This is a genomic window from Micromonospora zhanjiangensis, assembly GCF_042650605.1.
Lineage (GTDB): Bacteria > Actinomycetota > Actinomycetes > Mycobacteriales > Micromonosporaceae > Micromonospora_J > Micromonospora_J zhanjiangensis.
Window position 1 is genome coordinate 1 of sequence record NZ_JBHSBN010000031.1, and the last position, 56,405, is coordinate 56,405.

Annotated in this window: 55 protein-coding genes and 3 pseudogenes (1 of these 58 running past the window's edge); 14 read left to right on the forward strand and 44 right to left on the reverse strand. The window is 72.4% G+C overall.

Features of this window, described 5'->3' with window-relative positions:
* The 7 genes from ACFOX0_RS28860 to recO form a co-directional block, all read right to left on the reverse strand.
* The coding region (locus ACFOX0_RS28860) for a pirin family protein (protein WP_377551954.1) at positions 1–333 on the reverse strand (333 nt) is incomplete at its 3' end.
* Entirely contained in the window at positions 330–557 is a 228-nt protein-coding gene (locus ACFOX0_RS28865; protein WP_377551956.1) for a thioredoxin reductase, read from the reverse strand. The genes ACFOX0_RS28865 and ACFOX0_RS28860, both read right to left, overlap by 4 nt.
* Before the next feature lie 225 nt (positions 558–782).
* Positions 783–974: a hypothetical protein gene (locus ACFOX0_RS28870; RefSeq protein WP_377551958.1), complete on the reverse strand. Its 192-nt coding sequence runs from the start codon at positions 972–974 to the stop codon at positions 783–785.
* Between the two features lie 209 nt (positions 975–1,183).
* Positions 1,184–1,990 (reverse strand): isoprenyl transferase, encoded by an 807-nt coding sequence (locus ACFOX0_RS28875; protein WP_377551961.1) that lies wholly within the window; start codon positions 1,988–1,990, stop codon positions 1,184–1,186.
* A 31-nt stretch (positions 1,991–2,021) separates the two neighbouring features.
* On the reverse strand, positions 2,022–3,299 hold the full coding sequence (locus tag ACFOX0_RS28880) for an RNA-guided endonuclease TnpB family protein (RefSeq protein ID WP_377551963.1): 1,278 nt from the start codon (positions 3,297–3,299) through the stop codon (positions 2,022–2,024).
* Between the two features lie 116 nt (positions 3,300–3,415).
* Positions 3,416–3,661 carry a MerR family transcriptional regulator gene (locus ACFOX0_RS28885; RefSeq protein ID WP_377551966.1) on the reverse strand — a complete coding sequence of 82 codons (246 nt, stop codon included), beginning with the start codon at positions 3,659–3,661 and terminating at the stop codon, positions 3,416–3,418.
* A gap of 44 nt (positions 3,662–3,705) precedes the next feature.
* Positions 3,706–4,545, reverse strand: a complete 840-nt coding sequence (gene recO, locus ACFOX0_RS28890; RefSeq protein ID WP_377551968.1) for a DNA repair protein RecO — start codon at positions 4,543–4,545, stop codon at positions 3,706–3,708.
* A gap of 134 nt (positions 4,546–4,679) precedes the next feature.
* On the opposite strand from recO, the gene ACFOX0_RS28895 reads away from it, so the two are divergent.
* Positions 4,680–5,459, forward strand: coding sequence for a DUF4097 family beta strand repeat-containing protein (locus ACFOX0_RS28895; RefSeq protein WP_377551970.1), 780 nt, complete (start codon positions 4,680–4,682; stop codon positions 5,457–5,459).
* Here the strand turns inward: ACFOX0_RS28895 and ACFOX0_RS28900 are convergent.
* The 9 genes and pseudogenes from ACFOX0_RS28900 to ACFOX0_RS28940 form a co-directional block, all read right to left on the reverse strand.
* On the reverse strand, positions 5,446–6,597 hold the full coding sequence (locus tag ACFOX0_RS28900; protein WP_377551972.1) for an acyltransferase family protein: 1,152 nt from the start codon (positions 6,595–6,597) through the stop codon (positions 5,446–5,448). The genes ACFOX0_RS28895 and ACFOX0_RS28900 overlap by 14 nt on opposite strands.
* Positions 6,598–6,769: 172 nt before the next feature.
* Positions 6,770–7,696, reverse strand: coding sequence for a GTPase Era (gene era, locus ACFOX0_RS28905; RefSeq protein ID WP_377551975.1), 927 nt, complete (start codon positions 7,694–7,696; stop codon positions 6,770–6,772).
* On the reverse strand, positions 7,693–8,082 hold the full coding sequence (locus ACFOX0_RS28910; protein ID WP_377551977.1) for a cytidine deaminase: 390 nt from the start codon (positions 8,080–8,082) through the stop codon (positions 7,693–7,695). The genes era and ACFOX0_RS28910 overlap by 4 nt, the downstream gene beginning before the upstream one ends.
* On the reverse strand, positions 8,075–9,466 hold the full coding sequence (locus tag ACFOX0_RS28915; RefSeq protein ID WP_377551980.1) for a hemolysin family protein: 1,392 nt from the start codon (positions 9,464–9,466) through the stop codon (positions 8,075–8,077). Before ACFOX0_RS28915 ends, ACFOX0_RS28910 begins: the two co-directional genes overlap by 8 nt.
* Positions 9,466–9,936 (reverse strand): rRNA maturation RNase YbeY, encoded by a 471-nt coding sequence (gene ybeY / locus ACFOX0_RS28920; protein WP_377551983.1) that lies wholly within the window; start codon positions 9,934–9,936, stop codon positions 9,466–9,468. The genes ACFOX0_RS28915 and ybeY overlap by 1 nt, the downstream gene beginning before the upstream one ends.
* Positions 9,937–9,953: 17 nt before the next feature.
* Positions 9,954–10,316 (reverse strand): annotated as a pseudogene (locus ACFOX0_RS28925) (PhoH family protein); the annotation flags it as partial.
* 255 nt (positions 10,317–10,571) lie between these two features.
* Positions 10,572–11,129: pseudogene (locus ACFOX0_RS28930) on the reverse strand (LAGLIDADG family homing endonuclease); the annotation flags it as partial.
* A 212-nt stretch (positions 11,130–11,341) separates the two neighbouring features.
* Positions 11,342–12,083 (reverse strand): annotated as a pseudogene (locus ACFOX0_RS28935) (PhoH family protein); the annotation flags it as partial.
* 183 nt (positions 12,084–12,266) lie between these two features.
* Positions 12,267–12,617: a histidine triad nucleotide-binding protein gene (locus tag ACFOX0_RS28940; RefSeq protein ID WP_377551985.1), complete on the reverse strand. Its 351-nt coding sequence runs from the start codon at positions 12,615–12,617 to the stop codon at positions 12,267–12,269.
* 194 nt (positions 12,618–12,811) lie between these two features.
* Between ACFOX0_RS28940 and ACFOX0_RS28945 the strand changes: the two genes are divergently transcribed.
* Positions 12,812–13,561, forward strand: coding sequence for an SDR family NAD(P)-dependent oxidoreductase (locus ACFOX0_RS28945; RefSeq protein ID WP_377551988.1), 750 nt, complete (start codon positions 12,812–12,814; stop codon positions 13,559–13,561).
* A gap of 34 nt (positions 13,562–13,595) precedes the next feature.
* Here the strand turns inward: ACFOX0_RS28945 and ACFOX0_RS28950 are convergent, their stop codons facing one another.
* The 3 genes from ACFOX0_RS28950 to hrcA are packed head-to-tail and all read right to left on the reverse strand — an operon-like array spanning position 13,596 to position 16,567.
* A complete protein-coding gene (locus tag ACFOX0_RS28950) occupies positions 13,596–14,330 on the reverse strand; it encodes a 16S rRNA (uracil(1498)-N(3))-methyltransferase (RefSeq protein WP_377551990.1) in 735 nt (244 codons plus the stop codon).
* Positions 14,331–14,341: 11 nt separating this feature from the next.
* Complete coding sequence (dnaJ, locus tag ACFOX0_RS28955) at positions 14,342–15,487, reverse strand: molecular chaperone DnaJ (RefSeq protein WP_377552090.1); 1,146 nt, start codon at positions 15,485–15,487, stop codon at positions 14,342–14,344.
* A gap of 54 nt (positions 15,488–15,541) precedes the next feature.
* A complete protein-coding gene (hrcA, locus tag ACFOX0_RS28960) occupies positions 15,542–16,567 on the reverse strand; it encodes a heat-inducible transcriptional repressor HrcA (RefSeq protein WP_377551993.1) in 1,026 nt (341 codons plus the stop codon).
* Between the two features lie 270 nt (positions 16,568–16,837).
* Here hrcA and ACFOX0_RS28965 point away from each other — a divergent pair, with 270 nt between their 5' ends.
* Positions 16,838–17,488: a DUF4870 domain-containing protein gene (locus ACFOX0_RS28965; protein WP_377551996.1), complete on the forward strand. Its 651-nt coding sequence runs from the start codon at positions 16,838–16,840 to the stop codon at positions 17,486–17,488.
* 117 nt (positions 17,489–17,605) lie between these two features.
* Here the strand turns inward: ACFOX0_RS28965 and hemW are convergent, their stop codons facing one another.
* Positions 17,606–18,829, reverse strand: coding sequence for a radical SAM family heme chaperone HemW (hemW, locus tag ACFOX0_RS28970; RefSeq protein WP_377551998.1), 1,224 nt, complete (start codon positions 18,827–18,829; stop codon positions 17,606–17,608).
* 17 nt (positions 18,830–18,846) lie between these two features.
* Here hemW and ACFOX0_RS28975 point away from each other — a divergent pair, with 17 nt between their 5' ends.
* A complete protein-coding gene (locus ACFOX0_RS28975) occupies positions 18,847–19,635 on the forward strand; it encodes an enoyl-CoA hydratase-related protein (protein WP_377552000.1) in 789 nt (262 codons plus the stop codon).
* Positions 19,636–19,731: 96 nt separating this feature from the next.
* Entirely contained in the window at positions 19,732–20,589 is an 858-nt protein-coding gene (locus tag ACFOX0_RS28980; protein WP_377552002.1) for a hypothetical protein, read from the forward strand.
* A 36-nt stretch (positions 20,590–20,625) separates the two neighbouring features.
* Here ACFOX0_RS28980 and ACFOX0_RS28985 read toward each other — a convergent pair whose 3' ends face one another.
* The 7 genes from ACFOX0_RS28985 to ACFOX0_RS29015 form a co-directional block, all read right to left on the reverse strand.
* Positions 20,626–21,480: a carbohydrate ABC transporter permease gene (locus tag ACFOX0_RS28985; RefSeq protein ID WP_377552005.1), complete on the reverse strand. Its 855-nt coding sequence runs from the start codon at positions 21,478–21,480 to the stop codon at positions 20,626–20,628.
* The gene (locus ACFOX0_RS28990) at positions 21,477–22,460 is read right to left on the reverse strand and encodes a carbohydrate ABC transporter permease (protein ID WP_377552008.1); all 984 of its coding nucleotides are present in this window, start codon (positions 22,458–22,460) and stop codon (positions 21,477–21,479) included. The genes ACFOX0_RS28985 and ACFOX0_RS28990 overlap by 4 nt, the downstream gene beginning before the upstream one ends.
* Complete coding sequence (locus ACFOX0_RS28995; RefSeq protein ID WP_377552010.1) at positions 22,457–23,707, reverse strand: sugar ABC transporter substrate-binding protein; 1,251 nt, start codon at positions 23,705–23,707, stop codon at positions 22,457–22,459. The genes ACFOX0_RS28990 and ACFOX0_RS28995 overlap by 4 nt, the downstream gene beginning before the upstream one ends.
* A gap of 235 nt (positions 23,708–23,942) precedes the next feature.
* Positions 23,943–24,215, reverse strand: coding sequence for a GlsB/YeaQ/YmgE family stress response membrane protein (locus ACFOX0_RS29000; RefSeq protein WP_377552091.1), 273 nt, complete (start codon positions 24,213–24,215; stop codon positions 23,943–23,945).
* A gap of 97 nt (positions 24,216–24,312) precedes the next feature.
* Positions 24,313–24,819 (reverse strand): NUDIX hydrolase, encoded by a 507-nt coding sequence (locus ACFOX0_RS29005; RefSeq protein ID WP_377552013.1) that lies wholly within the window; start codon positions 24,817–24,819, stop codon positions 24,313–24,315.
* A 2-nt stretch (positions 24,820–24,821) separates the two neighbouring features.
* Positions 24,822–26,705 carry a translation elongation factor 4 gene (lepA, locus tag ACFOX0_RS29010; RefSeq protein WP_377552015.1) on the reverse strand — a complete coding sequence of 628 codons (1,884 nt, stop codon included), beginning with the start codon at positions 26,703–26,705 and terminating at the stop codon, positions 24,822–24,824.
* Positions 26,706–26,932: 227 nt separating this feature from the next.
* The gene (locus ACFOX0_RS29015) at positions 26,933–27,472 is read right to left on the reverse strand and encodes a DUF4240 domain-containing protein (protein WP_377552018.1); all 540 of its coding nucleotides are present in this window, start codon (positions 27,470–27,472) and stop codon (positions 26,933–26,935) included.
* A 92-nt stretch (positions 27,473–27,564) separates the two neighbouring features.
* Between ACFOX0_RS29015 and ACFOX0_RS29020 the strand changes: the two genes are divergently transcribed.
* Both ACFOX0_RS29020 and rpsT read left to right on the forward strand, forming a co-directional pair.
* Entirely contained in the window at positions 27,565–28,548 is a 984-nt protein-coding gene (locus ACFOX0_RS29020; protein WP_377552021.1) for a phosphotransferase family protein, read from the forward strand.
* A 110-nt stretch (positions 28,549–28,658) separates the two neighbouring features.
* Positions 28,659–28,925, forward strand: a complete 267-nt coding sequence (rpsT, locus tag ACFOX0_RS29025; RefSeq protein WP_377552024.1) for a 30S ribosomal protein S20 — start codon at positions 28,659–28,661, stop codon at positions 28,923–28,925.
* A 175-nt stretch (positions 28,926–29,100) separates the two neighbouring features.
* On the opposite strand, the gene ACFOX0_RS29030 is transcribed toward rpsT, so the two are convergent.
* Positions 29,101–29,805, reverse strand: a complete 705-nt coding sequence (locus ACFOX0_RS29030; RefSeq protein ID WP_377552027.1) for a hypothetical protein — start codon at positions 29,803–29,805, stop codon at positions 29,101–29,103.
* Between the two features lie 103 nt (positions 29,806–29,908).
* Positions 29,909–30,904: a DNA polymerase III subunit delta gene (gene holA / locus ACFOX0_RS29035; protein WP_377552093.1), complete on the reverse strand. Its 996-nt coding sequence runs from the start codon at positions 30,902–30,904 to the stop codon at positions 29,909–29,911.
* A 701-nt stretch (positions 30,905–31,605) separates the two neighbouring features.
* Here holA and ACFOX0_RS29040 point away from each other — a divergent pair.
* Positions 31,606–32,769, forward strand: coding sequence for a right-handed parallel beta-helix repeat-containing protein (locus tag ACFOX0_RS29040; RefSeq protein WP_377552030.1), 1,164 nt, complete (start codon positions 31,606–31,608; stop codon positions 32,767–32,769).
* A 273-nt stretch (positions 32,770–33,042) separates the two neighbouring features.
* Here ACFOX0_RS29040 and ACFOX0_RS29045 read toward each other — a convergent pair whose 3' ends face one another.
* Entirely contained in the window at positions 33,043–33,285 is a 243-nt protein-coding gene (locus tag ACFOX0_RS29045; RefSeq protein ID WP_377552033.1) for a GntR family transcriptional regulator, read from the reverse strand.
* 551 nt (positions 33,286–33,836) lie between these two features.
* Here ACFOX0_RS29045 and ACFOX0_RS29050 point away from each other — a divergent pair.
* Entirely contained in the window at positions 33,837–33,974 is a 138-nt protein-coding gene (locus tag ACFOX0_RS29050) for a hypothetical protein (protein ID WP_377552035.1), read from the forward strand.
* Between the two features lie 7 nt (positions 33,975–33,981).
* Here the strand turns inward: ACFOX0_RS29050 and ACFOX0_RS29055 are convergent, their stop codons facing one another.
* Both ACFOX0_RS29055 and ACFOX0_RS29060 read right to left on the reverse strand, forming a co-directional pair.
* Positions 33,982–36,456 (reverse strand): ComEC/Rec2 family competence protein, encoded by a 2,475-nt coding sequence (locus ACFOX0_RS29055; protein WP_377552095.1) that lies wholly within the window; start codon positions 36,454–36,456, stop codon positions 33,982–33,984.
* A 14-nt stretch (positions 36,457–36,470) separates the two neighbouring features.
* Positions 36,471–37,394 carry a helix-hairpin-helix domain-containing protein gene (locus ACFOX0_RS29060; RefSeq protein WP_377552037.1) on the reverse strand — a complete coding sequence of 308 codons (924 nt, stop codon included), beginning with the start codon at positions 37,392–37,394 and terminating at the stop codon, positions 36,471–36,473.
* Positions 37,395–37,620: 226 nt separating this feature from the next.
* Here ACFOX0_RS29060 and ACFOX0_RS29065 point away from each other — a divergent pair, with 226 nt between their 5' ends.
* Positions 37,621–38,841 (forward strand): hypothetical protein, encoded by a 1,221-nt coding sequence (locus ACFOX0_RS29065; protein WP_377552039.1) that lies wholly within the window; start codon positions 37,621–37,623, stop codon positions 38,839–38,841.
* Between the two features lie 71 nt (positions 38,842–38,912).
* Here ACFOX0_RS29065 and ACFOX0_RS29070 read toward each other — a convergent pair whose 3' ends face one another.
* The 5 genes from ACFOX0_RS29070 to pepN form a co-directional block, all read right to left on the reverse strand.
* Positions 38,913–39,761: a DegV family protein gene (locus ACFOX0_RS29070; protein WP_377552041.1), complete on the reverse strand. Its 849-nt coding sequence runs from the start codon at positions 39,759–39,761 to the stop codon at positions 38,913–38,915.
* Between the two features lie 31 nt (positions 39,762–39,792).
* Positions 39,793–40,422 (reverse strand): histidine phosphatase family protein, encoded by a 630-nt coding sequence (locus ACFOX0_RS29075; RefSeq protein ID WP_377552044.1) that lies wholly within the window; start codon positions 40,420–40,422, stop codon positions 39,793–39,795.
* A gap of 4 nt (positions 40,423–40,426) precedes the next feature.
* Complete coding sequence (gene rsfS, locus ACFOX0_RS29080; RefSeq protein WP_377552047.1) at positions 40,427–40,825, reverse strand: ribosome silencing factor; 399 nt, start codon at positions 40,823–40,825, stop codon at positions 40,427–40,429.
* A 99-nt stretch (positions 40,826–40,924) separates the two neighbouring features.
* The gene (gene nadD / locus ACFOX0_RS29085; protein ID WP_377552049.1) at positions 40,925–41,521 is read right to left on the reverse strand and encodes a nicotinate-nucleotide adenylyltransferase; all 597 of its coding nucleotides are present in this window, start codon (positions 41,519–41,521) and stop codon (positions 40,925–40,927) included.
* Positions 41,522–41,669: 148 nt separating this feature from the next.
* The gene (gene pepN, locus ACFOX0_RS29090; protein WP_377552051.1) at positions 41,670–44,261 is read right to left on the reverse strand and encodes an aminopeptidase N; all 2,592 of its coding nucleotides are present in this window, start codon (positions 44,259–44,261) and stop codon (positions 41,670–41,672) included.
* Positions 44,262–44,338: 77 nt separating this feature from the next.
* Between pepN and ACFOX0_RS29095 the strand changes: the two genes are divergently transcribed.
* The 4 genes from ACFOX0_RS29095 (at position 44,339) to ACFOX0_RS29110 (ending at position 48,209) form a co-directional block, all read left to right on the forward strand.
* On the forward strand, positions 44,339–44,560 hold the full coding sequence (locus ACFOX0_RS29095) for a DUF397 domain-containing protein (RefSeq protein WP_377552054.1): 222 nt from the start codon (positions 44,339–44,341) through the stop codon (positions 44,558–44,560).
* 252 nt (positions 44,561–44,812) lie between these two features.
* Positions 44,813–45,901, forward strand: a complete 1,089-nt coding sequence (trpS, locus tag ACFOX0_RS29100; protein ID WP_377552056.1) for a tryptophan--tRNA ligase — start codon at positions 44,813–44,815, stop codon at positions 45,899–45,901.
* Between the two features lie 64 nt (positions 45,902–45,965).
* Positions 45,966–46,547: a PadR family transcriptional regulator gene (locus ACFOX0_RS29105; protein WP_377552058.1), complete on the forward strand. Its 582-nt coding sequence runs from the start codon at positions 45,966–45,968 to the stop codon at positions 46,545–46,547.
* 12 nt (positions 46,548–46,559) lie between these two features.
* Positions 46,560–48,209, forward strand: a complete 1,650-nt coding sequence (locus ACFOX0_RS29110; RefSeq protein WP_377552061.1) for a DHA2 family efflux MFS transporter permease subunit — start codon at positions 46,560–46,562, stop codon at positions 48,207–48,209.
* 67 nt (positions 48,210–48,276) lie between these two features.
* Here the strand turns inward: ACFOX0_RS29110 and obgE are convergent, their stop codons facing one another.
* The 7 genes from obgE to ACFOX0_RS29145 form a co-directional block, all read right to left on the reverse strand.
* Positions 48,277–49,725 (reverse strand): GTPase ObgE, encoded by a 1,449-nt coding sequence (obgE, locus tag ACFOX0_RS29115; protein ID WP_377552062.1) that lies wholly within the window; start codon positions 49,723–49,725, stop codon positions 48,277–48,279.
* 126 nt (positions 49,726–49,851) lie between these two features.
* Complete coding sequence (gene rpmA / locus ACFOX0_RS29120) at positions 49,852–50,118, reverse strand: 50S ribosomal protein L27 (RefSeq protein ID WP_377552063.1); 267 nt, start codon at positions 50,116–50,118, stop codon at positions 49,852–49,854.
* Positions 50,119–50,130: 12 nt separating this feature from the next.
* On the reverse strand, positions 50,131–50,445 hold the full coding sequence (gene rplU, locus ACFOX0_RS29125; RefSeq protein WP_377552064.1) for a 50S ribosomal protein L21: 315 nt from the start codon (positions 50,443–50,445) through the stop codon (positions 50,131–50,133).
* A gap of 163 nt (positions 50,446–50,608) precedes the next feature.
* Positions 50,609–51,124 carry a hypothetical protein gene (locus ACFOX0_RS29130; protein WP_377552066.1) on the reverse strand — a complete coding sequence of 172 codons (516 nt, stop codon included), beginning with the start codon at positions 51,122–51,124 and terminating at the stop codon, positions 50,609–50,611.
* 105 nt (positions 51,125–51,229) lie between these two features.
* Entirely contained in the window at positions 51,230–54,301 is a 3,072-nt protein-coding gene (locus tag ACFOX0_RS29135; protein ID WP_377552067.1) for an Rne/Rng family ribonuclease, read from the reverse strand.
* 130 nt (positions 54,302–54,431) lie between these two features.
* Entirely contained in the window at positions 54,432–55,151 is a 720-nt protein-coding gene (locus tag ACFOX0_RS29140) for a TIGR03936 family radical SAM-associated protein (protein WP_377552096.1), read from the reverse strand.
* Positions 55,152–55,260: 109 nt separating this feature from the next.
* Positions 55,261–56,405, reverse strand: the 3' portion of a protein-coding gene (locus tag ACFOX0_RS29145; protein ID WP_377552069.1) for a TIGR03960 family B12-binding radical SAM protein. The gene runs 835 nt beyond the window's last position; only the last 1,145 of its 1,980 coding nucleotides appear in the window; its start codon lies beyond the right edge, outside the window; it ends in the stop codon at positions 55,261–55,263.

Consider the following 56,405-nt stretch of genomic DNA (forward strand, 5'->3'; position numbering starts at 1 on the left):
CGAGTGCAGGATGCCGGTGCCGGCGCTCATCCGCTGGGCCAGGCCCGGGTAGATGACCCCGGAGTGGCCGGTGGAGTCCTGGTGCACCAGCGAACCGCGCAGCACCCAGGTGACGATCTCCATGTCCTCGTGCGGGTGGGTCTCGAACCCGCTGCCGGGGGTCACCACGTCGTCGTTGTTGACCAGCAACAGCCCGTGGTGGGTGTTGGCCGGATCGTAGTGCGCGGAGAAGGAGAACGAGTGCTTCGAGTCCAGCCAGCTCAGCCGGGTGGCGAACCGGTCGGCCGCCGGGCGTACCTCCACCGTGGGAGACAGCGCCAGCGCCTCGGTCACCGCGGTTCCCCGGTGACCCGTACCGTCGCCGGGCCCCAGGCCAGCGCCGGTTCGCCGGTGGCCAGCTGGTCGATCTCCCCACCGGGTACGGCGGGCACGTGCCGCAGGTCGGCGCAGTGTTGTTCGGCGATCTCGGCACAGATGCCGGCGACCTGCTCGCAGAGCGGCCCGCCCAGGTCGGCGGCGCTCAACGCCATGATCATCTTGTACTGGAGGTCCGCCACGATCACCACCCCCGTGCGGCTGTCCGGGCTCCTACCAGGGGATCCTACGGCCGCGCCGGCCGTCGCCCGGCCGAACGCCGGACCGGGCCGGCACCGGCCCGACATCCGACGGGGTCAGAACCGGCCCGGCCGCCGACGAGGGCAGGACCGGCCCGGCATCCGACAGAGGCAGAACCGGCCCGGCCGCCGACGGGGGTCGACGGCAGCCCGGCCGGTCGCAATCGGTCACCGGCCCCAGCGGCGCCGCCGGGAGGAACGGGCCGGACGCAGAAAGTCGGCGCCCTGCCGCAGCATCCGGCTGGTACGGGACGGCCCTCGCCGCGACTCGAGCTTCCGGCTCAGGCCACGCGCTCCGGCGGCGGCCAGCGGTACGGCGACAGCCATCATGGCCCACCGGGCGATTCGCTTCTGGATCATCGGGTCACACCTCATTCCCTGGCTTCGGTCGGTTCCCTGTATTCGGCAGGTCCTGACCCGAAGGGTTACCCGAACCGCCCGGCCGGTATGCGACCCGCCGCCGGAAGCCGGTCAGGTCACTGAACCTTTTTCAACCTGAACCGCGCGGTGCGCAAGCCGCGTCTTCGACCTCGGCCGACGCCGGAGCGCAAGGGGAGGTTGAAAAAGGTTCACTCCTTCGGCGGGGCGACCGGGTTCGGGATCGCGCCGCCGAACCGGCGGTCGCGCTGGGCGTAGAGCTCGCAGGCGTACCAGAGGTGCCGGCGGTCGAAGTCGGGCCAGAGCGTGTCGAGCACCACCAGCTCGGCGTACGCGGACTGCCAGAGCAGGAAGTTGGACAGCCGCTGCTCGCCGGAGGGCCGCAGGAACAGGTCCACCTCGGGCACCTCCGGGTGGTAGAGGAACCGCGAGATCATCTTCTCGTTGACCTTGTCCGGGTCGATCCGACCGGCGGCCACCTCGCGGGCGATCGCGGCGGCGGCGTCGGCGATCTCGGCCTGCCCGCCGTAGTTCACGCAGAACTGCAGGGTCAGCGTCGAGTTCCCCCGGGACATCTCCTCGGCGGTCTGCAGCTCGGAGATCACGCTCTTCCACAGCCGGCCGGCCCGCCCCGACCAGACCACCCGTACGCCGAGGTCGACCAGTTGGTCGCGGCGGCGCCGGATGACGTCCCGGTTGAAGCCCATCAGGAAGCGCACCTCGTCCGGCGAGCGCCGCCAGTTCTCGGTGGAGAAGGCGTACGCCGACAGGTACGGGATGCCCAGCTCGATCGCGCCCTCGATGGTGTCGAAAAGCGAATACTCTCCCCGTTCGTGCCCCTTGGTCCGGGGCAGGCCACGCTCCTTGGCCCAGCGCCCGTTGCCGTCCATCACGATCGCCACGTGCTTCGGCAGCGCCTCGGTGGGCAGCGCGGGCGGCCGCGCGCCGGACGGGTGCGGCGTCGGCGGGGTGGGTTCCCGTCGGGCGCCTCGGGTCATAGCTCGCCTCACGCTGTGTTCTGCTTCCTGTTCATTGCTCACTGTTGAGCATGGTGGATGTTTCGCTCTCCGCCGCCGGGCGGCGGCTGGAGTCCGGGACCGGCAGTCTGGTCCGGTGGCGATCGGCCCGTTCCTGCATGATCTGCTTCACCCGACGGTGCGGGGTGTGCAGGGTGATGTCGGGGTCACGGTGTCTGTGCAGGACGTTGATCGCGGCGTTCACGTCTGCCTGCCACACCACCCCGCACTGGGTGCAGTGAAGCCGGTCCCCGCTGCGGCGGCCGAGGCTTCCGCAGCGATGACAGGCTTGTGAGGTGTAGGCGGCATTGACGTGCACGAGCGCAGAACCTCTGCGCTCCGACACGTTCTTCAGCGCCTCGGCGGTGACTCCTTTGGTCCACCCGGCGAGGCGACGGTTGACGTTCCTACCGCGCGATCCGCGCCCAGCGAACGTTGTGGTGAGGTCTTCGGCGACGACGGTGGCGGCCGTGTCGACGACTCGGTGTACGGCGGTGAAGATCTCCGTGCGGACCTGTGCCTGATGGCGGGCTGCTTGCCGGTCGCGTTTGACGGTGCCGAGGTTGTTGCGACGGATCCGGTCTGCCTTGGCCCGGTTGGTGGTGTTGTTGGCGATCGAGCGCAGCTTGGCCCGCCGCCGGTTACGTTCCTTGAGCCGATCCGACTCGACCGTCAGCAGGGCGCCGAGCCGTGCGCCGTGATGGTTGCCGTCGGAGTCGGTCAGCGCCTCGGTATAGCCCTTGTCGACACCGACCACGCGGGCTCCACACGGTCGGGCCGAGGTCTTCATGTCGACGGCGTCGATCTGATAATGGATCTCGACCCGACCGCCGCGCAGGATCAACCGAAGCGTTCCGGTCGGCGCGACCGTGGTGTTCAGTGGGATCTTCACCAACTGGCGGCGGACCAGACCGGGCACCGCCAGCCACAACCGACCACGACTGTCAATCATCGTGTGGTGCTGGTCGGAGCGGACCACGATCTGGTTGTGGGTCCGGTTCTTGCCCCGCCTCCAGTGCGTGCGCATCAGCCGGGACAGATACCGGTCCTCGACCCAACGGTCCGCCTTGAGTAGCGTGTAGAGCCGTTTCTGCTCGGACTGGTCGGCGGTATGCCGCCGGATCGCCCGCTTTACCCCCACCTTGGCCGCCTCACGGCACGCGGCGATGTCCGCCATCGCGTCGCGCAGCGTCTCCTTCCAAGCGTTGGCCAACACCCCGAACCGCTCGTGAGTACCGTCGGCCAACCAGGAGTCGCGAACCTGACGGTCCCGCAGGCCGACGCCGGCCACGGACCCGTACCTCTGCCACACCTCGCAGCGGACACGACCGAGCCGACGGGCCTGCTCCACCAGCGCGGCGTACTTACCGGCGTTCAACCCGTGCGAATAGGCGATCCGAGTAACCTTCACCGGCCAGCACCTCCGCTGGCATCCATCAGGCCGAGGAACCTCTCACCGCGCAGGTTCATTGCTCGACCGCGTCGAAGCCGGGCGGCCTGCAGCAGCGTGCGCACATCGGAATCCTTGAAGTACCGCTGCCCAACGGTAGCCGACAGGCAGGGATTCGACCCCTCCGCCTCCCAGTGGCACACCGTGCTCGCCAAGCAGCCGATCCGCTCGGCAAACTCGTCGATCCGATAAGGACTGCTCATAACAAGCCGAAATGAACAGGTATACACAGAAAACCAAGTACTAGTCACTGCTCCCTGTCCATTCGACCGTCCAGGGCCGGCCGCGTCGGTCTGCCCCCGACCTGGTCAGGGCCAGCGGGCCCGCCCCGGTCGACCAGTGGCAGGGAGCGTAGCCCGCGCTCCAGGTGCCACTGCAGGTGCGCCGCGACCAGGCCGCTGCATTCCCGGCGGCTGGCCGGCCCGGACGCGTCGGCGGTCCGCCAGTCGCCCGCGGCGAGGGCGGACATCAGCTCGATGGTGGTGGGTGCCGGGTGCGCGGCGCCGGGTGGGCGGCAGTCCGGGCAGACCGACCCGCCGGCCGGCACCGAGAACGCCCCGTGCCGGCCCGGGGTGCCGCACACCGCGCAGTCCCCCAGCGCCGGGGCCCAGCCGGCCAGACCCATCCCGCGCAGCAGGTACGCGTCGAGGACCAGCGTGCTGGCGTGCCCGCCGTCGGCCAGCGCGCGCAGCGCGCCGAGGGTGAGCAGGAACAACCGCAGCGAGGGTTCCCGTTCGACCGGGGTGAGCCGTTCGGCGGTCTCGGCGATCGCACTGGCCGCCGTGTAGCGGGGATAGTCGGCGAGGAACCGCTTGCCGTACAGGTCGATCCCCTCGACCTGGCTCACCGTGTGCAGCGAGCTGCCGATGTTGCCCTCCGGGTCGCCGGCCAGTTGCAGGTCGACGTGGCCGAACGGCTCCAGCCGGGCACCGAACCGGGAACTGGTCCGGCGTACCCCGCGGGCCACCGCGCGCAGCCGACCGTGCCGGCGGGTGAGCAGGGTGATGATCCGGTCCGACTCGCCCAGCTTCTGCACCCGCAGCACCACCGCGTCGTCGCGGTAGAGCTGTCTGCGGTAGCCGGGCATCCGACCATTGTTCCCCCGCCGCGACAGCCGCCGGCGCCCCGGGGTACCCCGGACCCGGACTCAGGGTCGGTTCCGGGCGGTCCGGTGGATTTTCCCGGATGACCCGTACCGCGGTCGGCCGTAGCGTGACGCCCATGATTCGTCCCTGGACCGCTGTCGCCGTCGCGAGCGCCCTCGTCCTGGTCGCACTCGGCGGCTGCAGCCAGATCTCCGAGAAGCGCCTGGAGTACACCCGGACCGAGAACGTCAAGATCACTAAGATCACCGTACGACCGGGGTCCGGTGACGTCGTGATCCGGACCGCCGACGCGCAGACCGTGCAGATCAAACGGTTGGTGCGCTACCGGGGCGCGGAACCGGACGGGACGAACTACCGGATCGACGGCACCGATCTGGTGGTGGACACCGACTGCGGCCGGCAGTGCGGCGTGTCGTACGACATCGTCGCGCCGCGCGGCGTGTCGGTCAGCGGCGAGAACGGCTCCGGCGAGATCAACGTCGCCGAGGTGGACGGCGTCGACGTCAAGGTCGGCTCGGGCGGGATCACCGTACGCGGGGCGACCGGCCCGGTCCGCGCGGAGACCGGCTCCGGCGACGTCTCGATCAGCGACGCCCGGCAGACGGTCTCGGCCGTCGCCGGCTCCGGCGACGTCACCGGCCGCGGCCTGGGCGGCGGCGAGGTCACGGTACGGACCGGCTCGGGCGAGATCAACCTGAGCCTGGACCGGGCCGGCCCGGTGCGGGCCGAGGCCAGCAGCGGCACGGTGAACCTGACCGTCCCGCCCGGCACCTACCGGGTCCGGGCCGTCGCCGATTCCGGCGAGCGGCAGGTCCGGGTGACCGAGGACCCGGCCGCGACGGTCCTGCTCGACGTGCACAGCGGCAGCGGCGACGTCACGATCACCCAGAGCTGACCGGTCGACCGCCGGCGCCGGCCCGGTCCGCCGCCGGCCGCGGGCCGGGCACCCGGGCCGGGCCGGCCGCCGCACCGACGGGCACGCCGGGTGTCGCGACGGCTCCCGCCGCCCGTACCGGCGGGCCGCCGGGCAGCAGCACCGGCCGGCGGCGCGCGGCCAGGTCCTCGACCCACCCGAACAGCGGTACGGCCACCCCGACCAGCGCGGCGACGAGCAGCACGTGGACGGCGGCACCGGTCCGGGTGCCGAAGTCCCAGCCCAGCCGGACGGCCAGCATGCCCAGGCCGATGACGACCGGCATGTGCCACAGGTAGACGGTCAACGCCCGCCGGTTGACCAGGGTGACCAGCCGGCCGACCAGGTCGTTGCGGTCCACCCAGGCCGCCCCGGCCGGCACCAGGGCCAGCAGGACCAGGGTGAACCCGGCCGACCAGAGGCCGTTGCCGAGCGGAATGTCGTTCAGGTCGAAGCCGCGGGGACCCGGGTGCGTGAAGATCCACCCGGCACCCGCGGCGCCGAGTACGCCGGCGAGCCCGACCACCGTCCGCCGGGACACCCGCCGCAGCAGCCCGTCGTGATGGGCGAAGCCGAGCAGCCACGCCCCGAAGTACAGCCCGAAGTCGCGCAGCACGGCCGGCGCGTCCGACCAGCCCAGCTCGACCACCACCAGCAGGACGTACGGGGCGAGCAGGGTCGGCAACGGCCGGCGGCGGAACAGCCACAGCGCGGCCGGCGAGGCGAGCACGAACCACAGGTAGTCCCGCAGGTACCAGATCGGGCTGGTGACCAGCGCGCCCCACCAGTTGGACGGCGGATCGGCCACCGGCGCGAGCCAGAGCAGCAGCCGCCAGTCCAGCGGCAACCCGGTCAACAGCATGGCCGGTACGAAACATGCGGCGAACACCCACAGCGACGGCAGCAGGCGACGCAGCCGACGCCCCACCGCCGCCGGACCGGCCAACCACGGATCCGGGCCGGATCGGTCCAGCGACGCGGCCATCAGCGAGCCGGCGAGGGCGAACATCACCGTCATCGCCGGGAAGACCATGCTCAGGAAGGCCCAGCCGGTGGTGTGGTAGACCACGACACGGATGATCGCCAGGAAACGAATGAAGTCGATATAGCGGTTGCGCATACCCTGCGTATCTGTGGTGGAACCGGGCCCCCCACCCAGGTCGCGGACAACGTCGGTCGTGCCCATCTACCCTGGCCCGACGCCGCCGGAAACGGCCACCTCGACCGGCATATCGGTGAGCTTCGACACACCGACAAACCCGGCGGTGGGGGACGAACCGCCCGCCGTGGGGTCAGAAGCCGAGCCGGCGCAGCTGCTTCGGGTCGCGCTGCCACTCCTTGGCCACCCGGACGTGCAGGTCGAGATAGACCCGGGTGCCGAGTAACTGTTCGATCTCCCGGCGGGCCCGGGTGCCGACGTCCTTGAGCCGGCTGGCCCGGGCGCCGATCACGATCGCCTTCTGGCTGGACCGCTCGACGTAGACATCGGCGTAGATCTTGATGATCTCGCCCTCCGGGATCATCTCCTCCACCACCACCGCGATGGAGTGCGGCAGTTCGTCGCGGACACCCTCCAGGGCCGCCTCCCGGATCAGCTCGGCGACCAGCACCTGTTCCGGCTCGTCGGTGAGCATGTCGTCCGGGTAGAGCTGCGGCGACGCCGGCAGGTAACCGGTCAGCACGTCGACCAGCGTGTCCACCTGGTGTCCGGAGACCGCGCTGACCGGCACCACCGCGGCGAAGTCCGCCAGTTCGCTGACCGCCACCAACTGCTCGGCGAGCCGGGCCTTGTCCACCAGGTCGGTCTTGGTCACCACCGCGACCACGGCGGCCTTCAACTCGGCCAGCTCACCGGTGATGAACCGGTCGCCGCGCCCGACCGGCTCGTCGGCCGGGATGCACAGGCCGATCACGTCGACCTCGCTCCAGGTCGTCCGGACCAGGTCGTTGAGCCGCTCGCCGAGCAGCGTACGCGGGCGGTGCAGGCCCGGCGTGTCCACCAGCACCAGCTGGGAGTCCGGCCGGTGCAGGACGGCCCGGATGACGTGCCGGGTGGTCTGCGGCTTGCTGGAGGTGATGGCGATCTTCTGACCGACGATGGCGTTGGTCAGCGTCGACTTGCCGGCGTTGGGCCGGCCGACGAAACAACCGAACCCGGCCCGGTAGGCGGCGGCGTCCTTGCCCGCTCCCCGGCCGCCGGTCGACCCGGCCCGGGTCATGCGACCACCGTGCCGAGCACCGTGCCGTCCGGCGCGGCCACGTGGACCGGCGCGTCGGCGGCCAGGTCACGTACCGCGGCGTGCCCCGCGCCGTCGAGCGTCGACGCCTCGGTGACCACCGCGGCGGCCTCCAGCCGGCTGGCACCCGCCGCCACGGCCGACGCCACGGCCAGCTGCAACGCGGTGACCGTCAACGACGGCAGCGCGACGCTGGCGCCCGCGTAGGTACGGCCGTCCTGGTCCCGCACCGCGGCCCCCTCGACGGCACCGACCCGGGACCGGGCGCCACGGGCCAGGGTGACCAGCTTGGCGTCCTCGGCGCTCAGCTCGGCGGGGGCGGTCGACCCGGCGGGAGCGCCGGCCGGCGGGACAGGGGATTCAGGCATCAGCGGGTTGTCTTTCCTCGGACCGGTTGTGGTTTCGGTGTACGTCGGACCCGTCCGGCCCGCCCGTACGGTCGTGGTCGCCCTCTTCCTCGACCCGGCGCACGAGCACCGAGTCGATCCGGTTGCGCCGGCCGGTGGTGCCCTCGGCGATCAGCCGCAGGCCACCGACCTGCGCCTCGGCGCCCGGGATGGGCACCCGGCCGAGCGCCTGGGCCAGCAGGCCGCCGACCGTCTCGACCTCGTCGGCGGGCAGCTCCACGTCGAACAGCTCGCCGAGGTCCTCGACCGGCAACCGCGCGGTGACCCGTACCGCGCCGTCGGGCAGGTGCTCCACCGGCGGGCGCTCGACGTCGTACTCGTCGGTGATCTCGCCGACGATCTCCTCGAGGATGTCCTCGATGGTGACCAGGCCGCCGGTGCCACCGTACTCGTCGACCACGACGACCATGTGGGTGCGGGCCGCCTGCATCTCCGACAGCAGGTCGTCGACGGGCTTGGACTCCGGCACGAAGGTGGCCTCGCGCATCAGCTCGGCGACCGGCAGGTCGTCGGCGGTGGGATCGCCGCCCTGGGTCCGCCGGATCAGGTCCTTGAGGTAGAGCACCCCGAGCACGTCGTCGACGCTGTCGCCGATCACCGGGATCCGGGAGAACCCGGAGCGCAGGAAGAGCACCAACGCCTGCGGCAGCGTCTTGTGCGCCTCGATCCACACCATCTCGGTCCGCGGCACCATCACCTCGCGGGCGATGGTGTCACCCAGCGCGAACACCGAGTGGATCATCTGGCGTTCGCCGTGCTCGACCACTCCGCGCTGCTCGGCCAGGTCGACCAGTTCCCGCAGCTCCACCTGGGTGGCGAACGGGCCCTCCCGGAAGCCGCGGCCCGGGGTGACCGCGTTGCCGACCAGGATCAGCAGCGACGCCAGCGGGTTGAGCGCCCGGCCCAGCCAGCGGATCACCGGCGCCGAGGCCAGACCCACCGCGTACGCGTGCTGCCGGCCGATCGTCCGCGGCGCGACGCCGACCACCACGAAGCTGACCACGGTCATCGCCCCGGCGGTGACCAGGGCCGCCTGCCAACCGGCGCCGAACGTGTCGACGGCGACCAGGGCCACCAGCGTGGTGGCGGTCAGCTCGCAGAGCAGCCGCAGCAGGAGCAACAGGTTGAGGTGCCGGACCGCGTCGGTGGCGACGATCTGCAGGGTCCGGGCGCCGCGCCGGCCGTCCCGGGCCAACTCCCCGGCGCGGGCCGGGGAGACCGCGGCCAGCGCCGCGTCGGCCATCGCGAACAGGCCCGCGAGGACCACGAGTCCCGCCCCGACGAACAGCAGCTGCCCGTCGGGAAGGTCGGCGGAAGCGCCGGCGACCGCCAGGTCGGCGGGCATCACCGGGTCCGCGCGGCGCGCCAACTGGACAGCAGTCGGGCCTGCAGGCCGAACATCTCGCGTTCCTCCTCCGGCTCCGCGTGGTCGTAGCCGAGCAGATGCAGGACGCCGTGCACGGTGAGCAGGTGCAGCTCGTCGGCGGGCGTGTGCCCGGCGGTGGCCGCCTGCTTGGCCGCCACGTCGGGACAGAGCACGATGTCACCGAGCAGCGCCGGTTCGGCGCCGCCGGAGACCTCGCCGGGGCCGTGGTCGACGCTGCCCTCGTCCATCGGGAACGCGAGCACGTCGGTCGGACCGTCGCCACCCATCCAGCGGTGGTTGAGTTCGGTCATGTACTCGACGTCGACCAGCAGGACCGACAGCTCGGCGAGCGGGTTGACCCCCATCTCGTCGAGCGCGTGCCGGGCCACGGCGAGGACGGCGTCGGTGTCGACCTCGACACCGGACTCGTTGGCGATTTCGATGGACAACAGTTTCCCCTGGTGAACTATCGGCGCCGGCCGGCGCGCCCGCCCGGTGCGGTGCGGCCCGGTACGGCGTGGACGCCCTGCCCCTGCTGGGCCTCCCGCTCGGCGTCCCACTTGGCGTACGCGTCGACGATGTCGCTGACCAGCCGGTGGCGGACCACGTCCGAGCTGGAGAGCTGGGCGAAGTGGACGTCCTCCACGTTACCCAGGATCTCCCGGACCACCCGCAGTCCGCTGGTGGTCCCGCCGGGCAGGTCGACCTGGGTGATGTCGCCGGTCACCACGATCCGGGAGCCGAAGCCCAGCCGGGTGAGGAACATCTTCATCTGCTCGGGCGTGGTGTTCTGCGCCTCGTCGAGAATGATGAAGGCGTCATTAAGGGTGTTGTGCGTGACCAGGAAGTCGTCCGTCACGTACAGCGAGTCCTCCGCCGCGACCTGGATGCACATCGTCTCCTGCACCCCGGCCGGGATGATCGAGTCGATGAAGCGCATCGGCCGGCCACCGCCCCGCTCGTCGTAGCGCCGACGCTTGCGGGCCAGCCGGAACGGCGGGACGCCGGCGGGCAACCGGATCTCCAGCACGTAGGCGTCGGCCCGGTACGGGACCGGACGGCCGCCCGCCAGACCGGGCTTGCCTCCCTCGGCGGGCCGTACCCGCCAGGTCGCCACCCCGCCGAGCGACTGGACGAGTTCGACGACGTCGTCCCGCAGTCGCGGGGACGTGGTCGAGTACTGCACCCGGCAGGTGCGCCCGTCCTGGGTGACCGGCCCACCGTCGGTGTCCAGCAGCCCCTGCAGCACGGCCAGCCGCACCTCGACGCTGTTGGTCTTGTAGACGTCGGGCACGAACTTGGTGCCCGATTTCGTCCCGGCCAAGCCCAGTTCGCGGAGCGCGACGGTCACCGGGTTGGCGACGATCACCCCGCCCCGGTGGCCGTGCACGTGCCGCAGGACGTAGTCGTAGTCGCTCCTGCGGACCAGCTCGATGTCGGTGAGCGCCTGCTCCAACGCGACGGCGAGCTCCGGATCCGCGGTGCAGAACGCCGGCGTCGCCCGCGACGAGATCGAGCCGTCCCCGAGCAGCAGACCCAGCGCGTACGGGTCGAGCGGGACGTCCTTCGGCTCCATCCGCACGGGCGCCACGACCGGCAGCTCGTAGCGGCGGGTGCGCCCCCGCCACTCGTTGCCGATCATCTCCCGGGTCTCCAGGGTCCGGCGGCGTCCACGCCGCTTGTCGTCCGGGGTGGCGACGGTCCAGAGGTGCTCGCCGCAGCAGACGGTGGACGCGCCGTCCTGGGTGGTGACCCGGTAGACCTGCCGGGGACCCTGCGGGTAGATGCCGATCACCGGCGTGGGCGTCCCGTTCGAGCCGATGACCAGGTCACCGACGCGCAGCGATCCGAACGGCTTGAAGCCCTCCGGGGTCAGCACCCGGGCGTCGTACGGCTGTGCCCGGCCCCGCATGTACGCCAGCGGGGCGACCTCGATGGTGCCGGCCGCCATCAGCTTCGGGATGGAGTCCGGGTCGAGCATGTCGTGCAGCGCGTCGTAGAGCGGGCGCAGGTACGGGTCGATCTTCTCGAACAGGGTGCCGGGCAGGAAGCCCAACCGCTCCCCCGCCTCGACCGCCGGCCGGGTCAGGATGATCCGGTTGACCTGCTTGGCCTGCAGCGCCTGGACCGCCTTGGCCATCGCCAGGTAGGTCTTGCCGGTGCCGGCCGGGCCGATGCCGAACACGATGGTGTTGGCGTCGATCGAGTCGACGTACTTCTTCTGGCCCAGCGTCTTGGGGCGGATGGTCCGCCCGCGCCGGGACAGGATGTTCAGCGTGAGGACGTCGGCGGGCCGCTCGGCGGTGCCCTGTTCGAGCATCCCCATGGTGCGCCGGACCGCGTCGGTGGTCAGTGTCTCGCCCTTCTCGATCAGCTCGAGCAGCTCGGTGAAGAGCCGCTCGGCCAGCGCGTTGTCGGCCGGGGAGCCGGTGATGGTGATCTCGTTGCCCCGGACGTGGACGTCGCTGTTGATCGAGCGCTCGACGAGCCGCAGGATCTCGTCGCCCGCGCCCAGCAGGTTGACCATGATCTTCGAGTCGGGAACCGTGATCCTGGTCTGCACCCGGGCCTGGCCGGGAGGTGGAGTGCCGGTCATAGGTCGGGCCCGCTGGCCCTACGCCACCTGCTCTCGATCTCGGTGCCGCGTCGTGGGGACGAGCGCGACATGCGGACGTTGCACGTCATCGTATCTGTTCAACCCCGCGGGCACGTCGCCCATTTCCGCCGGGGCACCGGAGTTCACGAACGCCCCAGCAGGGGCGTCCGCGTCCGCCAGGGGTCAACGGGCCAGCATCGGGCCGAGCGGGGCGCCGCCGAGCACGTGGGCGTGCGCGTGCGCGACCTCCTGGCCGCCGTACGGGCCGGTGTTGAAGATCAGCCGGAACCCGTCGGTGGTCAGCCCCTCGTGCTCGGCCACCACGGCGGCGGTCTCCATCACCTCGGCCATCAGCTTCCCGTCCGCCTCGGCCAGGGTCACCACGTCGCCGAAGTGCTCCTTCGGGATGACCAGCACGTGCACCGGCGCTTTCGGGGCGATGTCGCGGAAGGCGAGGGTCGTCCCGGTCTCCCGGACCACGGTCGCCGGGATCTCCCCCGCGACGATCTTGCAGAACAGGCAGTCGTCAGTCATGCACCCGGATCCTAGGCGCCGCCGGCCGCCCTCGCCGGCAGCCACCGTCACACCGCCGGACTCCCGGCCCCCCAGGCTGGCCAGCGCGCCAGGCTGGGTGCGTTTGTTGCTCCTCCAGTGACAACAAACGCACCCAGCCGGCGAGGAGGTGGGCCGGCGAGCGCGCCGAGTGCGGCTGCGGCATCATGGCCGGCATGACTGGACGAGCGGTGCTGGTGACCGGGGCTTCCCGGGGGATCGGTCGGGCCTGCGCGGCGGCGTTCGCCGCCGGCGGGGACCGGGTGGCGGTCCACCATCGGGACTCCGGGCCGCTGGCCGAGCAGGTCCGCGACGCGCTGCCCGGGGACGGGCACGTGGTGGTCCGGGCCGACCTGGCCGACCCGGACCAGGTACGCGCCATGGTGGACGAGGCCGCCGAGCGGCTCGGCGGGCTGGACGTACTGGTCAACAACGCCGGGGTCTTCACGCCGCACCACATCCTGGAGACCTCGTACGAGCAGTGGCAGCGCGAGTGGCGGCGCACCCTGGACACGAACCTGGTCGGGCCGGCCAACGCGGCCTGGTGCGCGGTCCGGCACATGCGCGAGCGCGGCGGCGGGCGGATCGTCAACGTCTCGTCCCGGGGTGCCTTCCGCGGCGAGCCGAGCCAGCCCGGGTACGCCGCGAGCAAGGCCGGTCTCAACGCCCTGGGTCAGTCCCTGGCCCGGGCGCTCGGCCAGTACGGGATCGCGGTCGCCACCGTGGCACCCGGCTACGTGGCGACGGACATGGCGAGCGACCGGATCGACGCCGACGGGGAGGCGATCCGGGCGCAGAGCCCGTTCAACCGGGTGGCCCGGCCGGAGGAGATCGCCGCCGCGGTGCACTGGCTCGCCTCCCCCGAGGCGGAATGGGCCTCCGGCACCGTCGTCGACCTCAACGGCGCCTCCTACCTGCGCACCTGACCCCGACGCACGACCTCCGCCGGGAGGGCCGCGGTCACCAGCGGCCGAGGCGGGCGGCGAGCACGGACAGCGCCGCCACCCCGGCCGTCGAGGTGCGCAGCACCTCCGGGCCGAGCCGCACCGGCACCCCGCCGGCCGCGGCCAGCCGGGCCAACTCGTCCGGCGAGATGCCGCCTTCCGGCCCGATCACCAGGACGATCTCCCCGTCGGTCGGCAGGTCCACCCGGCTCAGCGGGACCGACGCCTCCTCGTGCAACACGTACGCCCCGGCCGCCGCGCCGACCCGGTCGGCCACCTGGGCGGTGGAGCAGGACGGGTCGCCGGACACCACCGGGAGCCACGGCCGGCGGGACTGTTTGGCCGCCTCGCGGGCGGTGGCCGCCCACTTGTCCCGGGCCCGCCCGCCGCGTTCGCCGCGCCACTGGACCACCGAGCGGGCCGCCGCCCAGGGCACGATCTCGTCCACGCCGACCTCGGTCATCGCCTGCACGGCCAACTCGCCCCGGTCGCCCTTGGCGATGCCCTGGGCGACCACCAGCCGCGGGTCGGGCGGATCGGCGTACCGGCGGGAGGTGACGGTGAGGTCGAGGGTGCCCTTGCCGACGGAGACGACCTCGGCGGTGGCCGTGCCGCCGCGCCCGTCGGCGAGGAGCAACTCCTCGCCGACGCGCAGCCGTTGCACGGTGGCCGCGTGGTGCCCCTCCGGGCCGGCCAGGGTGTACGAGTCGGCCGGCGGCAGCGACCCGACCAGGAACAGCGGCGCGCTCACCCGGTCGGGTCTCAGCCGTGCCCGTTGAAGGCGTCCCGCATCCGGGAGAAGAAGCCGCCCTGCTTGGTCAGCTCGGCGATCTCCTCGCCCCGGGTCTTGGCGAAGTCGCGCAGCATCCGCTCCTGGTCGGCGTCGAGCTTGGTCGGGGTACGCACGTCCAGGTGCACGTAGAGGTCACCCCGCCCGGTGCCGCGCAGGTGCGGTACGCCCCGGGCCCGCAGCCGCAGCGTGCTGCCCGGCTGGGTGCCCGCCTTGACGTCGACCGTCTCCTCGCTGTCCAGCGTCTTGATGGTCAACCGGGTGCCCAGGGCCGCTGCGGTCATCGGGACGGTGACCCGGCAGTGCAGGTCGTCGCCCTTGCGGGAGTAGACGTCGTGCACCCGCTCGTGGATCTCCACGTACAGGTCGCCCGCGGTGCCGCCGCCCGGGCCGACCTCGCCCTGCTGGGCGAGCCGGATCCGCATGCCGTCCTCGACCCCGGCCGGGATCTTGACGGTGAGCGACCGCCGGGTACGGACCCGGCCGTCGCCCGCGCAGGTGGCACACGGGTGCGGGATGACCGTGCCGTAGCCCTGGCAGACCGTGCACGGCCGGGACGAGACGACCTGGCCGAGGAAGGTGCGCTGGACCGACTGGACCTCGCCGCGCCCGCCGCACGCCTCGCAGGTGGCCAGGTGGGTGCCGGCCGCCGTGCCGGCGCCGGAGCAGGTGGTGCAGAGCACCGCCGTGTCGACGGTGATCGGCGCCTCCACCCCGAAGGCGGTCTCGTGCAGGTCCAGTTCGAGCCGGATGATCGCGTCGGCGCCCGGCCGGGTACGCGGTCGCGGCCCGCGCCCGGCACCGCCGCCGGCGGCCCCGAAGAACGCGTCCATGATGTCCTGGAACCCGACGAACGGACCGGCACCGCCCGGGCCGGCCGGGCCGGCACCGCCGCCGCCCGGGGCCAGCGGATCGCCGCCCAGGTCGACGATCTGCCGCTTCTTGTCGTCGGAGAGGACCTCGTACGCCGCGTTGATGTCCTTGAACCGGTCGTGCGCCGCCGGATCCGGGTTCACGTCCGGGTGGTACTGCCGCGCCAGCTTGCGGTAGGCGCGCTTGATCTCGTCGTCGGACGCGTCCCGGCTGACGCCGAGGATGCCGTAGTAGTCCTTGGTCACTGCGTTCCGTGTCCCCATGTCAATCTCACTTGGCCGCCGGTCGTCAGGGTCGGGTCAGTTCTGCGCCAGCAGGTCACCGACGTAGCGTGCCACGGCACGTACGGTGGCGATGGTGCCGGGGTAGTCCATCCGGGTCGGGCCGAGTACGCCCAGCCCACCCACGATGGTGGCACCCGGGCCGTAGCCGGTGCTGACCACCGACGCGGCCCGGAGGTTGTCGATCTCGTTCTCGTCGCCGATCCGGACCCGCAACGGGGTGCTGGGTTCGATCTCGCCGATCAACTTGAGCAGGACGACCTCCTCCTCCAGCGCCTCCAGGATCGGTCGCAGGGTGCCCTGGAAGTCCAGCAGACCACCCCGGGTCAGGTTCGCGGTGCCGGCCAGCGCGATCCGCTCCTCGTGCCGCTCGACCAGGGTCTCCAGCAGCACGGTGGACAGCGTTGTCATCGCGCCGCGCAGGCCCGGACCGACCTCCTCGACCAGCGCCTGGACCAGCGGCGGGGTCTCCGACAGCCGCTTGCCGACCAGCTTCTCGTTGACCAGCCGGCGCAGGTCGAGCACGTCGTCGGCGGGCAGCGGGGCGGGCAGTTCGACCAGCCGCTGCTCGACCCGGCCGGTGTCGGCGATCATCACGAGCATCAGCCGGGTGGTGGAGATCGGCACCAGTTCCAGGTGCCGCACCGAGGAGCGGGCCAGGCTCGGGTACTGCACGACGGCGACCTGCCGGGTCAGCTGGGCGAGCAACCGCACCGTGCGGTGCACCACGTCGTCGAGGTCGACGGCGCCGACCAGGAAGCGCTCGATCGCCCGCCGCTCGGCCGGGGTGAGCGGTTTCACCCGGGACAGCCGGTCGACGAAGAGCCGGTAGCCCCGGTCGGTGGGGACCCGGCCGGCGCTGGTGTGCGGCTGCCGGATGTAGCCCTCCTCCTCCAGCACGGCCATGTCGTTGCGGACCGTGGCCGGGGACACCCCGAGCTGGTGGCGCTCGACCAGCGCCCGGCTGCCCACCGGTTCCTGGGTGGCGACGTAGTCCTCCACGATCGCCCGCAGGACGTCGAGCTTGCGATCGTCCAGACCCACTGTCACCCCCTCGCCGCCGGCGCGGCGTACCGCCCCTCCGAGACTCTGGCACTCGAATGCACTCTGGCACTCGAATGTAACGAGTGCCAGTCTACGACGTGCTACCCGGCAGCCGCGATGATCACTCTGCGAGCAACGGCCGCTATGCGACAAGTCGGACACCCGACACCGACACCGACCGGGCGGTCGCCCCCACCTGACCGAACGGCCAGGTGGAAACGAGCGTCGACGTGCTGGCGCCGGTTGATCGGCGGTCCTACCGTGTCGTCCATGACTGAACCACCTCGCCCTCCCGGAGAGGGGCACCCGGGGCCCGAGCCCGGGGACCAGAGCTCTCCGACCCCACCCCCAGCGTCCCAGCCGGCGCCGGGCGAGGCGTCCCCGCCGGGGCCCGCCGAGCCCACCGCGCCACGCTACGACGAGCCCGGCTCGTACCCGCCGCCCGGCGGGGCCACCGGCTACCCGCCGCCGGCCGGGAACCAGCCGCCCGTCGGCGGTGGCTACCCGCCGCCCGGTGGCGGGCCGTACGGTGCTCCGCCACCCGGCGGCGGGTACGGTGCCGCGGCTCCGGCCGGCTACCCGACCAACGACGACAAGACCTGGGCGTTGATCGCCCACTTCGGTGGTGCCGTCGGCGCCCTGATCAGCTTCGGGTCGCTCGGCTTCGTCGGTCCGCTGATCGCCCACCTGGCCAAGGGCCAGCAGTCACCGACGGTGAAGGCGCACGCGGTCGCCGCGCTGAACTTCCAGATCCTCTGGTCGATCATTTCGTTCGTGCTGCTTTTCGTCGGCTGGTGCATGTTCTACCTGCCCAACGTCGCGGTGATGGTCGTCCAGATCGTGTTCGGCATCATCGCCGGGGTGAAGGCCAACGAGGGCGGGCTGTACAAGTACCCGCTGTCGGCCAGCTTCATCAAGTGACCTGACCGGGTGCGTCCACGGTCGCCGATCGTGGACGCACCCCGCCTCCGTCGGCCCGGGACGACAGCACGCGGTCCCGGCCGAGGCGACAGCACGCGGTCCCGGCCCGGGCGGTGCTCAGGGCAGCAGATCGCGGACCACGGCATCGGCGAGCAGCCGACCACGCAGGGTGAGCACCGCCCGGCCGGCGGCGTGCGCGGCCGGCTCCAGCAGGCCGTCGGCCAGCGCCCGGTCCGCGTACGGCTGCTGGGCCGGGGCGACCGCCGACAGCGGCAGCCCGTCGGCCAGCCGCAGCCGCAGCATCACGTCCTCGACGTGCCGGTCGGCGGCGGTGAGCAGTTCCCGGGCCAGACCGGGCGACCGGCCGGCGGCCAGCCGGGACGCGTACGCGGTCGGGTGCTTGACGTTCCACCAGCGGACCCCGCCGACGTGGCTGTGCGCCCCCGGCCCGAGGCCCCACCAGTCCCCGCCGGTCCAGTAGAGCAGGTTGTGTCGGCACCGGGCCGCCGCCGAGGTGGCCCAGTTGGACACCTCGTACCAGGAGAAGCCGGCCGCCGTCAGGGCGGCCTCCGCGGCCAGGTACCGGTCCGCGGCCACGTCGTCCGACGGGTACGGCAGCTCGCCCCGGCGCATCCGGGCGGCCAGCCGGGTGCCGTCCTCGACGATCAGGGCGTACGCGCTGACGTGGTCCACCCCGGCGGCGGTGACCCGGGCCAGCGACTGCGCGAAGTCGTCCGCGCTCTCCCCCGGCGTGCCGTAGATCAGGTCCAGGTTGACGTGGTCGAACCCGGCCTCCCGGGCCTCGGTCGCGGCGGCGGTGGCCCGGCCCGGCGAGTGGGTCCGGTCGAGGATCGCCAGCACCCCCGGCGCGGCCGACTGCATGCCCAGCGAGATGCGGGTGTAGCCGGCGGCCCGCAGCGCCTTCAGCGACTCCGGCGTCACCGACTCCGGGTTCGCCTCGGTGGTCACCTCGGCGTCGGCCGCCAGCCCCCAGGTCGCGTCGATGGCGGCCAGGATCCGGGCCAGGTCGTCCGGCGGCAGCAGGGTCGGGGTGCCGCCGCCGACGAAGACGGTGTCCACCCGGGCCGGCGGGGCCTCGTCGAGCACCCGGGCGGCCAGCGCCAGCTCGGCCAGCACGGTGTCGGCGTACGTGTCCCGGCTCGCCCCGCCGCCCAGTTCGCTCGCCGTGTACGTGTTGAAGTCGCAGTAACCGCACCGGCTGGCGCAGAACGGGACGTGCAGGTACACGCCGAAGCCGCGCGCGCCGGTCGAGGCGAGCGCGGCGGGCGGCAGGGACCCGTCGTCGGGTACCGGTTCACCGTCTGGGAGCAGGCCGGGCATCCGACTATTGTGCCGGCATGACTGCCGCCACCGATCCGCTCGTCCGCGTCGTCACCAGCGCCGGTGTGAGCACCCTCACCCTGGACAGCCCGCACAACCGCAACGCGCTGTCCACGCCGCTGATGACCCAGCTGCTGGCCGCGCTGGCCGGGGCGGTCGCCGACGACGCCGTACGGGTGGTGGTGCTCTCGCACACCGGCCCGGTGTTCTGCTCCGGCGCCGACCTGAAGGAGACCGCGGCGGCGTACGCCTCCGGCACGGTGCCGGCCGGCCTGCTCGGTGACGTGCTCGCGGCGGTCTGGGAGTGCCCCAAGCCGGTGCTGGCCCGGGTGGCCGGGCCGGCCCGGGCCGGCGGGCTGGGCCTGATCGCGGCGGCCGACCTGGCGGTCTGCGCCGAGACCGCCACCTTCGCCTTCACCGAGGTACGGATCGGGGTGATCCCGGCGGTCATCTCGGCCACGGTGCTGCGCCGGTTGCAGCCGCGCGCGGCGGCGGAGCTCTACCTGACCGGTGAGACGTTCGACGGGCGGCGGGCCGCGCAGGTCGGCCTGGTCACCTCGGCGGTCCCGGACGACGCGCTGGATGAGGCGGTGGCGGCGGTGTGCGGGTCGCTGGTCCGGGGCGCCCCGGGCGCGTTGGCCGGCGCCAAGGAGCTGCTCCGCCGGCCGGCCGAGCCGGAGCTGCGCGCCGAGCTGGCCGCGCTGTCCGCCCTCTCCACCGGCTACTTCCTGTCCGCCGAGGGCCGGGAGGGAGTGGCGGCGTTCCGGGAGAAGCGCCCGGCGAGCTGGGTGCCCGGCACGAGCTGACCGGCAATTGCCGTGAACCCGGGCAAAGGAATTTCGCTCTGCTGCCCGGTGGTGATTCCGTCGTACGCTGGGGCGACTGCGGGCAGGAGGTGCGGGTTGCGGACTCGGGCGGTGGTGGCGACGACGGTCGCTCTCTCGGCGGTCGCGGCGTTCGGCGTGTTCCTCTCCTCCCGGCACTTCGGGGTGAAGTTCCCGCTCCGGGTCAGCGCCCCGGGCTGCGTCGTGGAGGCCGAAGGGCGGGTGAGCCTCGACGCGACCCAGATGGCGAACGCGGCCACCATCGCCGCGATCGGCGCCCGCCGCAAGATGCCGGAACAGGCCGTGGTGGTCGCCCTGGCCACCGCCTACCAGGAGTCCCGGCTGGAGAACCTGGAGGGCGGCGACCGCGACTCGGTGGGCCTGTTCCAGCAACGACCGAGCCAGGGCTGGGGCACGCCGGAGCAGATCCGCGACCCGCGGTACGCGGCCAACAAGTTCTACAGTGCCCTGAACAAGGTGCGCGGCTGGCAGCAGATGCGGATCACCGACGCCGCGCAGGCGGTGCAGCGGTCCGCCTACCCCACCGCGTACCAGCAGTGGGCGAACCAGTCGGCGGTGCTGGCCCGGGCGTTGCTGGGCAACGCCACCGGCGCGGTCGCCTGCACGGTCGGCCGGGAGCCGGCGATGCGCGGGGACGCGGCGACCGCCGCGCTCAGCAGCGGCCTGGCTCTCGACTGGGGCCGGGTGCAGACGGGCACGCCGGCCGAACTGGCCGGCCTGACCGTGCCGGCCGCGGACGCCCAGTCCGGCTGGCGCTACGCGCACTGGCTGGTGTCACACGCCGGTGACCACGGGGTCAAGCGGGTGCGGTTCGGCGATCTGCAGTGGACGGCGCGCGACGGCGACTGGGCCCGGATCTCCGACGGCGCGCCGACACCGGATTGGGTCATCGCCGAGGTCTTCGCCGACACCTGACCGGTCCGGCCGGCGCGTCACCGGCCACGGTCGGGGTCAGCCCTTGACCGCGCCGGACATCAGACCGGCGACCATCCGCCGCTGCACCAGCACGAAAAAGATCATCACCGGTAGGGTCAGCAACGTCGACGCGGCCATCACCCCACCCCAGGCGGTGTCGTCCCGGCCGAAGAAGAAGGTCAGCGCGACCGGCGCCGTGTATCGGCTCTCGGTGCTGATGAAGGTGAGCGCGAAGATCAGTTCGTTCCACGCGGTGATGAAGGAGAAGATGCTGGTCGCGACAAGACCGGGAGCCACCAGCGGCATCAGGATCCGCCAGAAGATCTGCCACCGGTTCGCCCCGTCGATGGCGGCCGACTCCTCCAGGTCCTTCGGCACCGCGGCCACGAAACCGCGCAGCATCCAGATCGCGAACGGCAGCGAGAAGCCCAGATAGACCAGCACCAGGCTGGGCAGGGTGTTGTACAGCCCGGCCCGCTTGATGATCAGGAAGAGCGGGATCACCAACGCTTCCAGCGGGATCATCTGCACCACCAGCAGCAGGATCAGGACGGTGGTCCGGAAGCGGAACCGGAAGCGGGCCACCGCGGTGGCCGCCAGCAGCGCGATCAGGCCGCTCAGCAGCACCGTGGCGGCGGCCACCAACGCACTGTTGACCAGGAACGACGCGAAGCTGACCCCGGGGATGATCTGCCCACCGAAGATGTCCCGGTAGTGCTCCAGGGTCGGCTTTGCCGGCAGCGGCCGGGGCGTGGTGGAGAAGATCTCCCGGTTCGGCTTCAGCGAGGTGGAGATCATCCAGAACACCGGGAAGGCCGCGAAGGCGGCCACCGCCAGGCCGGCGGCGTTCGCCGCGATCCGGCCCGCGCGGGGCCGCCGTCGGGTGGTCACTGATCCTCCTGACGCAACACCATCCGTACGTACACCGCCGTCACCACCAGCAGGAGCAGGGTCAGGATCACCGCGATGGCGGAGCCCAGGCCGTACTTCGGCGGCGGTGAGAACGCCTCGGCGTACGAGTAGATGGCCAACATGAACGTCGACCGGTCCTGGGTCCCGCCGGCCAGCACGAACTGCTGGGTGAAGACCTTGAAGTCCCAGATGGTGGAGAGCACCACCAGCACCCCGAAGACGGGACGCAGCAACGGGAAGGTCAGCGACCAGAACACCCGCCACGGGCCCGCCCCGTCGACCCGGGCCGCCTCGTACAGCTCGGCCGGGACGCTCTTCAGGCCGGCCAGCACGCTCACCGCGATGAACGGGAACGAGTGCCACACGACGATCAGGGTGAGCACGGTGAAGAAGGTCAGCGGCGAGTTGAACCAGCCGTAGCCGGTCCACTGCGCGCGCCCGAACAGCGTCTCCGACAGGCCGTCCGGCAGCTCGTTGAGCAGCCAGGTGACCAGGCCGCTGGTGTCATCGAACAGCCACTTCCAGACGATGGCGCCGGTCAGCGCCGGGGTCGCCCAGGCCAGCATGACGGCGCCGGAGACGAAGCCGGCCATCCGCCGACCGAGCCGGTTGAGCAGCAGCCCCACCAGCGTGCCGAAGACCATGGTGAGGACGACGTTGGCGACCGCGAACAACACGGTGTTGCGCAGCACGGTCCAGAAGAACGGGTCGCCCAGGATCTGGGTGTAGTTGTCCAGGCCGACCCAGGGCCACGGGCGGTCGCCGCGCAGTTCCCGAATGCCCAGCTTGGCGAAGGACATCACCACCACCTGGCCGAGCGGCCAGAGCAGCAGCGCGCCGATCACCACCAGGGCGGGCAGGAGCAGCAGGTAGGGGACCCGGTCGCGCCGGCGCCGACGGACGGGGGTGACCCGCCCGCCGGCGCCGGCGTCGTCCGGTGCCTTGATCAGTACGGTCACTTGGCGTTGAGAATCTGTTCCATCTCGGTGGCCGCCTTGCCGACCGCCTCGTCCAGGTTGGTGCCCTTCATGATGGAGCTGTTCATGTTCTGGGTGACCGACTTACTGCGGCTGACCTCGGTCCACTTGGGGGTGATCGGGGTCAGCTTGGTGTCCTGCAGCACGGTGGCGAAGGTGCCCATCAGCTTGTCGCCGGCGTACGCGTCGGTCGAGGTCAGGTCCTTGTAAACCGGGAAGAACTTCAGGCTGGTGGCGTACGCCTTGTCGTTCTTCTTGCTGTTCAGGATGGTCAGGTAGTCCCAGGCCAGGTCCTGCTTCTTGCTGTCCTTCCAGATGCCCAGGTCGGAGCCGCCGGCGAAGGCGGGTGCCGGCTTGCCGTCCGGGCCGGGGATCGGGAAGGTGCCCCAGACCTTGGCGATGTCCGGGTTGTCCTTCAGCATGGCGGTCTGCGACCAGCTACCGGCGACGGCCATCGCGGCCTGGCCGGAGGCGAACTGCTTCTGCGCGTCGAGCTCGTTCCACCCGGCGGCGGCCGGCGGCGCGATCTTGTACGTGGTGACCAGGTCGGTCCAGAACTTGACCGCCTTCTTGGCCTCCGGGGTGTTGTACCCGGACTTCCAGGTGTCGCCGTTCTTGGTGGCGATCTCCGCGCCGGCGGACCAGAGGAAGGAGTAGAACGGCAGCTCCGAGTTGCCGGGCAGGGCGAAGCCGTACTTGCCGGGGTTCTTCTGCTGGACGGCCTTGGCGACCGTCACCAGTTCGTCCCAGCTCTTCGGCGGCTGCACCCCGGCCGCGGCGAACCAGTCGGTGCGGTAGTAGACCGCGCGGACACCGGCGTACCACGGCACGCCGTACTGCTTGCCGTCGAGCTGGGCGTTCTTCAGCAGGTCGGGCAGGATGTCCTTGCCCTCGGCCCAGCCGTTCACCCGGTCGGTCAGGTCGGCCAGGGCGTCCTGCTCGGCCCAGCCCTGGGTCTCGGTGTTGCCCAGCTCGGTCACGTCCGGTCCGTCGCCGCCGGCCAGCGCCGTCTGGAACTTCTTCGGCGCCTCCAGCCACGGGATGTACTGGACGTCCACGGTCGTGTCGGGGTGTTTCTGCTTGAACTCGGCCGCGACCCCGTTGAGGAAGGCCGTCTGCGCCTCACTGCCGGCGCCCATCATCCAGACCGTCAGCTTGCTGGTGTCGGCGGCCTCGTCGTCTCCCGAACCGCCGCAACCGGCGAGCAGCATCGCGGCCGAGGCCGCCACGGCAACCACCGGACCAAGCCCTCTCCACCTTCGCACGACACTCCTCCAAGCGTTCTCAGCACCACGTGGCACTTACCTTCTGCAGCGCACCCTAGTAGGAAAAAAACCTTTACGCCAAGGGAGCTGACCAGCAAGGCCCAGCCGCCCGAGCAGCCTAGGACCGGTTCGTGCGCGAACGTAAGGGGGCGCCGGACCCGAAGGTCCGGCGCCCCCTTTGCTACCGGGAGTTTCCGGCTCAGTACCGGCTGACGCCGCGGCGACCGGAGACACCCGCGACCAGGGCGACGCCGATGGCGGCGAGCACGACCTGGATCAGCAACTCGGTCCAGTCGACGCCGGCGGTCTCGGTGGCGATGCCGGCGGCGCGGGCGATGACCGTGCCGAGCAGCGCGGCGCCGACACCGATCAGCATGGTGAGCCAGATCGGGATGTTCTGCTTGCCCGGGACGACCAGTCGACCCAGGGCGCCGATGATCAAACCCACGATGAGCGCGGTGATGATTCCCATGACGGTCACGGCCGTCCTCCTCCGGGGTGTCGTTGGCAACTGTTGTTGTTGCTGTGCTGCACCCGTAGTTCCCGGCGGCTCGAAAATCCAAACCGGATCAGTTGCCCAGGGACTCCGCCAGGTCGCGTATCGCCCGATCCATCGTGCCGAACGCCAGAGGGGGATGTTTCCGCAGGTCGAACCAGGCCAGCTCGGACGATTCGGCGGGGTTGAGACGGACCTGACCGGCCAGTGTGGCCAGAAAGAAAAATTCCAGCACCGGCAGGGTCTCGCCCTGGAACTCGTAGCTGCCGACGTACGTACCGATCAGGTCACCGAGGATGATCTCGGTGCCCAGCTCCTCCCGGCCCTCACGGACGGCGGCCTCGGTCGGATGCTCCCAGCCGTCGCAGAACCCACCCGGCGTCTCCCACCGGCCGGCCCGCGGCTGCGCCGCCCGCTTCAGCGCCAGGAACCGCGAGCCGTCCAGCACGACCAGGTTCACCGTCGGTCGGGCGTTGACGAACAGCTGGTAACCACACCCGGCGCAGACGGTGGGCGGGGCGCCGGGCAGCGGCTCGGCACAGCGCGGGCAGAACGAGGCCGACGGCCCGTACGCCCGCACCGTCACTTCTTTCCCGCCTTGCCGTCGCCGCTCGGGGAGTCGGAGGTGGACAGCGCGGCGATGAAGGCCTCCTGCGGCACCTCCACCCGGCCGACCATCTTCATCCGCTTCTTGCCCTCCTTCTGCTTCTCCAGCAGCTTGCGCTTGCGGCTGATGTCACCGCCGTAGCACTTGGCGAGCACGTCCTTGCGAATGGCGCGGATGGTCTCCCGGGCGATCACCCGACTGCCGATGGCCGCCTGGATCGGCACCTCGTACTGCTGCCGGGGGATCAACGTGCGCAACTTGGCGGCGATGTTGACGCCGTAGTTGTACGCCTTGTCCTTGTGCACGATCGCGCTGAACGCGTCGACCGGCTCGCCGTGCAGCAGGATGTCCACCTTGACCAGGTCCGACCGCTGCTCGCCGGAGGGCTCGTAGTCCAGGCTGGCATAGCCCTTGGTACGGCTCTTGAGCTGGTCGAAGAAGTCGAAGATGATCTCGGCCAGCGGCAGCGTGTAGCGCAGCTCGACCCGGTCGGTGGAGAGGTAGTCCATCCCCTGCAACGCGCCGCGCCGGCCCTGGCACAGCTCCATCACCGCGCCGACGTAGTCGTTGGGGGTCAGCACGGTGGCCCGGACCACCGGTTCGTACACCTCGGCGATCTTGCCGGTCGGGTACTCGCTGGGGTTGGTGACGGTGATCTCGGTGCCGTCGTCCAGCACCGCCCGGTAGACCACGTTCGGCGCGGTCGAGATCAGGTCGAGGTTGTACTCCCGCTCCAGCCGCTCCCGGATGATCTCCAGGTGCAGCAGGCCGAGGAAGCCGCAGCGGAAGCCGAAGCCGAGCGCCCCCGAGGTCTCCGGCTCGTAGTCCAGCGCGGCGTCGTTGAGCTTGAGCTTGTCCAGCGCCTCGCGCAGCGCCGGGTAGTCCGAGCCGTCGATCGGGTAGAGCCCGGAGTAGACCATCGGCTTGGGGTCCTTGTAGCCGCCCAGCGCGTCGGCGGCCGGCCTGCCGTGGTTGGTGACCGTGTCACCGACCCGGGACTGCCGGACGTCCTTCACCCCGGTGATCAGGTAGCCGACCTCGCCGACGCCGAGCGCGTCGGCCTTCTGCATCTCCGGCGAGATGACCCCGATCTCCAGCAGCTCGTGGGTCGCGCCGGTGGACATCATCTTGATCCGGTCGCGGGCCTCGATCCGGCCGTCGATCACCCGGACGTAGGTGACCACGCCGCGGTAGACGTCGTACACCGAGTCGAAGATCATCGCCCGGGCCGGTGCGGCGGGGTCGCCCACCGGCGGCTTGAACTGCCGGACGATCTCGTCGAGCAGGTACGGCACGCCCTCGCCGGTCTTGCCGGAGACCCGGATGCAGTCGTCCGGGTCGCAGCCGATCAGGTGGGCCAGTTCCTCGGCGAACTTCTCCGGCTGGGCGGCCGGCAGGTCGATCTTGTTCAGCACCGGGATGACGTGCAGGTCGTTCTCGAGGGCCAGGTAGAGGTTGGCCAGGGTCTGCGCCTCGATCCCCTGCGCCGCGTCGACCAGCAGCACCGCACCCTCGCAGGCGGCCAGCGACCGGGACACCTCGTACGTGAAGTCCACGTGCCCCGGCGTGTCGATCATGTTGAGGACGGCGTGCTCACCCCGCTGGTCGCCCTCCCGGACGGTCCACGGCATCCGGACCGCCTGGCTCTTGATGGTGATGCCGCGCTCGCGCTCGATGTCCATCCGGTCCAGGTACTGGGCGCGCATCTGCCGCGCGTCGACCACCTCGGTGAGTTGCAGCATCCGGTCGGCCAGCGTCGACTTTCCGTGGTCGATGTGGGCGATGATGCAGAAGTTCCGGATGCGACCGGGGTCGGTGGCACCAGGGGCGTTCACACCAGGGTCGAGCTTCGGTGGCACAGCGGTCCGTTCTGATCGGCTTGGGTGACTGGTCGGCACGGTGGACGGGTCGGCACGGCGGTGACCGGTCGCTGTCGCCGGTGGTGGGCGACCGACGGGCCGGCTCCTATGATCCCACGCCGCCCCGGCACCGGTCGGATCACTCCTCCAGCGGCTCCGCCGCCCTCCCCGGGCGGCGGCCGGCGAACAGCGGATCACTCCTCCGGTGCGACTCCCCGACCAGCGGCTCACTCCTCCGGCGGCTCGACGAACAGGGCGGCCAGCCGCGGCAGGCGACGGCGCGCCTCCTCCTCGTCGTCGAAGTCCCAGAAATCGCCGGTGTCCGGGGTCCGGCGCGGCTCCGGGTCCGCCGGCAGCTCGGTCGCGGTCGCCGTACGGTGCGCCTGGGCGGCGATCTCCAGCACCGCCTCGGAACCGAACTCCTCACCGGTCGCCGCGGCCTGCCGGATCCGCGGCAGGTCGGCGAGGCTGTCCGGCTCTGCCACCGCGCGGGCGAAGACCTGCCGACCCTGGGCGATCAGCCAGCCCCGGAAGTGGTCGAAGCCGTCCTCGGAACAGCCACCGTTGATCAGGTAGGCGGCACCCCAGAGATCCTCCCGGTGCGAGGCGGTCAGCACTCGGGTCAGGTGCCGGTTCCAGCCCACGATGTCGGCCACGTCCCGCTCCGCCAGCGCCGCCGCGGCCCGGACCGCGACCGCGTCGGCGTCGTCCCCCTCCGGGCCGGTCCGCGCGTCGTCGATCAGTGCCCAGAACTCCTCGGTACGCATGACACGGCAGTCTGCCACCCGGGACCGACCACCCCACCGCACACACCGACACCGCCCGCCGCCGAACCGGGGCCGCCCGGCAGGATGGGCGCATGGCCGTAGCACCGGTGCCGCCCGTGGCGTACGACGCGACCGCCGTCCGACCCGATTGGGGTGACCTGCCCGAGCCGTTGCGGACCGCGATCGACCAGCGGCTCGGCGCCCCGGTCCGGGCGGCCGGGTCGGCGGGCGGCGGGTTCACCCGGGGCTTCGCCTCGCTGCTGGAGACCTCGACCGGCGACCGGGTGTTCGTCAAGACCGCGTCGCTGCGCACCCAGCCGCACCTGTGCGACTGGTACGCCCGCGAGGCCGCCGTGCTGGCCGCCCTGCCGTCCGGGCTGCCCGCCACCCGGGCCCGCTGGACGATGACCGCGGCCGGCCACTTCGTCAGCTGCCTGGACGCCGTCCCGGGGCGGATGCCGGCGCTGCCGTGGCGCCCGGCCGAACTCGACGCCACCCTCACCGCGTACGCGAAGATCTGCGCGGCCCTGGCCGAACCCCCCGCCGAACTGGTCGGTCTGGGCCTGCCCCGGCTCGCGGACCTGGCCCGGGACGATCTTTCCTGCTGGCGCGAGGTCGCCGCCGGCAGCGAACCGATGCCCGCGGTCCCGGCCGGGATCCCGGCCCGACTGGCCGACCTGGTCCGGCTGGAGTCACTGCTGCCCGGGTACGCCGAGTCCGCCGGTTTGATCCACTGCGACCTGCGGCTGGACAACGTGCTGATCGATCCGGACGGCGCGGCGTGGATCTGCGACTGGAACTGGCTCTGCCACGGGCCGGCCTGGTTCGACCTGGCCGGCCTGCTGCTCATCGGGTACCCGGCCGGGCTGGACGTGGACGGCCGGTTCGCCGCCCACCCGGGCGCCCGGGGCGCTCCCCCGGACGCCCTGGACGCCGCCCTGGCGGCCCTGTCCGGGTACCTGTTGACCTCGGCCGAGGCGGGCCCCAGCGGCGCCTCCCCGGCTATCCGCGGCCACCAGCGGTGGACCGGGGAGCTGGCCCTGGCCTGGCTGTCCGAACGCCAGGGCTGGGGCTGAGTTTTGGCCCACCTGCGCCGGCCTGGTAACCTGACTTTTCGCGTGTGGCGACGTGACGTCGTCGCCTGCGTCAAGCAGACCCAACCGAGCTATCAAGACGAGGCTGTCGCGTGGCGAACATCAAGTCCCAGATCAAGCGCAACCGGCAGAACGAGAAGCGCCGGCTGCGTAACAAGTCGGTCAAGTCGTCGCTGAAGACCGCCGTCCGCAAGTTCCACGAGGCCAGCGAGGCCGGTGACCTCGACAAGGCCACCGAGCTCATGCGGGACGCCTCGCGCAAGCTGGACAAGGCAGTCAGCAAGGGCGTGATCCACTCGAACCAGGCGGCGAACCGCAAGTCGGCCATCGCTAAGCGCCTGGGCTCGCTCTCCGCCTGACGAGTTCGACCCAGACCTGAGCAGTAACCCCCGGGACCGGCTGGTCCCGGGGGTTACTGCCGTATGCGTCCTGACCTCCTGCCCGCCAGCCGGGGCTCCATTCCCGTGCTGGCCGGGTCCCCGTTCGCGTGCCCGGGCCGCCGGTCGGGCGCGGCGCGGCACGGGTGCCGAGCGGCTACTCGTACCGGCGGCGGGCCGTCTGCCGGGCGCGTTGCCGGGACGAGTCGGTCGGGTCCAGCCCGGCGGGCCACCGCGCGGTCGGCTGCGGTCCCGGCGACTCGACCTGATGGGTGTTCGTGGGCTTGGCCACCACCGCCGGCAGCGCCGGCCGCTCGGCCGTGGTCTCCTCGTGGACCGGACCGGCCGTGGCCGGCACCGCGGTCAGCGCGCGAAGGGCACCGGTCGGACCGGGTCGGGCGACGGGTCCGGACGCCCCGACGACCGACAGGTCTCCGGTCGCCCGCCCGGCTGAATCGATCATGGCTGGCCGGGGCGCCGGGCCGGGCCGGCGCGGCACCGCGGCACGACCGACGAACGGCGCCATCTCCCGGCGGAACGCCTCCCGCTCCCGCTGCGGCACCCGGGCCGCCGCGCGGGCCACCGCGGCCGCCACCTCGTCGTTCAACTTGACCATCAACGCGACCGAGGCGGGCAGCACCAACACCGCCCACCAGCTGACCAGCTCGGCCAGGGTGAGCAGCAGCGCGAGAATGACCGAGCCCTCGAAGAAGACGAAGCAGAGCAAACCGCCGGGATCGACGTGGCGCAGCCCCAGGACCCGCGAGTACAACGGGCGCAGCCGCTCCTCCTGCCGGGACCGGGCCTCGCCGTGCGGTCGTGGCGGCCGGCCCGGGCGCGCCCGTCGTCCGTGCCGGCTCATGCCGTCGCTCCGCCGCGATCCGGCACTCCGCCCGCAGCCGGAGTGCGGTCCGGGCGCCCGGCGGACCGCCCGGCGTCCGGGTCGAGGCTGACCCTCGACGCGGTCATGCCGCCCCGTTCCTGGCCCGGTCGCCCCGCCGGGCCGCGGCGACGGCGAACACCGCGCGCTCCAGGGCGTAGCCGCGGTCGTCCGCGCCGCCCTTGACCGCGGCGTTGCAGTCGGCCGCCGCCCGCATCGCGTCGGCCAGTCCCTCCGGGGTCCAGCCGCGGCTCTGTCGCTGTGCCCGCTCAATCTTCCAGGCCGGCATGCCGAGGCTGCTGGCCAGCTGATAGGCGCTGCCCCGCCCGGCCGAGGCCACCCGGGCCACCGTGCGCACCCCGTCGGCCAACGCGTCGGCGATCGGCACGGGGTCGACCCCGACGTGCAGTGCCCAGCGCAACGCCTCCAACGCCCCGGGCACGTCACCGACGATCGCGGCGTCCGCCACGGTGAAGCCGCTCACCTCGGCGCGGCCGCGGTAGTAGCGGGCCACCGTGTCCACTCCGATGCGCCCGTCCGTGTCGGCCACCAACTGCGAGCAGGCGGAGGCGAGTTCCCGCAGGTCGTTGCCGACCGCGGCGAGCAGTGCCTCGGCCGCGTCGTCCGGGCAGCGGGTGCCGAGCCGGCGGAACTCGTCCCGGACGAAGGCCACCCGCTCGCGGTTGCCCTTGAGCCGGACCGCCGGCACGACGGTGGCGCCGGCCTTCTTGAGCCCCTCGGCGAACGCCTTCCCCTTGGCCGCCCCGGCGTGCGCCACCACCAGGTGGACCTCCGGGTCGGGGTTCTTCGCGTACACCAGCAGCGCGGTGACCAGGTCCTTGCGGGCGTCCTGCCCGGAACGCAGCACCAACACCCGCCGACCGCCGAACAGGGACGGGCTCAGCATCTCGGCCACCTCGCCGGCGTTGACCGTGCCGGCCTCGTACTCGCGTACGTCGGCGCCGGGGTCGGCCTGCCGGGCGGCCGCGACCGCGTCGGACACCGCCCGGGCGGCCAGCAACTCCTCGTCGCCGAGGACCAGCAGTACGGGCGGAAGCTTGGGCGCGGTCACGCCCGCAATATTCGCATGTGACCGCCGTACGTCCACCCTGGTCAGAGCATCCCGCACGGCCGACCCCGCAGTTGGCGCTAATCTAGACATATACCTTGATAACCTTGATATGCGGCACTTCGGTCAGGTGACTGAGCGTGCCGGCCATTCCCTCCGCCTCCGGTCCGACCAGGTCGTCGCCCGGCTCGGCGCGCCTCGTTGCACCACGGCGCCCCGTCCGCCGCGCCGGCTGCCGGCCGGGCGGGGCCCTCCGCCCAGCCGGCTCCCCGAGAGTCAGCCGGGTCGACTGGATGCCGCACTGGTGGGGCTGGGCGGAGCGCTGGGAGAAGTGGTGGGACCGGACGCCATGCGGGCGAACGTGGAGAAGCCTGCACGCGCACCGGTGGAGTACACCTATTCGATTCCTGCGCTATTCCCTGATCATGAGGGTGGCGTGGCGCTGCGAGGCCCGGCTCCAGGCCGTAGGTTGGGGCCCTGGTGCCAGTGGAGATCCCGACTGGCTATGACGGACGAGATGGGCTCCACCGGGACGGCCATAACTGGCCCCACCACGGGCTGACTGTCCCTACTCCCGGTTACCGAACGTAGCCGGCGCTGGTGCTTACCGAGCGGCGATTGGCACCGACCCGCGCGTTGTCTGCGGCAGAAGAGGATGCGGCGCCTCTCGTGGCGGGGCTGCGCCGGCGCGGCCGGGGCATAGTCTTCAGTCCATGTCTCGAGACAACGTGCGGAAGGCGGTGCGGTTCGCCGCGGCCGCCGCCGTTCTCAGCCTGACCGCCCTCCTGCCCGCCACGCCGGCCGCCGCCGCGGGCACCCAGACCATCTACATGAACGCGTCCGGATCGGACTCGGCCGCGGGTGACACCCCGGCCGCCGCAGTGAGAACGCTCGAGCGCGTCGAGCAGCTCGTCGCGGCCGGCCCCTCCAACCAGGACGTCGAGGTGCGCATCCACGCCGGCACCTACGTGGCCCAGCAGACGATCTGGCAGACGTACCGGCCGGGGCACACGATCTCGTTCATGCCGGACGACTACGAGATCGGCGAGGGCGCCGACTCGATCGCCGCGCGGCCGGTGTTCCAGAACGCGCGGGCCAGCGGCTCCAACCGGTACATCGCCGGGTACTGGTTCTACGCCTGCGCTGGCGGGGCGCTCAACGCCGGTGGCACCTCCGGCCTGCGGTTCTACTACCTGCAGGCGCAGTACTACTCGAGCGGCGGCATCTCGCTGGACGGATCGGCCGGGTCCTGTGGCGGCCGATACCACCCGTCCTCCGGGCCGGGCCTGCCGTCGGCGCGCGGCCTGGACGGCAACACCGTGTTCGGCATGGTCCTCACCTCGCTGGGCAATGCGTACACCGGTGGCATCTGCGGTGACGCGGACTGGCCGCGGTGCGGGTACGGCGGGATCGTGCTCACCGAGTCGTCGGGCAACCGGATCGCCAACAACCACTTCGTGAACCTGCGCAACAGCGAGAACAGCTACATCCACGCCATCTACATCACGCACAAGAGCTCGCGCAACACGTTCACCGGCAACAACGTGACCGGGGTCAGCAGCGATCCGATCAAGCTACGGGACGGCAGCGACTTCAACACCTTCGACGCCAACGTGTTCGGGGCGAACGGCTTCCCGCGCTCGTCGACGCCGCCGTCCGCGCACTACCTGGAGGAGGTCAACGTGGACGCGGGTGAATGCTCGTCGTACCACAACCGGTTCACCAACAACGACCTCGGCACGTACCTGACCGGCAGCAGCGCCAACCTGCCGACCTGGTACCTCTACCCGGCGGGCGCGACCTGGGCCGGCGCCGCGGGCTGCCCGGCGCTGCCGGCTGGCGAGACCCGGCTGACCACGGCGAACAACACCTACTGACGCTCGGGTCTTCTCAGACCGCCGACTGCACCTATGTTGCATCTAATGCAATTCCGCGCACTTCGCCGGATCTTCGCTCAGGGCTCCGCGCGCAACTCCGGGGTTGCTGCCCCTTCCCTGGTCGCCGTTCGGGAGGTCCGGGCGAAGGTGGCGGAGACGCTGAGTCCCCTGTCCCGGTCCGCGGGGAAGGACGCTCCGGCTGCCAGGAAGGCGAAGGCCGCCTGAGCGCTACGGACAACGGCCCGGACCAGTCGGTCCGGGCCGTTACGTTGCTCAGGTAGTGGGTGGCTCCTGGCCGACGTACGTCCCGCGTTGCGGCACGGTGTAGACCAGCCCGCGCTCCCGGAGGTGAGCCACAGCGTGGCGGGCCGTGGTCCGGGCCACGCCGAACTCCTGGACGATGGCCGTTTCACTCGGGATGGGCCGATGTTCGGCAAGCTCCCCGCTTGCGATACGGGCCGCAATCACATCCGCTATCTGCCGATAGACCGGAATTGGACCCTTTGGGTCGATCATAAAGACAACGCTAGTTGAGCAGGCCCGACAGGGATCCAGTAGCTACGTAGGTATACGTATACCTTCGTATTCCGCTACGATCCGTCCGTGCTCGTGTTCGCTCGGCAACGAACACGATCACGTGAGAGGCGGCCCGGCTACGTGACTCCGACTCCGTGGCCGGGCCTGCCATTCCTGGAGGTGGAGCACGTGGAGCAACCGGTCCCCCGTGAGGTCTGGATACCGGCGCTGGCAAAACGAATCATCACCGCTGACCGGGACGTAGGGCACTGCAACAAGTGCCGTACCGGCTCCGTGCAGACGTGCGAAACGCTGAGCTGGGCGCGGAGCCGGCTCCGCGCGTTCCGTACGTCCAGCGACGGGACGGACCAGCCGTAGTGGCGGCCAGAGCGCCCGTCCCCCGGCAGGCCCGGCCCGGGGCGGTCCCCAGTTGCGTGGAGCGGTGTTGTCGGCTCCGCCTGGATCTCCGGCCAGGCCAGGTCTTCAGGGTTGACCGCCGCGCGTCGGTCCAGTTCGGCGGAGAGTGCGCCCTGCTCTTCCGGCTCACGGCCGTGGAGCAACGGCTGACCTGTCACGGCTGGGTCTGGCTGACCGGCTACGTGCTCAGCGCGACCGGTGAGGCCCTGGAGAAACGGGAGATATTCGTCCAACTGGAGGGCCTTCAGCTCATCCGGACCAGGACGAAGTAGTGGATGTTCACCGGGTCCGGGTTCCCGGATCAACGCCTCGGGTCGCCACCGCCAGCCCACCGGACCGGACGACCGCCGCCAGGTCACCGTCGGTGTCGGTACGCAGCACCCGGGCCCCGCCCCGGGTCAGCCGGGCCAGCAGGGCCGCGTTCGGGTGGCCGTAGCCGTTGTCCCGACCGACGGAGACCAACGCCACGGCCGGCCGGACCGCGTCCAGGAAGGCGGGCTCCTGGTACGGGCTCCCGTGGTGGGCGACCTTCAGCACGTCGGCCCGCAGCTCGGCGGCCGGCACCAGGTCCCGCAGTTCCCGTTGTTCCTCCTCCTCGGCGTCCCCGGGCAGCAGGATCCGTACCCCGCCGATCTCGGCCCGCAGCACGAGCGAGTTGTTGTTCGGGTCGGACCTGCTGCCGCGCACCGGGTACACCGGGCCGACCACCGTCAACCGGACCGGGCCGGCGGTCCAGGTCCACCCGGGACCGACCCCGACGACCGGTGCGCTGCCCACCCTGGCGGCGGACCGGACCGCGTCCCGGCCGCCGGTCGGTTCGGGCCACTGTCCGGCCGCCACGGCGACGACCCGCCGACCCCGGAACACCCCGGCCACCCCGCCCACGTGGTCGGCGTGGAAGTGGCTGATCACCAGCAGCGGCACGGTCCGTACGCCGAGCCGGCGCAGGCAGCCGTCCACGGCCGCCGGTTCCGGTCCGGCGTCGATCACCACCGCCTGCCCGGCGACCACCGGCAGGACTATCGCGTCGCCCTGCCCGACCGCGCAGACCGCGATCACCCAACCGGCCGGCGGCCAACCGGGGGCGAGCACCCGGACCGGCACCGCGCCGAGCAGCACCGCCACCGCGACCACCGCCACCAACCGGCGCACCACCGGGCGGCGGGCGGCGATCAGCAGGGCGACGGTGAGCGCGCCGAGCAGCAGCCCGCCGAGAACCCCGCCCAGCCAGGGCAACGTACCGGCGGGCAGTTGCGCGCCGTGCCGGGCGATGGTCACCAGCCAGCGGGCCGGCCAGCTGGCGAGCCAGGCGGTGAACTCGGCACCGGCGGGCCAGACCGGCGACAGCACGGCGGTCACCACCCCGAGCACGGTGGCCGGGGCGATGACCGGCGCGGCCAGCAGATTCGCCGGTACGGCCACCAGGCTGATCGTCCCGGACAGGCCCGCGATGACCGGCGTGCAGGCCAACTGCGCCGCGGCCGGCACCGCCACCGCCTCGGCGACCCCGGCCGGTACGCCCCGTCGGCGCAGCGCGTCCCGCCAGCGCGGCGCCAGCAGCAGCAACCCGCCGGTGGCCAGCACCGACAGGGTGAAGCCCGGGTCCCCGGCCAGGTCCGGGTCGACCAGGACCAGCACGGTGACCGCCGCCCCCAGCGCCGGTACGGCCGCCCGGGGTCGGCCGGTGGCCAGTGCGAGCAGCCCGATGGCGCCCATCACCGCGGCTCGTACGACACTGGGCGACGGCCGGGCCAGGATGACGAAGCCCACCAGCGCCACCCCGCACAGCCCCGCCGCCACCCACGGCCCGGCCCGGCACCACCGGGCCAACAGCAGCACCAGGCCGAGCAGGATCGCCACGTTGGAGCCCGACACGGCATTCAGGTGGGTCATCCCGGTGGCTCGGAAGTCCTGCTCCACGCCCGGATCGAGCCGGCTGGTGTCGCCCACCACCAGACCGGGCAGCAGGCCGCCCGGCTCGTCCGGCAGCGGGTCGCAGGCCCGTTGCAGGCCGGCCCGCAGCGCGCCGGCCGCCCGCTGGGCCCACGACGGTCGGCCCAGCAGGGTCGGCGGTGTGGTCACCGACAGCACCGCCGCGGTCAGGTCGCCGCCCCGCGGGCGGGCCAGCCGGCCGCCGGTCAGCACCCGTTGACCGGGCAGCAGGGGACGCCACGCCGGGTCGCCGGCCAGCACCAGGATCCGGGCCGAGGTGTGGACCCGGGTGGTGCCGCCGGTGTCGCCGCGCAGCCGGACCAGGGTGGCCGGGACCAGCAGGGTCGACGGGCCGGCCCCGCCGGTGATCACTTTCGGGTCGTCGCGGACCACCAGTTCGACGGTGACCCGGCTCCGGGCGGCGGCCAGACCCGCCAGCGGTTCCGCGTCCCGCACGCTGAGCCGGGCCGCGGTGGCCGCACCGCCGCACAGCACGCCGAGCGACACGGCCACCAGCACCCAACCGTGTCGACCGACCAGGTCGTCGACACGGCGGAGCACACCACGGGGGCCACCGCCGGAGGCGTCCTCGCGTCGCCGGAGCAGGTGGCCGGACGCGACGAGCGCCGTCCCGGCCGCCGACAGGGCGAGCAGCACGACCGCCCGGAGCGGAAGGTGCAGACCGGCCAGCGCGGACAGCCAACTGGCCACGGCCAGGCCGGCCAGCCGCAGGTCCGGCGGGCGACCAGCCGCGGGCGAGGCCGGCCCGTCCTGCGCAGCCGGCTCCGTCGCGTCCTCTTGCGCCGCCGGTGCGGGCCGGATCGCCACGGGTCCGCTCACACCGTCACCAGATCCTTGAGGTCCTGGTAGCGGGCGTCGCCGATGCCGGTCACCTGGCGCAGGTCGCCGACCGAGCGGAACCCACCGTGCTGTTCCCGGTAGTCGATGATGCGCTGGGCGAGCACCGGACCGACGCCGGGCAGGGCGTCGATCTGGGCCACGGTCGCCGTGTTGAGGTTGACCTTCCCGCCCGGGCCGGCCCCGGCGGCGCCGGACTGGCCGCCGACCGGTCCGGCGGCACCGGCTGGCGGTGGGGTGACACCGATCACGATCAGCTCGCCGTCGGTGACCTTCCGGGCCGGATTGACCATCGCCACGTCGACGCCGGGCAACGCCCCGCCGGCCGCCTCGATCGCGTCCGCGACCCGGGCGCCGGGCGGCAGGCGTACCAGTCCGGGACGCCGCACCTTGCCGGCCACCGCGACCACCACCTCGGTCGGGTTGCCGGCGCCGGCCGGGGCCGGCGGCGGGCCGGACCGGGACGCGGCGGACGCGCCGGCGGGCTCCGGTGTCGCCGCCGCCGCCGAGGCGGCCGGCACCGGCTCGGCGGCCGGCCGGGACAGCCAGGCCCAGCCCGCGGCGGCGAGCACGACCAGGACCGCCACCGCCGCGAGCGCCCGGACGCCGCGCCGGCCCGGGTCGAACACGCCGGCACCGGCCAGCCGGGGCCGGTCCGCCAGGTCGTCCTCGGCGGGCAGCGGATCCGGCGCGCCGAGGCCGGTCGACGCAGCGGGGAGGGCCCGCCCGTCGACACCGGTCACCGGGTCCGGCCCGGTCGACGGGTCGGGCGGGTCGGGCGGGTCCAGGGCGGACGGGCGGCCCAGCGGTCGTCCGACCGGTACGGCGTAACCGTTCGACGTCCCGGCCGCGAGCAGCCGCCCCAGCCGTTGCCGCACCGTCGTCTCGTCGTCATCGGACACCCGGCCGACGCTAGGCGGGCCGCCCGGTCCCGGGCACCGGGTCAGCGTCGGCTGTGGACAACCGGGCCACCTGTGGAAAAAGCCCTGATCATGCGTGGCTCTGCTATGCGGCGCCTCCGATCGCCGGGCGGCGACCGGTGGGGTGGCACGGAGCACGGCAAGGCGGACCGGTGACAATCGGGACGGTGCGGCCCAACCCGGGTGCCGCCGGGAAGCGAGAGTCCACATGAAACGCACGATCACCGCCGTCGCGGTGGGCGCCGTCGTCGCGCTCGGGGCAGGTCTGTTGACGGCCACGTCGCCCGCCGTCGCCGCCGCCTGCACGTCGAGCACCTGCCCGACCGAGGTCTCCGGGGCCGCCTACCGGATCACTCAGTCGACGCTGTCGAACGCCGCCGCCGTGCACCAGGCCCTCGGCGGCAAGTCCACCCATCCGGAGCTGAGCCAGGTGCTCGCCGACGCCAACCGGGTGATGTCACCGCTGTCGTCGTGCCGGCCCAGCCCGGCCGGGCTGTCGCCGAAGGCCGTTTTCGGGTTCTGCTGGAACAGCGACGACCAGGACACCGACGACAGCAACCTGTGGTTCCCGCAGGGGATCACCACCACCGCCGACGCGTTCGGCAGCCGGGTCTACGAGGGTGCCCAGGCCGTCGCCGTCACCTGGTACAAGCGGACCAGCAAGACCGACGAGAAGGCGATCCAGGCGCGGATCAGCCTGGCGCCGGCCGAGGGCTACCAGACCGGCACCAACCGGTACCGGCACGTGCTGCTGGTGGAGCCCACGGGCAGCGACAACTTCGCCCAGATCCCCTGCCACGCCGGCGGTGCGATGTGGTACGGCCACCTGCTCTACGTCGCCTGCAGCAGCACCATCCGGGTGTTCGACTGGGACTACCTGCACGAGGTGAAGACCACCAGCCTGCCGGGTGAGGGCTTCGGCCGGCAGTCCGACGGCGGGTACTACGCCAACGGCAACCGCTACGTCATGGTGCAGGTCGGGCAGATCGGCAGGCAGGACAACAACATCCAGTTCTCGTCGCTGGCGCTGGACCGGGCCTCCGCGCCGGACCGGCTGGTGGTCTCCGGCTACAGCGACACGGCCGGCGTCAACCTGTGGCGGTTCGACCTGGACGCGGCCACCCGGTTGCCGTCGTCGAACACCGCGCACGACGCGTACAAGCTGCCGATCACCTACGTCCAGGGTGCCGTCACCCGGGGCGACCGGTTCTGGTTCAGCCGGAGCACGACGAATCCCCAGCTGCTGTTCTGGGACCGGGCGAAGAAGACCACCCCGGTGGCCTACGGCGCCGACTACGGGGCGGAGAGCATCTCCTACTGGTCCTCCGGTGACGGGGCGGGCGGCGTCCCGGACTACCTGTACACGCTGACCGAGCACGAGGGCAGGCGCGAGGTCTTCGCGGTGAAACAGGCGTCCTTCGACGGCTGACCCGGCGCGCAGGCCGACCCAGCGGCCCGACCCAACGGGCCGGCTCAGCGGCCCGACCCAGTCGGCCGGGCTCAGGGCCGGCGGTGCACCACGATGCCGGCCAGGCCCGGACCGGCGTGCGCGGCCACCACGGCACCGACCTCGGTGACGTACCGGTCACGCAGCCGGTCGCCGAGCCGGTCGGCCAACGCGGTGGCGAGTTCGGCGGCGCGGCCGGGGGCGGCGAGGTGGTGGACGGCGACGTCGACCTCGGCGTCGCCGGCCGTCTCCACCGCCAGGTCGACCAGCCGGGCCAGCCCCCGGCTCGCGGTCCGGACCCGGTCGCGCAACACGATCGCGCCCTCCTTGACGTGCAGGATGGGCTTGACCGACAGGGCCGTGCCGAGCAGGGCTGAGGCGGCGTTGATCCGGCCGCCGCGGCGGAGGAACTCCAGCGTGTCGACGTAGAAGAAGGTCCGGGTGCGGTCCGCCGCGTCCAGCGCCGCCTGGCGTACCGCGGTCAGGTCCGCGCCCCGGGCGGCGGCCGCGCCGGCCGCCAGCGCCGGGAAGCCCAGGCCCATGCCGGTGGACCGGGAGTCGACCACGGTGATCCGACCGCCGAACCGGGCGGCGGCCAGCGACGCGGCGGCCGCGGTGCCGGACAGCCCGGCGGACAGGTGCACCGAGACGACGCCGGCCGCGCCGCCGTCCAGCAGTTCCTGGTACGTCCGGGCGAACTGCTCCGGAGCCGGCCGGGAGGTGGTGACGGCGTGCCGCCGTTCGCCGAGTGCCCGGGCCACGTCGTCGGGTGAGACCTCGTCGCCCTCCAGGCCCTCCGTCCCGTTGACCACCACGGTCAACGGGACGACGGTCAGGTCGTGCTCGCCGGCCAACTCGGCCGGCAGGTACGCGGTGGAGTCGGTGACGACCGCGACGGGCATCCGAGGGCTCCTAGGTCGAGACCGGCGCCGGTCAGACGGCCGCCGGGATGTCGGCGGCGCTGATCGGGCCGACGTTGTGGGCGCGCAACTGCCACCCCCGGGTCTCGTCGTGCCGCAACTCGGTCCAGTGGCAGTTCTGCAGGCCACCCAGGGTACGCAGCACCTCGTACGGCCAGCCGAGCAGGTGGCCGCAGCCCTGCCGCGCCGCGCCGCCGTGGGTGGCGACGACGACGGTGCCACCGGGCACCACGTCGGCCGCGGCCCGCAGCGCCTCGGCGGTCCGCTTGCCGAGATCGTCCAAGGTCTCGATGCCGCAGCCCGGGTCCCGCAGCCCGGCCCGCCACGGGCCGTACTCGGCCGGGAACCGCTCGGCCACCTCGGTCATGGTCAGGCCCTGCCAGCTGCCGTAGTGCCGCTCCCGCAGCCGCGGGTCGGTACGAACCGGCAGGCCGGTCAGCGCGGACAGCGCGGCGGCGGTGTCGGCGGCCCGGCGCAGGTCGCTGGCGACGACGGCGTCCGGACGCAGCGCGGCCAGCAGCGGCGCCGCCGCGGCGGCCTGCTCGTGGCCCAGGTCGTTGAGGGGGACGTCGGTCTGACCCTGCACCCGGCCCTCGGCGTTCCAGTCGGTGTTGCCGTGCCGCCAGACGATCAGTCGGGTCATCGGTTCACTCGGCGGGACCGGCCTCGGCGTCGACCAGGTCACGGTCGACGAACGGGACGGTCGGGCAGTCCTTCCACAGCTTGTCGAGCGCGTAGAACTCGCGCTCCTCGGCGTGCTGCACGTGGATCACCACGTCGACGTAGTCGAGCAGCACCCAGCGGCCGCCCCGCTCGCCCTCGCGGCGGACCGGCTTGGCCTTCTCGGGGAGGTTGAGCAACGCTTCCTCGACGGCGTCGACGATCGACGCCACCTGGCGCTCGTTGGGCGCGGAGGCGACCAGGAACGCGTCGGTGATGGCGAGCCGGTCCCCCACGTCGATGATGACGATGTCCTGCGCCTTCTTGTCGGCGGCGGCCTGCGCGGCGGCCATTGCCAGCTCGTGAGCGCGATCGGAAATTGGCACCGTACTCCTTCGGTCTACCAGGGGACCGTTCCAGCGTCTCACACGACGGAGACTCATGACTTGCCGGTTCCGCTAGAATTGGTTACAAGATGGGACAATTCACCGCCGGTAGAGTCGCCGTTTCGCGATGTACTGCACCACACCCTCGGGCACGAGGTACCAGACCGGCTTGCCGGCGGCCACCCGGGCCCGGCAGTCGGTGGACGAGATCGCCATCGCCGGCACCTGCACCAGGCTCACCGCGTCGGCCGGCAGGTGCGCCGCGGACAGTTCGAAGCCGGGCCGGGTCACCCCGATGAAGTGCGCCAGCTCGAACATCCGGTCGGTGTCCTTCCAGGAGAGGATCTTCTCCAGCGCGTCCGCCCCGGTGATGAAGAACAATTGCGCCTTGGGGCCGTACTCGGCGCGCACGTCGCGCAGCGTGTCGACGGTGTAGGTCGGCCCGGGCCGGTCGATGTCCGCCCGGCTGACGTGGAAGCCGGGGTTCGACGCGGTCGCGATCACCGTCATCAGGTAGCGGTCCTCGGCCGGGGTGACCGGCTCGTCGGTCTTCTGCCAGGGCTGGCCGGTGGGCACGAACACCACCTCGTCCAGGCCGAACCGGTCGGCCACCTCACTCGCCGCGACCAGGTGCCCGTTGTGGATCGGATCAAAGGTGCCGCCCATGATCCCGACCCGCCGGTTGTCGTCCCCCATTCCTTGATCGTAAGCCGACCCGGCCCACCCCCGCCTTACTCCCCGCCACTCCCCCGACCAGGCCGAGGTGCCTCACGATCGCTGACACTTCTTCGGCCGTCCCACCGGCCTGTCGTACCGAGAAAATGCCAGCGTCCCGGGCGACGGGTCAGGACGGCCAGGCGGAGCGGGCCTGCAGGGCCCGGCGCAGGTCGTCGTCGGCGTCGGTGACGACGCGGCGCAGGCCGGGCGGCAGGTCGTCCCGGGTCAGCAGCGCCGCGGCCCACTCCCGGGTCCGGTCCGCCACGGCGTAGCGGGGAAACGCGCGCTCGGCCACCCGGTCGGCCAACCAGGGGGTACGCCGCCGCGCGGCGGCCGGCATCTCGGCGAAGTACCGCTGGACGTAGGACGCCGTGAGGTCCCGCTGCTCGGGCTGCCAGAACCCGTCCGCGTACGCCGTGACCAGCCGGTTGGACAGCGCGTCGTCGGCGACGATCACCTGCCAGGCCCGCTCCTTCGCGGCCGGGTCGGGCAACGCCGCGCGGCACCGGGCGGCCCGCTCCTCGCCCGTGGCGCTGCGGTCCGCCGCCAACTCGGCGGCGATCTCGGCCTCCCCCGCCGCCCCGAGTACGACCAGCCGACCGAGCAGCGTCCAGCGCAGGTCCGCGTCGACGGCGAGCCCTTGCGGCGCCGCCCCGCCGGTCAGCCACCCGGTCAGCAGCGGCCGGTCGACGCTGGCCCCGATCAGTCCGCGCGCGGCGGCCAGTTGCCGCGAACCGGCGGGCTCGGCCGCGGCCAGCACCCGGTCACAGGCGCGCACCACCTGCCCCAGCGCGGCCAGCCGGGCCGGGCCGTCCAGGTACCGGTCGATCAGCGAGCGGGCCAGGCTCAGCACGTCCTCCACCACGACCACCTCGGTCTCCGCGCCGAGCGCGGCGGGCAACAGCCCGACCAGGTCGGCGACCGGGCGCTCGCCGTCGGTGACCGCGTCCAGCACGGCACCCCAGAGCACCGCCCGGGCCAGCGGGTCGGCCAACCCGGGCAGCACCGCCGGCACCGCGGCGACCGACGCCGGGTCGAGGCGTACCTTCGCGTAGCTCAGGTCGCCGTCGTTGAGCAGCAGCAGCCGGGCGACCGGCTCGCCGGCCAGCTCGGCGAGCACCGTCCGACCCCGGTCGACGGCCGGCTCGAGGTCCACCTCGTACCGGTGCCGCCGGACGACCGCGCCGGCCTGGTCGGCGGTTACCGGTTGGGTGGACCCGGCCGGGTCCGGGTCCGGCAGGTCGGCGCCGCCGTCGTACCGGCCGACGCCGATCCGGTGCGGGCGCAGCACCGGATGGTCCGGCGGCGCGGTCTGCCGCACCGCGACCTCGGCGTAGCGCCCGTCGGCGGTGGTGGTCACCTCGGCCCGCAGCGTGTTGACCTGGGACCGGCGCAGCCACACCTCGGCCCAGCCGGCCAGGTCCCGGCCGCCGCCGGCGAGCGCGTCGAGCAGGTCGGCCAGCGTGGCGTTGCCGAACCGGTGCGCCGCGAAGTACGCCCGCAGGCCGGCCAGGAACGCGTCGTCGCCGAGCCAGGCGACCAGTTGACGCAGCACGGCGGCGCCCTTGGCGTACGAGATGCCGTCGAAGTTGAGCAGCGCCTGGGCCGCGTCGGCGACCTCGGTCGGTGCCACCGGATGGGTCGACGGGCGCTGGTCGGCGGCGTACCCCCAGGCCTTGCGGCGCATCGCGAAGGTGGTCCAGGCCCGGTCGTACCGGGTCGCCTCGGCGGCCACCCGGAAGCCGAGGTACTCGGCGAACGACTCGTTCAACCACAGGTCGTCCCACCAGCGCATGGTGACCAGGTTGCCGAACCACATGTGCGCCATCTCGTGCGCGATGGTGGTGGCTCGCTGCTCCCGCTGGCTCTCGGTGACCACCGACCGGAAGACGTAGTCGTCGCGGATGGCGACCAGGCCGGGGTTCTCCATCGCGCCGAGGTTGAACTCCGGCACGAACGCCTGGTCGTACTTGCCGAACGGGTAGCGCTCGCCGAACAGCTCGTGGAACCGGTCCAGGCAGCGCCGGGTCACGTCGAAGATCTCCTCCGCGTCGGCGTCCAGATACCCGGCCAGCGACCGCCGGCACCAGATCGCCAGCGGGATGCCGTCGTGCTCGTCCCGCCGCACGTGGTACGGCCCGGCGATCAACGCCACGAGGTACGTCGCCAACGGCGCCGTGGGTGCGAACTCCCACCGCCCCGGCCCGCCGGCCGACCCCGGTCCGTTGACGAGGTGCCCGTTGGCGGCCACCGTCCAGTCCGCCGGGGCGGTCACCGAGAGGCTGACCGGCGCCTTCAGGTCCGGCTGGTCGAAGGCGGCGAAGACGCGTTGCACATCGTCCAGGAAGGACATCGCGTACAGGTACGTCTCCCCATCCGCCGGGTCGACGAACCGGTGCATCCCCTCCCCCGTGTTGGAGTACGCCATCTCCGCCTCGACGGTCAGCGTGTTCGCCGCGCGCAACCCGGCCAGCGGCAGCCGGTTGTCGGCGAGCGCGGCCGGGTCCAGGTCGGCGTCGTTGAGTCGTACCCGGGTCAGGCGCGCCGGCTTGACCTCGGCGAACGTCGACGTTCCGGCGGCGGCCCGGAACCGGACCGTCACCGCGGACCGGAACCGGTCGGCGCTGGCCGCCCCGGTCAGATCCAGATCCACGTGGTACGACTCGACGGTGATCAGCGCGGCGCGCACGGTCGCCTCGGCGCGGGTCAGGCTGGGCATCCGCTTATCCTGCACGATGGAGCCGGCCGAACCCGTCGGGCCGGCGCGACACGAGTCAGCACACGAAGGTGGTCAGCATGGCGCAGCACCCCAAGGGCGACTTCGACCTGTCCCGGGCCGTCTGGCAGCGGGCCGAGGGGGACGACTCGGAGGCCGCGGTCGAGATCGCCTTCGTGGACGACCTGATCGGCATGCGCAACTCGGCCGAGCCGGACGGCCCGATCCTGGTCTTCACCCAGGCCGAGTGGGACGCGTTCGTGGCCGGCGCCCGGGACGGCGAGTTCGACATCGAGGTGTGACGGTCACCGGTCCGGCGGGCTCCCGGGTGCGGAGGCCCGGTGAACGCTGGTGCTCACGGGCGGACAGCCGGTGACCCGACGCGTTAGGCTGTACCCGTACGGATGATCGCGACCTGCTGGCGGGCGCCCTGACGGGCGGCCCCGCATCCGCGCACCCCGATACCGAACAACGGCCGCCCCTCACCGGGCGGCCGTTGTCATCTCCTGCTCCCGGTGCCGGGCGGTCGGCGTACCCGCGAAGGAGCGAGCACGATGACCGCGACCAGCCCCACCCGCCCGACCGGCACGGACGCCGCGACCACCACCGGACCGGACGCCGCGACCGCCGCCGGAGCCGGCGGCCACCCGGTGCCGGCCGGGGTTCCCGGACGCCGGTTGACCGGCTTCCAGACCACCGGTGACCTGCACCTGGGCAACCTGCTCGGCGCGATCCGGCCGATCCTGGCCGACCAGCACCGGGCGGAGACCCGGGTGTTCCTCGCCGATCTGCACGCGCTCACCGTCGAACACGATCCGGCCCGGCTCCGGGCACGCACCGTGCAACAGGCGACCATTCTGCTCGCCGCCGGCCTCGATCCGGTCCGGACGGCGCTGTTCGTCCAGTCCCAGGTGCCGGAGCACACCGAACTGCACTACCTGCTGGAGTGCGCGACCGGCTACGGCGAGGCGCACCGGATGATCCAGTTCAAGGAGAAGAGCGCGGCCCAGCAACAGGTCCGCCTGAGCCTGCTCACCTATCCGGTGCTGATGACGGCGGACATCCTGCTGCACGACACCGACGAGGTTCCGGTGGGCGAGGACCAGAGCCAGCACCTGGAACTCACCCGTGCCGTGGCGACCCGGTTCAACGCCCACTACGGGCCGACCTTCGTGGTGCCCCGGGCGGTGCACCCCACGGTCGCCACCCGGGTGATGAGCCTGGCCGATCCGACCGCCAAGATGAGCAAGAGCGGGCCGACGCCGGCCGGCACGATCTTCCTGCTCGACCCGCCCGACGTGGTACGCCGCAAGATCTCCCGGGCGGTCACCGACTCGGGCAGCGACGTGGTGTACGACCCGCAGCACCGGCCCGGGGTGGCCAACCTGCTGGAGATCCTGGCCGCCTGCACGGGCGGGCAGCCGACCGCCCTGGCCGGCGACTTCCCGTCGTACGGGCGACTCAAGGCGGCGGTGGCCGACGCGGTGGTCGAGACGCTGCACCCGATCCAGCTCCGGTACGCCGAGCTGACCGCCGACCCGGACGGGGTGCGGCAGGTGCTGGCCGACGGGGCGGCCCGGGTCCGCCCGCCGGCCGCCGCCACCGTCCACCGGGCCCGCACGGCGATCGGGCTACTGACCTGATTTCACGTTCGGGGTTGCGGACGCCGGTGCCGTCAGCCATATACTCCACCCGGAGTATTTAAAGATGACTAATCCACACCGACCATTGACCACGCTCGCACTGGCGGTCCTCGAGCTGCTGCACGAGCGGCCGATGCACCCCTACGAGCTGCACCAGACCATCCGCGACCGGCACACCGACCGGGTCATCAAGCTGCGGGCCGGCTCGCTCTACCACACGGTGGAGCGGCTGCACCGGACCGAGCTGATCCGGCCGGTGGAGACCGGCCGGGCCGGCCGCCGGCCGGAGCGCACCGTCTACGCCGTCACCGAGGCCGGCCGGGCGGTCTTCAACCAGCACCTGCGCGACCTGGTCCAGCGCCCCGTCGAGGAGTACCCGGTCTTCGGGGCGGCGATGCAGATGCTGCACAAGCTCGCCCCGGACGAGGCCGTGGAGCTGCTGGAGCATCGCGCCGTCACGCTCGAGGCGGATCTGGCCCTCAGGGATCAACTGCTGACCAGCCTGACCAAACGCGGCGTCCAGCCGGCCCACCTGATCGAGGTGGAGTACGCCCAGGCGATGGTCCGGGCCGAGCTGACCTGGATCCGGCAGCTCGTCGAGGACATCCGGTCCGGGGCACTGCCCTGGCCCGACCGCATGGAGTGAGGAGATCGACCGTTGACCGCCACCCCAACCCCGGTGGAACGCCCCAAGCACAGCCCCTGGCTGGTGCTGTCGGTGCTCTGCCTGGGCTTCTTCATGATCCTTCTGGATACCACGATCGTGAACATCGCGATCCCGGACATGAGCACCCGGCTCGACGCCTCGCTGGACCAGATCCTCTGGGTGGTCAACGCGTACGTGCTGGTCTACGCCGTACTGCTGATCACCGCCGGCCGGCTCGGCGACCTGTACGGCCCGAAGCGGCTGTTCCTGGTCGGCCTGGTCGTCTTCACCCTCGCCTCGGCCGCCTGCGGGTTCGCCCGCAACCCGGAACAACTGATCATCGCCCGGGTGATCCAGGGCGCCGGCGGTGCGCTGCTCACCCCGCAGACCCTCTCCGTGATCACCATGATCTTCCCGGCGGAGAAACGCGGCGCCGCGTTCGGCCTGTGGGGCGCCGTCGCGGGCGTGGCCACCGTCGCCGGGCCGACCTTGGGCGGCTACCTGGTCACCAACTGGGGCTGGGAGTACATCTTCTTCGTCAACCTGCCGATCGGCGTGCTCGCGGTCGTCATGGCGGCGATCGTGATGCCGGACATCAAGCTCAACCGACGGCACAAGCTCGACTGGGCCGGCACCGCCCTGGCCACCACCGGCCTCTTCCTGATCACCTACGGCCTGATCGAGGGCCAGCCGCACGACTGGGGCAAGGTCTGGGGGCCGGTGACCATCGTCGAGATCCTGGTGGCCGGCGCGCTGCTGATGGCGGCCTTCCTGCTGCACCAGTACCTCACCCGCAACGGTGAACCGCTGGTCCCGTTCGCGATCTTCGCCGACCGCAACTACTCGCTGATGAACGTCGTCAGCGCGGCCATCGCGTTCGGCATGCTCGGGCTGTTCCTGCCGCTGGTCATCTACCTGCAGTCGGTGCTCGGGCTGACCGCGCTGCAGGCCGGCCTCACCACCGCGCCGATGTCGCTGATCTCGATGTTCGTCGCCCCGGTCGCCGGCCGGCTCGCCGACCGTACCGGCGGCAAGTGGGTCCTGTTCGTCGGGTTGAGCCTGTGGAGCGTCGGGATGGGCCTGGTGGTCTGGCTGGCGCAGGTCGACTCCGGCCGCTGGCACATCCTGCCCGGCCTGATCGTGGCCGGCTTCGGGCTGGGCCTGACCTTCGCGCCGCTGCAGACCATCGCCATGCGCAACGTGGAACCGCGGATGGCCGGCGCGGCCTCCGGGTTCATCAACACCGCCCGGCAACTGGGCGCGGTGATCGGCTCCGCCGCCGTCGGCGCCGTGCTCCAGGTGCAACTCGCCGACCAGCTGCGCGAGCGGGCCGAGGCCAACGCGGGCGCGCTGCCGCCCCAGTTCCGGGGCCAGTTCGTGGACGGGTTCGCGCACGCCGGCAGCGGCAGCCTGGAGGTCGGCGCCGGGCAGTCCGGGGTGCCGGTGCCGCCCGGGCTGCCGGAGCAGGCCCGCCAGGCGCTGACCACGGTGGCCGCGAAGACGTTCCACGAGGCGTTCACCCTGGCCATGAAGCACTCGCTGGTCGTACCGCTGAGTGTGCTGGCGGTGGCCGCGCTGAGCTGCCTGCTGGTCACCCGCCGCCGGCGCGAGCCCGGACCGGACCCCGCCGCCGAGCGGGACCCGGTCGGCGCGGCCGCCTGACCCGGAAACGCCGGCGCCCCGCCCCCGGGTTCCATCGGGGGGCGGGGCGCCGCGCTGTCCAGGGGCGTCAGTCCGTGCCGGAACCGTCCGACGCGGCCTCGATCTCGTCGGCCGGCCGCTGCCGGCGGGCCTTACGGGCGGCCAGCCGTTCGGCCGCCGTAACCCGCTTGGACCGCTCCTCCAGCCGTACGTCGGTGCCGCGCGAACCGGGTACGAAGTCCGCGCCGGCGTACCGGGTCGGCTCCCAGTCGAACTCGCGATCGCCGATCCGGACCAGGCTGCCCGATTCGGCGCCCATCTTCGCGAGCTGCTCCTCCACGCCCAGCCGGGCCAGCCGGTCGGCCAGGTAGCCGACCGCCTCGTCGTTGTCGAAGTTGGTCTGCCGGACCCACCGCTCGGGACGCGGTCCGCGCACCACGAAGCCGCCGTCCTCGGTCGGCTCGACGGTGAAGCCGGCGTCGTCGACCGCCTTCGGCCGGATCACGATCCGGGTCGGCTCCGGCGTCGGGTGCGCCGCCCGGGCCCGCTCGACCTGCTCCGCCAGCGCGTACGTCAGCTCCCGCAGCCCCTCCCGGGTGACCGCGGAGATCTCGTACACCCGGTAGCCCCGGGCCTCGATGTCCGGCCGGACGATCTCGGCGAGATCCCGCCCGTCCGGCACGTCCACCTTGTTCAGGACCACCAGCCGGGGCCGGTCGGCCAACCCGCCGTAGCGGGCCAGCTCCGCCTCCAGGGCGTCGATGTCACCCAGCGGATCCCGGCCCGGCTCCAGGGTCGCCGTGTCCACCACGTGCACCAGCACGGCGGTGCGCTCGATGTGCCGGAGGAACTCCAGCCCGAGCCCGCGGCCCTCGGCCGCCCCCGGGATCAACCCCGGTACGTCGGCCACGGTGAAGGTGTGGTCGTCGACCCGGACCACGCCGAGGTTCGGCACCAGCGTGGTGAACGGGTAGTCGGCGATCTTCGGCTTGGCCGCCGACAGGACGGAGATCAGCGACGACTTGCCGGCCGACGGGAAGCCCACCAGGCCCACGTCGGCGACGCTCTTGAGTTCCAGCACCACGTCGAGCCGATCGCCCGGTTCGCCCAGTTCGGCGAAGCCGGGGGCCTTGCGCCGGGAGTTGGCCAGCGCCGCGTTGCCGCGGCCACCACGGCCGCCGCGGGCGATCTCGAAGGTGGTGCCGGCGCCGATCAGGTCGGCCAGCTGCTCCCCGTCCGGGGTGCTGACCACGGTGCCGTCCGGGACCTTGAGCACCAGGTCGGAGCCGTTCGCGCCGTCCCGGTTCGAGCCGGCGCCGCCCTTGCCGTTCTCCGCCTTGATGTGCGGACGGAAGTGGAAGTCGAGCAGGGTGTGCACCTGCGGGTCGACCACCAGGGTCACGCTGCCGCCGTGCCCGCCGTTGCCGCCGTCCGGGCCGCCGAGCGGTTTGAACTTCTCCCGGTGGATCGAGACACAGCCGTGCCCGCCGTCGCCGGCCTGCAGGTGCAGGACGACCCGGTCAACGAAAGTGGTCACGCTGCCAATCCTTTCAACGGGAGGGTTCCCGCCTACGCGGAACGCCCGCCCATCGGGCGGAATTCCCGTCACGTACGACGAAGCGGGCCGGGACACCCAGTCCTCGGCCCGCTTCGACGAGTGGAGTTACTGAACCTGCTGCGCCGCCGGCACGATGCTGACGGTCTTACGTCCGCGCCGGGTGCCGAACTGGACCGAGCCCGCGGCGAGCGCGAAGAGCGTGTCGTCGCCGCCCCGGCCGACCAGGTCACCCGGGTGGAACTTGGTGCCGCGCTGACGGATCAGGATCTCGCCGGCGCTGACGACCTGGCCGCCGAACCGCTTGACGCCGAGCCGCTGCGCCGCGGAGTCACGGCCGTTGCGCGAGCTGGACGCACCCTTTTTGTGAGCCATCTGAGAACGACCTTACTTTCCGCTGGAGATGCCGGTCACCTTGATCTGGGTCAGCGGCTGACGGTGACCCTGACGCTTGTGGTAGCCGGTCTTGTTCTTGAACTTGTGGATCCGGATCTTGGGGCCCTTGGTGTGCGCGGCGATCTCGCCGGACACCGCGACCTTGGCAAGCTTCGCCGCGTCGGTCACCAGGTCGTCACCGTCGACGAGGAGCACCGCGGCGAGCTTCACCGCGTCGCCGGGCGCACCGGCGAGCTTCTCGACCTCGATCACGTCGCCCTCGGCGACCTTGTACTGCTTGCCGCCGGTCTTGACGATCGCGTACATCGGAGGCGAACTCCCTGTCATAGAGGTTGCTGGCGGTCAGTTGCTCGCGGCGGCTCGCCGCTGCGGGAGCGACGGTCGGGCACGCGAGAACGTGGCGCACAAAAGTGCGCCGCAGGAAAGCCTACCAGTAGGCACACCGGTAGACCTAAACCGGGCCGGCCGGTCAGCTGCCGCAGAGCTGGTCGACCCGCTGCTGGAGCTGCGCCAGCGTGGACTCGTTGACGCTTGTCACATCCGGTTTGATCTTGGCGATCGCGGCGGCGTTGTCGGTCAGGGCCGCCTTCAGCCGCGCATCGGTGGCCCGGGCCGCCTGCTCCCGTACCGCGGCCGACCAGCCGGCCAGGACCACCTCGGCGTCGCGTCGGGCGGTGTCCGCGGTCTTCGTGTCGTTGGCGCTGCTGGCCTGGAGCATCTTGGCCAGCGCGGCGACGAACTTCTGGGCCGAGGAGGAACCGGCCTCGGTCACCGCGGCACAGACCTCCCGGGCGTTGCCGCCGGCCACGGCCGTCCCGCCGGGCGTGGCAGCGCCACCGGCGGACGGGGTGCCCGCGGGCGACGTCCCGGCCGGCGAACCGGTGCTCGGGCCGGGCGCCGCGGTGGACGGGCCGCCGCCGTCGGAACAACCGGCGACGGCGAACAGGGCGGCGGCGAGGGTGACGACCGCCAGCGCACGTCGCATCTCGGATCCTCCCGCAGGGGTCGGGGAGTCAGGGGCGGCGCCAGCGTACCGCCCGTGGCCTGCCCGTACCTTCTGGGCCGGCCACGGGCCTGGACGCTGACCTCGTCAGGGGCGGGTCCGACGCCGGGCGCCGCCGCGCCGGGCCCGCCGGCGGCCACCGCCACCGGCCTCGTCGCCGCCGTCGTCGTCGGCGTCGGCCGCGTCCGGGTCGTCCGAGCCGACCAGCCGCATCGGCTCGGCGTCCCGCGCGTCGGCCACGGCCGGCGCCTCGGTGCTGTCCGTCTCGTAGCGCGACAGGTCGTACCCCATGGTGTCGTCCTCGTCGACGACCTCGACCTCGACGGTCGCGGCCGGCTCCGGCGCCGCACTCTTGCGGCCGCGCCGACGCCCGCCGGCCGGCGCCTCGGCCTGCGCGGTGATGCCGCTCGACGAGGCCGAGGCGACCGCCTTGACCTTGTCACCGGTCCCGTTCGACCGGGACTTCTCCGGCACCGGCTCGGTGTGGATGATGACGCCACGGCCCTTGCAACAGTCACAGGTCTCGCTGAACGCCTCCAGCAGCCCGGCACCGATCCGCTTGCGGGTCATCTGCACCAGACCCAGCGAGGTGATCTCGGTCACCTGGTGCTTCGTCCGGTCCCGGCCGAGGCACTCGGTGAGCCGGCGCAGCACCAGCTCCCGGTTGGACTCGAGCACCATGTCGATGAAGTCGATCACCACGATGCCGCCGAGGTCGCGCAGCCGCAGCTGCCGGACGATCTCCTCGGCCGCCTCCAGGTTGTTCCTGGTGACCGTCTCCTCCAGGTTGCCGCCCGCACCGGTGTACTTGCCGGTGTTGACGTCCACGACGGTCATCGCCTCGGTGCGGTCGATCACCAGGTGCCCGCCGGAGGGCAGGAACACCTTGCGGTCCAGGCCCTTGAGGATCTGCTCGTCGATCCGCCACTCGGCGAAGACGTCCCCGGTGCCGGTGTGCCGGCGCAGCCGGGCGACCAGGTCCGGGGACACCTGGCCGAGGTAGCTCTCGACCATCCCGAACGACTCGTCGCCCTGCACGATCAGCTCACGGAAGTCCTCGTTGAACAGATCCCGGACCACCCGGATCACCAGGTCGGGCTCCTCGGACAGCAGCACCGGGGCGCCACCCTCGGCGGCCTTGGCCTGGATGTCCTCCCACTGCGCCTGCAACCGCTTGACGTCCCGGGCCAGTTCGTCCTCGCTGGCTCCCTCGGCAGCGGTCCGCACGATCACGCCGGCACCGTCCGGCACCAACTTCTTCAGTACGTCCCGCAGCCGCTTGCGCTCGGTGTCCGGCAGCTTGCGGCTGATCCCGGAGGAGTTGCCGTTCGGTACGTAGACCAGGTGCCGGCCGGAGAGCGCGACGTGGCTGGTCAACCGGGCGCCCTTGTGCCCGATGGGGTCCTTGGTGACCTGCACCAGCACCGAGTCGCCGGACTTCAGGGCCTGCTCGATCGAGCGGGCCCGACCCTCCAGACCGGACGAATCCCAGTTGACCTCGCCCGCGTACAGCACCGCGTTGCGGCCCCGGCCGATGTCCACGAACGCCGCCTCCATGCTGGGCAGCACGTTCTGCACCTTGCCGAGGTAGACGTTGCCGGCCATCGTGCCGGAGGAGTTGCGGGTGACGTAGTGCTCGACCAGCACGCCGTCCTCCAGCACGCCGATCTGGGTGCGGTCGCCGCGCTGGCGTACCACCATCACCCGGTCCACCGCCTCGCGGCGGGCCAGGAACTCGGACTCGCTGAGGATCGGCGGCTTGGTCCGCCGCTGCTCCCGACCGTCCCGGCGGCGCTGGCGCTTGGCCTCCAGCCGGGTGGAGCCGGAGACGCCCTGCACCTCGTCGGTGGTCCGGCGCGGCTCGCGGATCTTGACCACGGTGGGTACGCCGTCGTCGGCGCCCCCGCCGTCGGAGTCGCCGGCGCCCTTGCGCCGCCGCCGCCGACGTCGCCGGGTCACCCCGTCCGTGCCGCCGTCGCCCTCGTCGTCCTCGTCACCGGTCTCCTCGGCCGCGGCGACCGGCTCCTCGGCGGTCTCCTCCTCGGACTCGTCGGCCGGCCCCCGGCCGCGACCGCGACCCCGCCGGCCGCGCCGGCGCCGGCGCCGACCGGCGGCCGTCTCGTCGTCGTCCTCGTCCTCGTCCTCGTCGTCCTCGCTCGCGCCGTCCTCGTCGACGGCGGCCGGCGCCGGCACCTCGACCTCGACCTCGGGCTCGGCGGTACGCCGGCCGCGCCGACGACGCTGGGTGGACTCCTCCGGCTCCGGCTCGGGCTCGACCTCCGGCGCCGCGGCGGCCGCGGCGGGTTGGACCGCCGGGACCTCCGGCTCGGGCGCCATGAACAGCACCGTGGGCGCGGACAGCGCGGCCCGGCGGCGCCGGGTCCGGGGCGTCGGCGCGGTTTCCGCGTCGTCAGCCGGCACGTCGGCCGGAACGGCGGCGGGTGCCGGCACGTCGGCCGGGGCGGACTCGACGGGCGCGGTCGTCGCCGGGACCTCCGCCGGGGCGAGTTCCGCGGCCGGCGGGACGGCCTTGCGCCGCCGGGTACGGGTGGCCTTGACCGGCGCGGCCGGTTGGTCGGCCGGCTCGGCGGGCGGCTGCGCGATCGGGTCGACGGACGACGGCCCGACCGGGCCGGCCGACGCCGGCACGGCCGCCTGCTCGACGGTGGGCGGCGCCGCCGGGCCGGTGGCCGGGCCGGACCGCTCGGCCGGACCGGCCGCCGGTGCGGCGCCCCCGGCCGCCGGACCCCCGCGCGCCGGCTCCCCGGCCGGGGCGGAACCGTCCGCCGGGCCGTCCGACGCCGGGGTGGGCTCCCCGGCCGGGGCCGAGCCGGTCGACTGCTCGTCCGCGGGTACGTCCTTCTTGCTGGCCACGGTGGCCTTCCGACGCCGGCGCGGCGCCTTGCCGGTCGCCTCGGTGTCGCCGGCCACCGGTGCCAGCACCTCGGCGTCCGGCGCCTCGCCACTGATCCGCCGCGCCTCGGTGGACGCCTCGACCGGGCCGCCGGCCTGGTCCGGCTCGGTACTGGCCGGCGACGTGCTGCGCCGGCGGGTGGTCCGGGTACGCCGGACCGGGGTGGGCTCGGTGGTGCTGTCGGCGGGGTCGGCGGTCGGCTGCGACCCGGCCAGCTCCCCGCCCTCGGGCTCGTTCTCGAGCATTGGACGTTCTCCAGTTCTGACTTCCCCGGGCGCGGGTGAGCGCTGCCACGCAGGGTCGTCGCAAAAGTGTTTCCGGTGGCGCGTCAACGTGCCACCGAAGTCTGCCTAGCAGAACCCGGACCGGGGTCGGTCAGGGTTCACCGATGGTTGCCCTGTCGCGGTCCGCCTCCAACGGATCCCCGATCTCCCCCTGCGCGGTCAGCGTGCCCTGCGCCAGCCGCGTCGCACGGGGCGGCATCGGCGGCTCCAGGTCGGCCACCACGCGGAGGCCGGAAAGGACGTCATCGGGTCGTACGGACGGGGTGACCTGCCGCACGACCAGTTCGAGTATCGCACACGGTACGGCCTCGACCCCGGAAGGTGCCTCGGTTTGATCGAGGACATCGATGCTGGTCACCGCCGCGCGGGCGTCGAAGGTCCGGCGCCCCTGCTTGGTCAGCCGTTCCACCGGGATCTCGGTCGCGGCCCGGAATGCCTCGACGGCCTTGCCGAGCGTGGCCGCGTCCACCCCGGGCAGCTCGACCCGCCACCGGGACGCCTCGATCCGGTCGGCCAGACTGCCGCCGGCCGCCTCCACCGCGTCGAGCACGTCCAGGCCGGACGACAGCGCCGCGTCCAGCGCGGCCCGGACCTGCGCCGGTTCCACCCGGGCCTGCAACCCGATCTCCAGGTACTCCGCCTCGCTGGCCACCCCGGTGGGCGCCGCGCTGGCGTAGGAGATCTTCGGGTGCGGGGTGAACCCCTGAGAGAAGGCGATCGGTACGCCGGCGCGCCGCAGCGCCCGTTCGAAGGCGCGGGCGAAGTCGCGGTGCGAGGTGAACCGGAGCGGCCCCCGCTTGGCGTACCGGATCCGGATCCGCTGGACGACCGGCGCCTGGCCGCCCTCCGGCTGAGGTTTCCTACTGATCGTCGTGCTCCTTGCACATCGTCGTGCTCCGTGAGATCGCCGGACGGCGTCGTCAGGACGGGACCCGGAGCCCCGAACCGCCCACCGGGGTGAGCGGGAGGAGCTTGCGCCCGGTGGGGCCGATCTGGATCTCGGTGTCCATCGACGGGCACACGCCGCAGTCGAAGCACGGGGTCCACCGGCAGTCGTCCTGCTCGTACTCGGACAGCGAATCCTGCCAGTCCTGCCAGAGCCAGTCCTTGTCCAGGCCGGAGTCCAGGTGGTCCCAGGGCAGGACCTCCAACTCGTCGCGCTCCCGGGTGGTGAACCAGTCCAGGTCCACCCCGAAGGCGGGCAGCACCTCGGCGGCGGCGTCCACCCAGCGGCGGTAGGAGAAGTGCTCGCTCCACCCGTCGAACCGGCCGCCGTCCTCCCAGACCCGGCGGATCACCGCGCCCACCCGCCGGTCGCCCCGGGACAGCAGCCCCTCGATCAGCGACGGCTCGCCGTCGTGGTAGCGGAAGCCGATCGCCCGACCCAGCGACCGGTCCGCGTTGATCGCCTGCTTGAGCAGCCGGAGCCGGCCGTCGATGACCTCCGGCCGGTCCATCGAGGCCCACTGGAACGGGGTGTGCGGCTTCGGCACGAAACCGCCGATGGAGACCGTGCAGCGGATGTCCTTGGAGCCGGTCGCCGCCCGGCCCGCCCGGATCACCTCGTGCGCCATGTCGGCGATCTCCAGGACGTCCTCGTCCGTCTCGGTGGGCAGGCCGCACATGAAGTAGAGCTTCACCTGCCGCCACCCGTTGGTGTACGCGGTGACCACCGTGCGGATCAGGTCCTCCTTCGAGACCATCTTGTTGATCACCTTGCGGATCCGCTCCGACCCGCCCTCCGGGGCGAAGGTCAGGCCGGTCCGCCGACCGTTGCGGGACAACTCCTGGGCCAGGTCGATGTTGAACGCGTCGACCCGGGTGGACGGCAGCGACAGCGAGACGTTGGTGCCCTTGTACTGCTCGGCCAGGCCGGAGCACATGTCACCGATCTCGGAGTGGTCGGCCGAGGACAGCGACAACAGGCCCACCTCGTGGAAGCCGGAGAACTCCAGCCCCTGCTGCACCATCTGGCCCACGGTGGTGATCGACCGCTCGCGCACCGGTCGGGTGATCATGCCGGCCTGGCAGAACCGGCAGCCCCGGGTGCAGCCCCGGAAGATCT

Bases quoted from the DNA above. Each gene is read 5' to 3' on its own strand.
- ACFOX0_RS28870 (WP_377551958.1), bottom strand. From the start codon at position 974: ATGATCCAGAAGCGAATCGCCCGGTGGGCCATGATGGCTGTCGCCGTA.
- ACFOX0_RS28875 (WP_377551961.1), bottom strand. From the start codon at position 1,990: ATGACCCGAGGCGCCCGACGGGAACCCACCCCGCCGACGCCGCACCCG.
- ACFOX0_RS28885 (WP_377551966.1), bottom strand. From the start codon at position 3,661: ATGAGCAGTCCTTATCGGATCGACGAGTTTGCCGAGCGGATCGGCTGC.
- recO (WP_377551968.1), bottom strand. From the start codon at position 4,545: ATGCCCGGCTACCGCAGACAGCTCTACCGCGACGACGCGGTGGTGCTG.
- ACFOX0_RS28895 (WP_377551970.1), top strand. From the start codon at position 4,680: ATGATTCGTCCCTGGACCGCTGTCGCCGTCGCGAGCGCCCTCGTCCTG.
- ACFOX0_RS28900 (WP_377551972.1), bottom strand. From the start codon at position 6,597: ATGCGCAACCGCTATATCGACTTCATTCGTTTCCTGGCGATCATCCGT.
- era (WP_377551975.1), bottom strand. From the start codon at position 7,696: ATGACCCGGGCCGGGTCGACCGGCGGCCGGGGAGCGGGCAAGGACGCC.
- ACFOX0_RS28910 (WP_377551977.1), bottom strand. From the start codon at position 8,082: ATGCCTGAATCCCCTGTCCCGCCGGCCGGCGCTCCCGCCGGGTCGACC.
- ACFOX0_RS28915 (WP_377551980.1), bottom strand. From the start codon at position 9,466: ATGCCCGCCGACCTGGCGGTCGCCGGCGCTTCCGCCGACCTTCCCGAC.
- ACFOX0_RS28940 (WP_377551985.1), bottom strand. From the start codon at position 12,617: ATGACTGACGACTGCCTGTTCTGCAAGATCGTCGCGGGGGAGATCCCG.
- ACFOX0_RS28945 (WP_377551988.1), top strand. From the start codon at position 12,812: ATGACTGGACGAGCGGTGCTGGTGACCGGGGCTTCCCGGGGGATCGGT.
- ACFOX0_RS28965 (WP_377551996.1), top strand. From the start codon at position 16,838: ATGACTGAACCACCTCGCCCTCCCGGAGAGGGGCACCCGGGGCCCGAG.
- hemW (WP_377551998.1), bottom strand. From the start codon at position 18,829: ATGCCCGGCCTGCTCCCAGACGGTGAACCGGTACCCGACGACGGGTCC.
- ACFOX0_RS28975 (WP_377552000.1), top strand. From the start codon at position 18,847: ATGACTGCCGCCACCGATCCGCTCGTCCGCGTCGTCACCAGCGCCGGT.
- ACFOX0_RS29000 (WP_377552091.1), bottom strand. From the start codon at position 24,215: ATGGGAATCATCACCGCGCTCATCGTGGGTTTGATCATCGGCGCCCTG.
- ACFOX0_RS29015 (WP_377552018.1), bottom strand. From the start codon at position 27,472: ATGCGTACCGAGGAGTTCTGGGCACTGATCGACGACGCGCGGACCGGC.
- ACFOX0_RS29020 (WP_377552021.1), top strand. From the start codon at position 27,565: ATGGCCGTAGCACCGGTGCCGCCCGTGGCGTACGACGCGACCGCCGTC.
- ACFOX0_RS29030 (WP_377552027.1), bottom strand. From the start codon at position 29,805: ATGAGCCGGCACGGACGACGGGCGCGCCCGGGCCGGCCGCCACGACCG.
- ACFOX0_RS29040 (WP_377552030.1), top strand. From the start codon at position 31,606: ATGTCTCGAGACAACGTGCGGAAGGCGGTGCGGTTCGCCGCGGCCGCC.
- ACFOX0_RS29045 (WP_377552033.1), bottom strand. From the start codon at position 33,285: ATGATCGACCCAAAGGGTCCAATTCCGGTCTATCGGCAGATAGCGGAT.
- ACFOX0_RS29065 (WP_377552039.1), top strand. From the start codon at position 37,621: ATGAAACGCACGATCACCGCCGTCGCGGTGGGCGCCGTCGTCGCGCTC.
- ACFOX0_RS29070 (WP_377552041.1), bottom strand. From the start codon at position 39,761: ATGCCCGTCGCGGTCGTCACCGACTCCACCGCGTACCTGCCGGCCGAG.
- ACFOX0_RS29075 (WP_377552044.1), bottom strand. From the start codon at position 40,422: ATGACCCGACTGATCGTCTGGCGGCACGGCAACACCGACTGGAACGCC.
- nadD (WP_377552049.1), bottom strand. From the start codon at position 41,521: ATGGGGGACGACAACCGGCGGGTCGGGATCATGGGCGGCACCTTTGAT.
- pepN (WP_377552051.1), bottom strand. From the start codon at position 44,261: ATGCCCAGCCTGACCCGCGCCGAGGCGACCGTGCGCGCCGCGCTGATC.
- ACFOX0_RS29095 (WP_377552054.1), top strand. From the start codon at position 44,339: ATGGCGCAGCACCCCAAGGGCGACTTCGACCTGTCCCGGGCCGTCTGG.
- trpS (WP_377552056.1), top strand. From the start codon at position 44,813: ATGACCGCGACCAGCCCCACCCGCCCGACCGGCACGGACGCCGCGACC.
- ACFOX0_RS29105 (WP_377552058.1), top strand. From the start codon at position 45,966: ATGACTAATCCACACCGACCATTGACCACGCTCGCACTGGCGGTCCTC.
- rpmA (WP_377552063.1), bottom strand. From the start codon at position 50,118: ATGGCTCACAAAAAGGGTGCGTCCAGCTCGCGCAACGGCCGTGACTCC.
- rplU (WP_377552064.1), bottom strand. From the start codon at position 50,445: ATGTACGCGATCGTCAAGACCGGCGGCAAGCAGTACAAGGTCGCCGAG.
- ACFOX0_RS29130 (WP_377552066.1), bottom strand. From the start codon at position 51,124: ATGCGACGTGCGCTGGCGGTCGTCACCCTCGCCGCCGCCCTGTTCGCC.
- ACFOX0_RS29135 (WP_377552067.1), bottom strand. From the start codon at position 54,301: ATGCTCGAGAACGAGCCCGAGGGCGGGGAGCTGGCCGGGTCGCAGCCG.